Raw genomic sequence first — 45,923 nt, 5'->3', positions numbered from 1 at the left:
CCCCTCAGCCGGCTGCGCCGACAGCTCCCCTGGAAGGGAGCCTTTGGGTCAGCAACTCTATAACATGTTGGAAAAACACTAACTACATTCCGGTGCCCCAAAGAAAGTCGTCAGTATCATTATAAACTTCGAAATACACCTTGCACTTTGTCCGCCCATAGAATAACAGGGAACTGCTTCAACGACGGTAATTTGCACCTTACTATCCGACACAATCAAGAAATATTTCATAAAACATTAATATAACCGTAATATTACACATTACCAACTGGAATATAATAAACGAAAGCTATCAGATTTAACTTTTCCAGTTATTATTTTATTTTACATATTTAGGAGGAAATCATTGTGTCAAATGTAAATCCATCAGGATTATCACGCCGCAGTTTCTTAGAAATATCTGCCGGAACCATAGCCGGAATGGCTGTTCTAAGTATGCCGCATATATCTTTTGCCGCCAGCAGTAAAATAACTTCTACCCCACTTGCCAAATGTCCTGAAAAACCAGATGATGCTGTGAAGCTTTCCAATATGGTCAATGATGGCTGGCACAGACTACTGGACGACGCCGACAGCATTACCGATACAGATCTTAGCCGAAATGTTAAAAAAGTCTTAAATGATCCATCCATGACTTTTATGCAGCAATATGATTCTTCCAATGACGTTCAGCGTATTTACACAAAGCTTCTGGATAATGGTCTTATAGATAAAAATAAAATAACTGCCGAAACGCTTTTCCCCCCGCTTAAAAACCCAATGAAACCGCCACAGCCATTTATCACTGCTCCCGGCAGCGGCTATGACAGCCACCATGCCTACCCAGGTGGTCTGGTAATGCATACTTTGAATAATACAACAATAGCCCAAGGCATATGTAAATCATATTCAAATAATTTTCTTTATGACGTCAATTATAACACGGCTATAGCTGGAGAAATATTACATGACATTGCTAAACCATGGGTATTCCAATGGCAGCCAAACGGAGCATCACTGGTAGAGCTGCCCATCGCCATGACAGGCTCGCATCACATATTCAGCCTGGCTGAATCCATTTACCGCGATTTTCCCCCCGACGTGATTGTGGCACAGGCCTGCGCCCATGATCATCCGGGAACGCCCCAGGATGAAGCATTAGTGGTCGGATGGCTCAAATCAGCAGCCTTTATTGCACAAAAAGATCCTATAAAGCTGGGGCTTTTAGCGAGCAACGGTGAAACACTCCCCCTGCCGCATAAACAGGAAGGATTTATCGTCCATCTTGGAGACCATGACTGGGTACTAAGTACTCCCGCTTCGCAAGAAAGTGCCGCCATGCTCCAGCAAATCGCAAAAAAAGAATACGGTATGAATAATGACGACATGAATAAAATCAACTTTAACAAATTCCGCAACTATATTGGCTCACAAATCAGTTTCATGTGCATACACCATGCTCTTTCCCAAGGAAATGATCCCTATCAGGAAGTTTTAAAAATCGTAAAACAAGTCATAACAGCATAATATCAGTTCACCTTAACCACGGCTTCCTTAACAATCTGCACAAATTCCAAAATTTCGTTTAAAAGCCGTTTTTCATTTATCATATAAATTTCTCCTTAATTGTCCAGTTTAGTTATTATGACTTTTTAAGCAAAACATGCCAATGCCAGCCACATGAATGCAAAGTTCCTTTATTTATATAGTCTTCTATATGCTGTAATGAAATCATATCAAAATCGACGCACAATTCTTTAATTAACTTTAAATCTGCATAAAAATGCGGAATTCCATTTTCCGGCCCATCCTCCAGACGTATTTTCGTGTTCTCATCAACGACCGGCCAAGGTTGTGTAAATCCCCACGCATTTTTAGAACCGAGTGTCAAATAACATTCTCCATTTTTTTTCATAACACGCAGAATCTCTGAAAGTATTTTTTTTACACCTTCCGTATCAGAATGTGATATAACATTTCTGCATAAAATACAATCGAAGCATTCTGATTCATATGGCAATTTAATCATGTCGCCGACACTGCATGTTACTGACAATTTTTCCTTTTTCATCCACTCTTGCGTTTTAGCAACAGCATAAGCACTTAAATCAAACGCCCATACAGCAAAACCATTTTTTGCAAAAAGGACACTGTGTCGGCCGAGGCCACAGCCAAGATCAAGGAATTTATCCTTACTCTGCTTTTTCCAACGATTAATCAAATAATAACTTTCAACTGCCGGTTCTTCCCAATACTGCCTGCTGGTATTATCCACATTTTCCCATTGCCATGCTTTTGAAATTACCATATGTTACCTCACTATTGTCTGGCCTAAAAATATTCTCAATTAAAATTAAACATAACACACATATTATAATAATTACATATCAGCTTGTAAAATTAATAAAGCTGCCGCACGAACAGGATTAAACTCACAAAGATGCAATCCACCGTTTCCCGCCTTCCTAATGACGGACAAGTGTGTAATTGCATATTCATGAATGAAATCGCCGCGTGCGGCAGTTTTATTCACATATTCATCTTATTTTCTCAAAATTTCTTTCATACTTCTCCGTCGTCCATAATGCGCTTCTTCATTCAACCCGATACAAAAAGCCATCCCCAGTTTCTTATACTTCATGGCTTTAGCAAACTCAGCCGTTTCCTGCAACCGGGTTATAAATGCTAATCTAAAAGTGAGCCAATAAACGGTAAAATGCTAGCCCCAAAGTGAGCCACTTGAAATCCGCTTCTGATCGGGATATTCTCGAATCAGAGGTGATCGAGGTGGTCATAACCGTGAAGGACTACAAAGAAATACGCCAGAGATACCTGAGAGGTGAAAGCCAGCGCAGCATTGCCCGAGCACTCCATCTATCCAGAAACACAGTGGCAAAGTACTGCACTGGAGCCGCAGTGCCATGGGAGCGCAAGATAACAGAGCGTGCCCCCGTGGCATTAACGGCCGAAGTCGTCACTTTTATTCAGCAATGTCTGGCAGAAGATGAGATTCAGAATGTTCATAAGCAACATCACACCGCTAAGCGAATTTATGATCGCCTAGTAGCGGAACGCGGGTTTACCGGTGGAGAATCTACTGTGCGCGGGAAAGTACGTGAATTGAAGAAAACTGTTTCCAATGCTTTCATTCCGCTGGCTTTCTCACCGGGAGAAGCACTTCAGGTTGATTGGGGCGAGGCAGTCGTATACATAAATGGCGTTAAACAAACGATCCATCTGTTCTGTGCTCGACTATGTTTTAGTTGCATGCCAATAGTGTTGGCTTATCGCCGCCAGAACGAGGAAAGTTTTCTTGACGCCTTCGTAAGAACATTTGCACAGATCGGCGGTATTCCGGAGAAAGTCATCTTCGATAACGGAAAAGTGGCAGTGAAAGATGGCTTTGGCGCTCATGCGAAAAAGCAAGCCGGCTATACGGCGCTAAGTGCCCATTACGGTTTTGATGCTCTGTTTTGCAATCCAGCAGAAGGCCATGAAAAAGGGCTGGTGGAAGGGCTTGTAGGCTGGGCTCGTCGCAATATTTTGGTCCCAATCCCACGAGTTTTTGCTCTTTCGGAATTAAATTCCCGCCTAGCGGATCGGTGTAAAAATTATGGTGATCACCAAATTCAAGGTAAAAGCGCCCTTGTAAGAGACCTTTTGCAGGAAGAACAAGCCGCTCTCAGACCCCTTCCTCTCTATCCCTTTGAAACAGCCAAATGTAGCAGTGTTCGAGTAACATCACTGTCCACAATTCGTTTCAACACCAACGATTACTCAGTCCCGGTTGACTATGTGGGGCGCACTGTCGGAGTGAAGGGATATGCGCAAACAGTAAAAGTATATTTAGGTGGCAAGCTGATTGCTTCTCATGAACGTTGCTTGGGAAAACATCAGTCGATATACAAGTTAGAACACTACCTCCCGCTACTGGAACAGCGGGGGCGAGCGATCCTCAATGCTGCTCCCGTACGGCAAAACCTGCCGGAAGACGTTTTTAAAGAGCTTCGAACCCATGCCAACGATCCCCACGAAATGATGCGCATTTTGCGTCAGCATTGCAATCTTCCCCAACAGGAAGTTCCCGTCATTACGGATGTAGTTCTGGTACAATCTGTGGACCTGAAAAGATACGATTTGCTTGGCGGCGGGAAACAGGTGATCGCTTATGGACATTGATCCTATCCGCGAACAGATACAGCTATATGCCAGACAGTTAAAATTGCCTACTTTTACAAAGTACTCGGATGTGTTGAGGCGAGCGAGTTCTCATGCTAGGTTTGATGAACTCTTGCTGGAATTAATGAAAGCAGAAAGCATTCAGCGGCAAGAAAACCAAAACCGCAAACGGCTAAAAACCGCTGGCTTTCCCTATACCAAAACATTGGAAGAACTAGAGTTATCCCGTTATGGTGGCCAGATTTCCAACGTATTTGTCAATGAGCTTGCCAGCTGCCGCTTCATCGGTGAGAAGAAGAATGTGGTCATGATTGGCAATCCCGGCCGAGGAAAAACGCATATGGCCATAGGGATTGGGCTGAAAGCCTGTGCTCTAGGCATGAGCGTGTTGTTTAAGAATGCGGCCACTCTGTCTACGGAGTTGGCTGAAGCGAAAGATCACTATAGCCTTGGTAAGCTAGAAAAACGGATTCGTCAGGCATCCTTGCTTATTCTGGATGAAATGAGTTATGTGAGTTTTGACAGATTCCAGTCAGAGCTGTTATTCAAAGTGGTTTCCGACCGTAGTGAGCGCGGCAGCATCATTGTTACGACGAATTTAGCATTTTCTCAATGGACGGAGTTATTTGAGAATACGGCCATGGTAGCCGCTCTGGTAGATCGGTTGACATTCAAATCCTATGTTTTAGATATGAATGGCGAATCTTACCGTCTTGACCAGACCTTAAAAGCTCAACGACTGTAGTAGCTGGCTCATTTTCAAGCTAGCGTTATGTGGCTCACTTTTAAGCTAGCGCGTGGCTCACTTTTGAATTGACAAACGCAACCGGGTAATATTGCTATAAAAGGTTCCTGAGTATTTCGGCTCTTAAGGGCCAGTAGACCGTTTAGTTTTGGCCACCCTTCCGGAACTTAAAGGCCATAGTTCCGGATAAAGGCAACCGTTTTAATCTTTATTCTGTTTTATCGTTTAAACCATAAATTTCTCGCATGGATTTGTTATGTTCTGAATCGATATAGTCTATTTCTATCGTATATGAATCATGAACGATGCGATCTAGTATAGCATCGGCAATCGTTGCTTCACTGAATTTCTTACACCATCCGGCCGGAGCAAATTGTGAACAAAAGATAGTTGAAGCCTTTTTGTGTCGGGCATGGACAATTTCCAGTAAGTCCCTTGCTTCCGTTTCTTCCAGCGAGGTTAGTAGCCATTCATCGAGAATGAGCAAACTATATTTTGCATATTGCTTAAGCACTTTCTTGAAGGTTCCTTCACCGCGTGCGAGAGCTAATTCCGCCAAAAGTTCTGGCAAGCGAATATATTTCACGGTGTAAAAATGTTTACAAGCTTCCATTCCCAAGGCACAAGCCAGAAAAGATTTCCCTGAACCTGTGGAACCCAAAATAATGATATTGTGTCTGTCATTAATATAGTCACAGGAAGAAAGCCTTTCGAAAAGCTTTTTATCCAGTTTTCTCCCGGACTGATAGTTAATATCTGCTATAAAGGCCTCGGGTTGATCAAATTCTGCATGTCGGATGAGCCGATGTAAACGATTATTTTTGCGGCTTGTATACTCTGTATCGACAAGCATGGCAAAACGATCAGTAAAAGAAAAACTTTCCATTGAATTGTCCTGCATTTGAATCCGGTATGCATCTGCCATTGTCGACATACGCATTTCAATCAGTTTGTTGATTGTCGCATCATTTGTCATCATGATGCTTACCTCCATAATAGGCGGCACCGCGGACAAAGGCATAGGATTCTTCAGTAGAAGCCGATTCCTTCGTTTTGGTCGATGCAGGGATCTTATCCTGTCCTGTTACAAGGATGTTATGGATCATCTTGTAGCTTGGCCTCGGTGTATAAGTCAGTGCCTTTTCACAAGCGTCTTCCAGACGTACTAGTGAATATTTATCTGCCAGTTTCAAAAGCCCCATACAACTTTTATATCCCTGCTGTTCTACTTTAAAAGAATTCAGAATGGATTTAACAGCAGTAGCTGTATGTGTTCCAATTTTTTCGGCCCAGTTGATAAAATTTTCTTTGTTCCAGTTGAAGTATTTCTGATGATCTTCCGGCATATGTGCTTCTACGGTGCTGTATTGACCGATACGGCCATGTAAACGTCTATGGGAACAAATACGATTGTCATGATAAAACACTTCGATCATATCTTTTGTTACGCGAACATCCACTTTTTGCTTGATGTATTCATAAGGTACAGAGTAAAATCGTTTTTCTATAGCAATATGATAGTTTGCTTGTACGGTGGCTTGCTTCCATTGTGCAAGTTCATATGGTTTCGCTGGTAATGGCAGTAGAAAGGATTTTTCTTCATCAAGGAATACGCTCAACCGACAGCTTTCTCTTTTTTGAAAAGGTTTTTGATTGAAGGCATCTAGACGCAGCCGTATTTCGTTATTTAGTTCTGTAAAAGAAAAAAATTTCTGATTGCGTAGCACGGCAGTAATCCAAGTAGATAAATTACCCACCGTACCTTCGACGCTTGGTTTATCCTTCGGCTTTCTGACACGAGCAGGGATTACAGCGGTATTGAAATGCTCAGCTAATTCATGGTAGGTTCTGTTGATTTGCAGAGTATACCAGTTACTGCGATCAACACCCGTTTTTAAATTATCTGGAATCAGCATTCGGGCTGCTCCACCGAAAAACCGATACATATGATTATGTGCAGTAATCCAACTTTCCATATCAGTTGAAGGAAAAGCTTCTGCATAAGCATACATGCTGAAAGGAAGCACACCGACAAAAATATAAGCTGGAATAAATTCACCCGTATCTCTATCGACGACACGTGCCGGATTTCCAGCCCAGTCAACTTCGATTTGTTCGCCTGGTTTTCTTGGAATATGCATGGTTGCACGTTTTTTTTCAACAAATTCTCTGTAATGAAAACAGAATTGAGAATACATTAATGGCAGCGCTTGCGCTTGATGACATTCTTCACAGAATTCTTTCCAGAGAAGCTTCAAGGTTACGCCATTACGCATCATTTCTTTGTCGATGTATGCATAATCTGGATATCGACGAGATGATTTGCGGGATATGTTTTTGGGAAATAGTAATTGTTCAAGGTCAGGATCGGTTATCTTTGGATCTAAGGGCCAGCATATTTTCGAAGTTGCCGCTTTGGTGATTACTTGAGAAACTCGATCACGAGAGCACTGGCAACTACGTGCAATGCTACGTTGACTGATACCTTGAGAGTGAAGCCGAAGAATTTCACGATACTGGGTCATAAAAATGACCTCCTGTACAATATATTTACACAAAATTCGTGTATGATTTTATTGTACAGCGAAATAGGTAAAATGGCCGACATTATCCGGAACTATGGCTCTAAAATCCAGGATAGATGGCTGGAGTTAACCGGACCGATGGCCTTTTGGCTTTGGAATATTCAAGGTTCCTTCTACATAAGCTGCTGAACGCATAATTTGCAGTTCTTTTTCATTATACGCATTATGGGCAGTTTCCAGATCGACTTTTGTACATTTACTCTCTTGGTTATACAAATATCCAGCAATTACAATAAGGCAATAAAAAAAGACATTGATATTGACCGATCAGCGCCCCTACTGTACTTTTATATAGACTTATATTACGCAATAATATTTTATCTGTTACCTTAAACAAAAATTACAGCTTATTATCCATGCGACGTTTGGCACGATTCAGGTACCTATAAAGTGTCGGCTCCGATACATCAAGTTTTTCTGCCAGTGCACTGACACTGCCGCGCAATAAAAAAAATCCGTCATTGTATAAATTGCTGACCAAATTCAAGCGATCATCAAATGACATCCTGACGCTCATATGCGCATATTCTTCAAACCTTGAAGCTATCATATTTTTGATCAAGTCATCTACTGAACCTTCCAAATTTTCCATTATGTCATCTTTTAAACTTTTTTTATTATCATAATTTACAAAAAATACTTCATCATCAATAACTTTTTTAAAATCTATCAATGGTGTGATATCAACATTTATACAAAGTACGCCGATTATCTTTTTTAACTCATTATAGATAAAATAACTTGATGAACGGCATACCTTATTACCTGTTCTCCCCTTATAATTCGCTATAAAAACTGTATGTTCTTTTTTACCTTTTTTCAAAATTTTAAGTAATAAATCAGTGATCGGGCCTCCGACTCTGCGCCCGCTTATATTGCCATTGGCTATTGCTATAATAGACTTTTCCGGAACTGTTAAATCATGAAGTACTACTTCATATCTATTACCTAATGCTTTGCCAAGGAAATCAACCAACGTGATATATTGCCTTAAACCTCTCACGCACATAACCTCTTTCCCCACTAATCTGACCTACACAAAACATTCCTTATAGAAATACGTGTCAAATATCTGCACAATAAAATATTTGACACGCATCTTTATATTCCTGCTTAGCTGCATTGGATAATGTCAAGCAAGGTTCACAAAAACCATCAACTTCCGAATCAAATCAAGTAATCTTTGATAATTGTAGTTGAAGCTCCATAATAATCTGGAAGTTAATATAAGAATGCCTCCTAAACCAATCTTTACTCTACTCAGTTAGATAGCTTATAACAAACCAGACGTAGAAATCCATACTGGAAAAATTCTAACAATTCCAATCTGGCACCAAATTCTCTATCTAATCGTTCCAGCAAACTCAATAACCTGATTGCTATCCCTGCTGTTCGTCACTCCGTTCTGATTTTTCGATACAAAGCTTGCTTTCCACTTCAGCTCCCATTAGACGTTCACAGAACCACTTGAGCATGAATCGCACTGAATCTTCATCTTACACAAATTTCATAACATTTTCTCAAAAAATACAGTAGAATTTTTGTAAGGCATCGATTTTTCATTTCTTGCTGGTTTGCTGGACACTTACCTTTTCGAAACTTTGATGGCTTTTCCCATTTTTGCTTTTGCGAACTTAATTATACTCTATCCATTATAAAATACAATTTATAAACATGACAAATCACTGCAATTATAGCATTATATGTTTGTATATTACCAAAGCACGTTCCAAAGCCTGATCCATATTATAATACTTAAAATCTGCTAACCTGCCACAGTAATATAAGTTCTTTATCTTATCTGCCCTATTTTTATACTTTGAGTAAAGTTCATTACTTTCCCTCGTCAGGACTGGATAATATGGTTCATTTCCAGCACCATACCTATACGCTTTTGGGTATTCAATTGCATATGTCGTGCCTTTTACATCCTGAACTGGCAATTTTTTATATTCCGTTATTCGTGTGAAATCTTTTTCCTGCGGATAAGCCACTACTGGAGCAGGCTGTTTACTGTCTGTTTCTTCATATTTCCATTTAAATTCCAGTGAACGATAAGGCAACGGACCTTCATCTATTTTAAAAAGCTCATCTAAAGCCCCAGTATATATAACTGGTATATTACAAATTTCTCCATCCAGTAATACTTTGTGTCTTTCTTCATCTATCAGCAAATGCCCCATCGCTTCCTTATTTAATCTAATATCTATATTTTCGTGATCAAGTATTTTTTCAAAAAATTTTGTATAAGAAATTTGTGGCATTACCTGATACCTATCATCAAAATATCCTGTTTCATATGAAAATCGTAGTGGAACACGTTTCAAAATGCTAGGGTCCACCTTGTCTGGAGAAATTCCCCATTGTTTTGCTGTATAAAGACTATAATCATTTTCAAATAGAAATTCACCATATTTCTTTATACTTTCATTCTCATGTCCCATTACTTCCAATACAGTAGCTGTCATTTTTTCTTTGAATTCACTTTTTATTATTTTTTTTAATTTTTTTGCCCCTGCCATTGTATAAAAATCGTCTATTGTTTGAAAATTAAATGGTGTAGGTGTAAATTTACCATTTATTTTAGCCATACATCTTAATTCATATGGCTGCCAGTCAGCATATTTACTAATATATTCATATATTGCTTTTTTTTTCGTATGGAATGTATGCGGTCCATATCTATGTATTAAGATACCATGATTATCAATAAAATCATACATGTTACCTCCAATATGGCTGCGCCTGTCCCATATAGTTACATGGCAGCCTTTTTCTGCCATATTTCTTGCTATAACAGCTCCAGTTATTCCACAACCGATTATAAGACAATCCAACTTAGAATCCCCCATAAGTTTCAATAAATTTATTAAAACTTTGCAGATTTTTATCTTTTTCAGCTAATATAACTTTTTCCTTACCGCCAACTTTTTCCAGTGGCCATTTTACATTGATATCTTTATCATTCCAAAGTATCCCATCATCATATTCTCCATAAAATTTTTCTGAACATTTATAGGAAACTATTGAATGCTCCAACACCAAATAACCATGTGCACATCCTGCGGGTACTAATATTTCGTTATGTTCTTCTCCTATGAGGTCAAATCCCAAATATTCCTTAAATGTCGGGCTGTTTTTTCTCAAATCCACAACAACATCATATACGTGTCCATATATACAACGAACTAGTTTAGGCTGCTGTTTTTCCCTCTGAAAGTGAAGTGCCCTGATTACTCCCTTGTGAGAAGTCGTATAAAATACTTCTTTTAAATCATATTTTATGCCATTTTGTTCAAAAACTTCTTTAGAGTAATCTTTGGTAAAGCAGCCTCTTATGTCATCGGCATTAAAGGGAGTTATTTCTATAAGTCCATCTATTTGGGTATGTTTGAATTCAAATTTTTGTATCATATTATTTTCCTACTTTCTTTATCCATTCCATTGTACGTCTTGTGCCTTCGGCAAAGCTTATTTGAGCTTTAAATCCTGTATCTTTTTCTGTATTAGTACAATCAAATTTTTCTATAGGCAGATTTGTACCCGTAAATGGTATATCTCCAAACATAAAAACCAAATCCGGTGCTATTGATTTTTTCATTTCCAGTAAAAATTCTTTTAATGGCCGTGCGGTAGAACTGCCTATTAAATACTCATGAAATGGTTTACCATTTTTCCCAATAAGATAAAATGCCCGCGCCACATCATCTATATATACAAAATCATAATTTTGCGTACCGGCAGTAAATTGTGGTGTTTCTTTATTTATACATTTACGAATAGTGGTATTGACCATTCGTGGACTTATTTCACCAACACCATATGCATTTGTTATTTCTGGCCAAATTAAATCAATCCCAAGCTTTGCAGCTACGCTCATACACATAATATGAGCAATAACTTTACCACCACCGTAAATATATCCCAATCCAGGACGATTCCCTTGTGTATAACAAGCTGCCATTGTCTCATGTTCCATGATACTACCCGCACATATAAATCTTTTACACCCCAATCCATGGGCTGCCTGAAGTGCTTCCACCGTCCATTGGGCATTTTGCAGTTGTAGTCTTGTGTCAGCTCTGGCCTCACCAGCACTGCCATCCCACGCGAAATGATAAAAAATATCATATTTTCTTTGCGGTAATTTATTTACAATATCTTTTATGCTTCCCAATTCTATATTAAATTTTTTCACCAAGGGTGTATTGGGAACGTTATTATCCCTGCCCTTCCTGCATAAAGCAATAACTTTCACATTTTGTGACGCCAGATATTTAACTACGGCGCTTCCTACAAAACCATTTGCCCCACTGACAATTGCTGTATTCACTACTGATTCATCTCCATAAAATCTTTTATTTCTTTATTCATTTCCACACAAATATCTTCATTTTGTAAATACACCTTAGTCCATTCTATAGTCTTTTCTATAGCTTTATCTATATGCCAATTAGGTCTCCATTTCAAATCATGTTTTATTTTAGAACAATCCAATTTCAAAAAATTTGCCTCATGAGGTCCGCCATCTGATATATTTTCCCATTTAGCTTTTCCCCATTTACGACAAAAAATATCTACTAACTCTCCTGTTGTTAAACAATCACACTCGTCTGGTCCCACATTATACCAACCTGATTTAATATTATCTTTATATTGTTCCCGGGCTATCAATAAATATGCAAACAATGGTTCCAGTACATGCTGATATGGTCTCGTTGAATAAGGATTTCTTACTACTATTTTCTCATTTTTCGATACAGCTTTGATACAATCTGGTATTATTCTGTCAGCGGAAAAATCACCACCTCCGATAACATTACCAGCCCTTGCTGTCGAAACAGCAATGTTTTTTTCAGCTAAAAAACTCGATTTATAACTATGGGTAATTATTTCAGAACAACTTTTAGAATTTGAATATGGATCAAATCCATCTAATGGTTCATTTTCCCGATAGCCCCATATCCATTCGTTATTTTTATATACTTTGTCAGTTGTTACATTCACAAATGATTTTACTGTTTCACTTTTACGAATGCATTCCAATACATTAATTGTCCCCATAACATTAGTTTCATATGTATATGCCGGATCTTTATAACTTTCACGGACTAACGGTTGTGCTGCCAAATGAAAAACTATTTCTGGCGCTGCTTTTTCAAAAGCCTTTTCCAAATTTTTTTTATCCCTTATGTCACCTATCACACTATTTATACCCTTATCAATTTTTGCTAATTCGTAAAGGCTTGGGGATGTCGATGGCATCAAACTATATCCTGTGACTTTTGCTCCTGCTATACTTAGTATCTTACAAAGCCAGCTTCCCTTAAATCCTGTATGTCCCGTTATAAATACTCTTTTATTTTTATAAAAACTCAAATCATGCATTCTTGCACCAAACTTTCCATGGTGCTTTTCCTGATTGCCACATTTCTTCTAATTTTTCTTTATCCCGCAGCGTATCCATGCACTGCCAAAAACCTTCATGCTTATACGCCGCTAAGTTCCCCTCTTCCGCAATGGTTTCAAGTGGTTCTCTTTCAAAAGTAGTCATATCATTTTTTATATATTTAAAAATCTGTGGTTCCAATACCATATAACCGCCATTTATATAACCAACATCATTTCTACTTTTTTCACGAAAAGATTTTATATTTACTCCTTCAATATCCAGTATACCAAAACGTCCTTCCGGTTTAACTGCTGTCATCGTGCATATTTTCCCGTGTTTTCGATGGAATTCCACTAACTTGTCTATCGGTACATCGCAAACACCATCACCATAGGTAAGCATAAATGTATTATTTCCAACATATCGTTCAATCCGCTTCACGCGTCCCCCTGTCATTGTGTTTAATCCTGTATCTACTACAGTTACCCTCCATGGCTCAGAACAATTATTATGTATGGTTATCTCATTATTATTTTTAAAATCAAACGTTATGTCACAATTATACAAACAGTAGTTGGCAAAATATTCTTTTATAATATGCTGTTTATATCCTGCACATATTATAAATTCATTGTATCCATAGTACGAATATGTTTTCATTATATGCCATAATATGGGCATTTCCCCTATTTCTATCATTGGCTTAGGTTTAAACTGAGATTCCTCACTTATACGTGTTCCAAATCCTCCTGCCAGTATTACTACTTTCATCTTTTTCCCTCACAATACTATAATTCTTATATTATTTCATTAATTTAAAATATATTTTTTTTATTATTTTTCTACGTTTTGATGCCTTTGGTAATAATATAAAACCTATATTTTCAAAATTTATTTTAAAAAAAATTAATATTTTTTGCAAATATTTTTTTACCATATTTTTAGGCACTTCTGTTTGATTAAAATAGACTAATTGTTTTTCTACTATTTTCACATCTTTTTTAGTTAGTAAATAATGTATATATATACCATATAGTATTTCACCCAAATACCCCATTGTTCGTTCTAATCCATCAAGATATTTACTATTTTTTAGTTTTTTTTCTAAATCAAACAATATTGTAAATTGAAATTCATTCATTCGCTGAAAATACACTTTTTTCATTACATAACAATTATAACCCCTATGCCATTTCCCATTTAAATATTCATTAGCTGCTTGAAAATATTCTGGACATAATTGCCTTATTGTTTTTAATAATATTGGAAGTACATTTTTATTTATAAACATGCCATCATGTGCACTCCAGTGTTCATATACAGTATTTATAAATCCTTTAGGTGTTGGTATATACTTTACATCTGCTATTTCATTTACAATTACATCATTTTTCTCTATACATTTACGCATTCCTTTTTCATTTAATAAATCGTATTTCTGTATAGCATTTTTATCTAAAAAATATTCCATAATTTGTTTTTGATTATTTGATTTAAAAATTTTTTTCGAAAATGTTAAAAATCTTCTATAGTGACATAAACCATAATAATCTGCATCTATATTTTTCCATGCCCAATACTGTACAGTAAATTCACAAAAACTATTACGCTTAGCTGAAATATTATCTCCAGTATTATCACCTAATATAGATATATTTTTTCGTTTATCATAAACAGCCCCACACCTTACTGGAACATATAATGAATTATTTATTTGCGTACTATTTATATCTATTCTATTTGATATAAAAATTTTTATATCAGCCAAATCTTTTCTCCTAATCTAATGAAATTTTATGATACATTTTTTTTAATATATTCCATTGCTTCGAATTGCGTGGAATAAAAAACTTCAATATCTCTCTTCGTCTTGTTTCTTTGGGAAAATATTTATCTACTATTTTTCGTGCAAAAGATAATTTATAATCATTATGATTTATCCTATTTGTTTCTAAAATTAGTCTTTGTATTATAATTTCATAAAAAGGGGTTCTCCTTGCCACTGTCCACCATTCTTCTGCTAAATCTATATTAGGATTATTCCACGGTTTTGGTTGTGCAGCCCAATGCAATAATTTAGGCCTTTCATACGCTTTATAATATTCCTTTTTTTCATATATTGGTGCATAATTATCTATACAGTTTTTCACAAAGGGTGAAACTGGTAAGTACATATTCCATTCTATGTTTAAAAATAGAATTTTATCCTCTAATAGTAAATTTAATACATCTTGCTCTTGTATCATAAACTTCTTGCTGGTAGCTAATTTTATAACTTCTTCTTTTGTAAAATTAGTTCTATATTTTTCAAGATCAAATAATATAACTCCTGTATTAACATAATTAAATGGATTTTTTATAGGAAAAGTTTTATGTATATATTCCCTTAGTGCCATGACTGCTCCATTATAACAAGCATGCCATACTATATCTTTTGCAATACCAGCAAAATTCGACTTTAAGTCAATTTCCATTAATTCAGCTATATCACATTTAGCAATTAAATCACAATCCATAACAATTGCTTTTGTATGATAATTTTTTAATATAAATGGTGCTAATATACGATAATAAGCCACTTCTGATTGAAATGATGAATTTATGTAAAATTTATTATCACCTAATATATTTGAAGCATTATAAAATCTTATTGAAATATTTTGATATTCTTTTACCATTTTATACATTATTTCTTTATTTTTTTCTGATATATCTTTTTCTAAAATTATAAAATCATAATTATTATTGTTATTCATGTTATCAATAACGGATTTTACAAAAACACATGCATATGGTACAAATTCATTGCTCGATCCGAATACAACAGGTATATCATTTTTATTAAATGCTGGAAATAATTCTTTTTGTTTTCCATTATTTTGAAAAAAAACTAAGTCTTTTCTAGCTATTTTATACTCTTTCTTCTCTTTTAGATATAAGCAAAAAATGCCAAATAGATGTTCTCCCATAAAACCTGGCATTCTTATTTTCCAAGAATTATAGTTTGTTGTATCCAAATTTGACTCTAATTCAAACAATACTCCAAATAAAAATTCACAAAAAACATCTAATAATTGTTTCTTCATAATAAAACAATTATAGAATTTTGCATAATGATTTGCAAAATATTGTTTTGTATACGAAGCATACTGCGGATATTTATCATAAATTATCTTTATTAATTTGTCTACACCATTCATATCGAAATCTCTATATCGTTTTTTGCATAATTCATATACATTTTCATGCGGTCCATCCCATGATTTATGAGTATCTTCTTCTGGTGTTATAATTAAGTCATATTTCTCTATCTCATTACGCATCATGTCTTCAGTCAGATTATATTTTTTCACCATATCTTTTGTAAGTCTAGATTCTGTAATAAATCCAGACTTTTTATCTGTACTATTTTTTTTATATTCGGAGTTAAACGATATAAATCTTCTATAATGACACAGTCCATAATAATCAGCTTTTACATTTTTCCAAGCCCAATATAAAACTGTTAATTCACAAAAACTCTCCCGTTTTTCTGAAATATTATCCCCAGTATTATCTCCTGGTATGGATATATTTTTTCTCTTATCATAAACAGCTCCACAACGGACAGGATAATATAATGGATTATCTATTACCTCACTATCTAAGTCAATTCGATGTGATACAAATATTTTTATATTTTTTTTGCTATTTAATTCCACTAATCATTCTCTCCCATTATATATTTTCATATGAATTACATATATTTTGAACGTCACCTATCATTTTCATTTGGCCATGATCCAACCACAATACCTTTTGACATATTTTTTTTACATCCGCTATATTATGTGACACTAATAATACAGTTGTACCATTATCCATCATTTTTCTCATACGTTTATAACATTTTTCCTGAAAAACAGCATCACCTACTGCTAATATTTCATCGATTATTAAAATATCTGCTTTAACCATAGTAGCTATTGAAAAGCCCAATCTAGCAACCATACCCGATGAAAAATTTTTTATTGGTACATCAGCAAATTGTTCCAATTCAGCAAAAGCTACTATCTCAGCAAAATTATTTTTCATAAATTCACGACTATATCCTAATACTGCACCATTTAGAAATATATTTTCTCTAGCTGTTAATTCCATATCGAAACCAGCACCTAGCTCAATTAATGGCGCTATTGAACCTCTAACTTTAATTTTCCCTTTTGTGGGAGCATATATTCCCGATATTAGCTTTAATAATGTACTTTTACCTGAACCATTTCTGCCAATTATTCCCCATGCTTCGCCTCTTTTTATTTGTAAATCTATATTTTTTAAAGCAAAAAATTTATTAAATTTTAATTTTCCCCTGCTTGCCATTATGACTAAGTCTTTTAATCCAGAAAACTGTTCCTGCACTAAGTTAAAACACATTGTTACATTTTGCACTTCTATAATATTATTTGTCATTTATTTCACCCATTGCAATTTATTTTATATATATAACAAGTAATTTTTTTGCAATTTTTTAAATACAATTCCACCTATGATTACTGCGGCTATGCTTAATTCAAAACAAAAAACTGTTGTGTGCAAACTTGGTAATGTATCATATAATACAATTTGGCGAAAATAATCTATAAAATAATATAATGGATTATATTGTAATATCCAGCGAATATTTTGTGGAACTATTGATATTGGATAAAATATTGGTGTCAAAAATGACCATGCTGTGAGCACTACTGAATACAAATGCATCATATCGCGCAAATAAACAGTAATAGCTGCGATAAACATACCTACCCCAACAGAAAACAACAATACAAAAAACAATGACAGAGGTAATGCCAAAAGTGTAATTTTAAAAGGAACTCCAGTTGCTTTCATAACAATAAAAATAGCCATTAAACTGAATATCATGGTAACGAAACTAGATAATACTCGTGAAATAGGAAAAATATACTTAGGCACATATACTTTTTTTAATAATGCTGCATTTTCAATAACAGACATCATTGCCATACTAGTTGATTCACTAAAAAAACCAAAAATAGTCTGTCCTATAATTAAATATAATGGATAATTAGGTATATCAAAACGAAACACATAAGAAAATACTAATGTCAATATCCACATCATTAATAATGGATTCATCAAACTCCATAAATAACCTAAAAATGAACGCCGATATTTTATTTTTAAATCTCTAGTAACTAATTCTTTCAATAAAAATCTATATTTGTACATTTCGATTATATTGATTTTACTCAACCTTATAACCTCTATCATAAAATTTTCTTTTTAGAAAAATAAAACCTTTTTTTAACCAATTTTGTTTCTCCATAAATGTAACATTTATCTCTTTATAACTTAATTTTTGATTATTTAACCAGACATCAAGTAATAATTCACTTATATAACCAAATACTCTAGCTTCTGTTTTATTATATCCAGATATGTCTATCTGACTTTCGAGTGCAAAAAGTATTGTAAACAGCCATTGACAATATCTATCATATTTATCTTTTTTCATAACAAACATATTGAACATATGTGCTGTTCTTTTATTCATTACTTTTTCAAAGCTTTTTTCATATTCTGGAAATAGTTGCTTTATTACTTCTCTTGTTTTATCTAAATCTTTTCCATAATGCGCATGAGCATAATGAGAATAATTTGTTTCAATATAATAATTTCTTTTCTTAGGAAGAACTATATCATATTGGTTTAACAAATTAACCCAATCTTTTATTTTCAAAACTGAATTTTTTTTATTCTTGAGTAGCGATTTTTTCGTAAAATATCTACGATAATGAACCAATCCTATGTAATCTGCCTCCAAGTTTTTCCAAGCCCAATATATAGCGGTCAATTCACAATAATTACGATTTTTATCAGATATATTCTCGCCTGTATCATCACCTTTAAAACCAATGTCTTTATTTAGTTTTTTTCCTGCTTGTATTGGCATATAAGCTTCATCATGCACAACCCAATAGGGCTTATGCAATGCAATTAATATTTTTATATTCATTAACCAAACTCTCTTTTTATTACATTTAACGCTCTTTCGATCACTTCATCCATATCATAATATTTATATTCGGCTAATCTGCCACCAAATATAACATTTTTTTCTGTTGTCGATAATTCATAATACTTTTTATAAAGCTCTTGATTTTTTTTATCATTAATTGGATAATATGCTTCATCGCCTAATTTCCAACTGACAGGATACTCTTTAGTAACATAAGTAACTGGCTGAGTACCAAATTCAAAATGTTTATGCTCGATGATACGAGTATATGGAACATCATAATCAGTGAAGTTCATAACAGCTACTCCCTGATAATTTTCAATATTAAATTTTTTAGTCTTAAACGTCAAACCTCTATATTCCAAAGGACCAAACTCATAGGAAAAATATTCATCAATTGGCCCCGTATAAACAAGCTTTTTTGCCATTTTTTTATAATAACTCTGATCATCATTAAAATTAATATTTAAATTTAGTTCACATTTCCTTAATAATTTGTTAATTATATTAGTATATCCACCTATAGGTATACCCTGATAACGATCCCGATAATAATTATTATCATAGGTATACCTAACAGGTAAGCGCTGAATAATAAATGCCGGTAACTCACGGCATTTTCGTCCCCATTGTTTTTCTGTATATCCTTTAATTAATTTTTCATAAATATCTGTTCCAACTAAACTAATTGCCTGTTCTTCTAAATTTTGAGGTGTATTATGAATTATAGCACATTGGCCTTTTATCTTTTTTGCTGCCTCTTTAGGAGTTATCACTCCCCACATTTTATTAAAAGTATTCATGTTGAAAGGTAAATTATACAGCTCTTTCTTATAATTTGCCATTGGAGTATTTATATAATTATTAAATTTTGCGAATTGATTCATATATTTCCATACTTTCTCATTTTCAGTGTGAAAAATATGCGCACCATACATATGGACATTAATACCATCTTTATTATCACAATAAACATTACCACCAATATGTTTTCTCTTATCAATTATCATACATGAATATCCGCGTCTAGTAGCTTCATATGCAAATACTGACCCAAACAAACCACTACCAATAATCATGTAATCATATTTTATCATTTTACCATTCACTTTCCAAAAGTTTTAAAATCAATATGCCCCACGCCTATTTATTACTGTAAATATCGTTTTATAAATTAAAACGATATCCATCCATATTGACCAATTTTGTATGTACCATGCATCCATTATCAGTCTATTCGAAAATGCTACTTCATTTCTGCCACTAACTTGCCATAAGCCAGTTATACCAGGCAAATTAGTAACTATAATATTAAAATAATCTCCCATAGCTTTCTTTTCTCTTGGTAAATACGGTCGCGGTCCCACTATACTCATTTCTCCTTTAACCACATTTATAAGCTGTGGCAGTTCATCCAAACTATATTTTCTGAGCAATTTACCAATTTTTGTTACCCGCGGATCTTCTCCTTTTATTTTATGATATGTTTCCCATTCATTTATCATTTTGGGATTTTTTAACAAATAGTTCTGTAATTTTTCATCGGCATTTTCATACATAGTACGAAATTTATAACATATAAATCTATTGCCATTTTTACCTATACGTTGTGCATTAAAAAAAATTGTTCCACTAGAATCAAATTTTATTGCTATAGAAATACAAATTAAAACAGGCATACAGACAAAAAATAGTGTATAACCAAATATTATATCAGAACTTCTTTTTAAAAGTTTATTATACCATCTGGACATATTATTTTTGATTTTTAACATCATTATCTTTGTATCATAAAGCTTCTGTATTTCCATATTTATTACTGGTGCACCAATTAAATCAGGAACAAACAACAAATCTTTTACCAACGGTTGTATACGATTCATAAGAACAAGTAATTTTTGCTTTTCCATCCCTGGTGCAGCAATAATAACCGTATTTACTTGTGTCAGTGCTATTATTTTTTCTGCTTCATCAATCCTACCTAAAACAGGATATTGCTCTGGTAATACTTTGGATATAGGTTTATCATCAATGAACCCAATAATCTTTATTCCCATACCCGTATCACATTCAAACTGTTTTACAATTAATTCGGCCGTTTTACCCGCACCAATTATTATCACAGGTTCCTGCATCAAATTTAATTCAAATAGAATTTTCTTAAAAAAATATCTATAGCTGCACAAAAAAATAAATGCCGCTATCCCCAATATTGCAACATATATACGAGACACACCACCGGCAATATGTCCAAAATACATCATAGTTATGCAAACCATTGTACTCAATATTGTTGAATAGAATATTTTTTTTATAACCTCCCAAAACGGCATTCTATTCACATATATGTGTGAATTATAAAGAAAAGCAATAAAAACAACTGGTACAAGAAAATAAAAATAAAGATTTGGTATGCCCGGCATAAAATGATATATCGATAAAAATCCCACTTGTTGCCGTAGATATACAGCAATTTTCTGAGCTGATAAAAGTGCCATATAATCGACCATCAACAATAATATCGGCATTATATAAGACACCGTATAATCAGCTTTATTAAGTTTTACCTTTTTACATACTATAGGATTCAATAAAATCAACTCGCTATTTACTTGATATTTTAATATAATGATTTAATGATAAATACATACCCGTAATCAACCAAAAAATATATGTAGGTAATTTAACAGAATGTCCAGAAAATAGTACATCTGTCATTAAATTTATAGTATACCCCAATAAAGAGAAAAAATAAGCTACCGCGATTACGTTTTTATCCCGTTTCCATGCCCGTATAACATCATAATATAGATAAACAAATAAGGAAAGTAAACCGATAGTGCCCACTATACCACTTTGTGCCATTGTATTTAGCACAGTATTGTGAGCATGCCATTGCACTTCCCTTGCAGTTGGAACTTTATAATTATCCTTATATTGTTTATAAAAATTATCCAGTCCTACTCCAAAAACAGGATAATCTTCAAACATCTGCCATGCAGCCCGCCACATCAAGATCCGTTCCCTGTTAGACTGATAGCCTGTATTAACATTAGTCGATACATTATCAATGGAATCAAATCTAGCCTTTAATGCCGGATTAAAATATACTGTTGTGAATATAATCAATAAAATACCTAAAACTATTGGAATTAATTTTACTTTATTTTTTATCCCCAAAAAAAATATTAGTGCACTGCATATACTAAGTCCGATCCAAACAATTCTCGTCCCTGCCAGCATAACGAATGGGATATTTATTAAAATAACAGCTGAATAAAAATATTTCAAAAATCGAGACACATTCTTAGCATATACAACAATAACCAATAGAATGGGCAATATTAACAAGTGTGTAGCTGATAAAAGCATAACATTGGAAAATAATCCTATAACACGATCTATTTTTATACCATAAAAGAACTGAAGTACGGCAATAATAGCGTTTATTGATAAACTAAATGCCACGCAAGAAAGCAATACTATTATCCTATGCCTATTTGCATGAAAGAAAAACACCAAAAAGAGCCCTGCCACTGGCGCTATATAAAGCGATTTATAAGCATTTAAAGCTATTGCTAATGACTGACCTCCACTACTAAACAGTAATGATACTAAAATCCCCAGTAAAAAAAAACCAACAAAAAAGATATGATGAGTCTCCAACTTAATTTTAGGCCGAATCAATATATATTTTATTAATCCTAATACAAAGACTATAACTATAAAATTAATCGGTATATCTATATAAAAAGTCAATGAAAAAATTAACAAAAAAAAGTACATCAATTTATCTAATTTCTCAGCAAATATTTCTTTTGATATTGTTGGCATACATTTCCCTCATTATTACAGTTTATATTTTCCCTTGATATACTGCCAGTACCAATATAACGATTTTTTTATTTTCCCTTCATTTCTGAGTATCTCCGCATACCATCTTTTATGATGATAATTTTGGGGTAACTCCAAAGGCATTTCTCTCCATGGTGACAACTTTTCGTATTTATTATAAATATTTTCCATATATGGCCTTTTTTCATACTGCCATAATATACTCCATGGTTTAGGGTGATTTGCAAAGTGTATTAATTTAATCTCTTTCAATTTATTTTTTATTACTTCTTCTGGTTCACACCATAAACCGATATTATTATAAATATCACTTAAATAGAAATGTGGTTTTTGGGAAAATACTATATTTAATATATCTTGGTCAAGAAGTGTAGGCTTAATTTTTATCAAAGAAAGCAGTTTTTCAGTTAAGCATTCATTTTTCCATTTCTCAACATTTATCAACATTACTCCTGCATTAAAATATACATAGTCTCTTAGTTTCAACATTTTCGTCTTTTTTATACAAACCTGTTCAAAATCTTTGACGACACCAACTATTGAATCTTCCATTTTTACATTAAGTAACTCTGAAATATCAGCTATACAAATGATATCAATATCCAAGTAAAGAAACTTATCAATTTCCAGTATATATGGAAAAAATATTCTATACCATGTTGGTAGGGGAAATACAGAAGTAGTTGCCAAGTTACGCAACAGAGGAGACTTGATATCTAAAAAATACATATTTATATCAATTTTATATTGTTGTGCTAAACTCTCAAATCTGTGTATGTTTTCCTCTGATATATCATTGCATAACAAATGAAAAACAAATTTTTTATCTTTGTTATTTTCACAAATAGATGTTATTGATGTACCTGTCATACGTGCTGCATTATTATCCAGTCCGTAACCGATATGTCCCGCAATATTATCTTCATTTTCTATAAACGAAAATTTTTCCCGTTCTATTATTGATTGTAAAAACATATGCTTTATTACAAATTCATCCACACATTTTCCTCCTTTATTTTTGGATATACTTTTTCACAACCGACCTATATACCCAGTAAAGGCTTGTAAAAAAGACTCCTTTTTTCATGAAATATTTAGCATAAAGCCTCATCTGTCGATACTTGGCAGGTCTTGTATCAAGAGGAGTATCTTTCCAAGGAGACAGTTTCCAGTATTTACGAAAATATCTGGCCAAAGGATGAAAGCACCATTCATGCCACGGTTTGTTAAAACCATGATAATGGAGAAAAATCGTATCTACCGGTATCTTCTCTACTTTTGCATTTTTTTTCAGGCTTATATTACATAAAAAATTATACGAAGGAGCCAAATGTATAGCTTTGTCCTTTAATATTACATTTAATGCATCTTGATCAAAACATTGGAATGCATATCCATATATTTTTTTTCGCTCAGGATGCTCATTTACCTCACGAAGCAGGGCAATACATTTTTCTGAAATCTGTTGATGCAGCCACTGCTGTACATCAATATACATCATACCACTGTTAAAATACCCTGTATTGGCAGCAGTTAATACAGGCTGGTTATTCTTATCCAGTCTAAAGTCTTCTACCACACATGCTGCAGTTCCAGCAAAAGCTATATTAGAAAAGGAGTCCAACGAATTCAGGCATATTATATCAGCATCTAAATAGAGGCATCTTGATGCAATATTTTTCAGCTGATATGGTATCACAAATCGATAATAAGCGGCAATTGTAAATTCCCTGTCGTCAAGTCCGGTAAAAATGCTATTATCTATCCCATAAATAGTTATCGACGTATTATAAGAAAATAATAAGGCCATAAACTTTTTATTTTCTTCAAGTGCAATCGAACCATCGATAAATATATGAAAAGCGATTTTTAAATCACGATTGTTTTCTAATATGGAAGTAATCAGCACTCCTACCGGATATGTAAAATCAGCACTTATCCCAAAAGCAATATGTATATCAGCCTGTTCCGGCGGGAATGCACTATTTGACAAAACGTTTTTTTCTTTTACTGCGTTTTCAAACATTTTACTACGTTCCCTCCATATCTGCCAATACTTTATCACACGCTGCTATTACCTGATTCACTGACACATTTTGTAAACAAGGATAATCTGTACATTTTCTTCTTACCTTATCCTTACAGGGATAACAGCTGATATCCGGGTAAACCACCGCTACATTACCGCCATAAGGAGCCCAGTGCCTGTGCGATGTTCCGGCAAAAACAACTACTTCTTTAGTATTTACTGCCGCTGCTATATGTGCCGTACCGGTATCCACCGATAATAAAAAATCTGTTTTTTGCAAAAGATAACCCAGCTGCGGCAGATTGGTCCTGCCGCAGAGGTTTTTAATATTCATATCGGATTTTCTTATAAATTCCTGCGCATAAGTATAATCATTATTTGAACCTACCGTATAAAAAACAGCATTATTATGTTCTTGCGAGAGTCCCTGCACTGTCTTTATGAACCTGTCTTGCGGCCAGTCCTTATAAGCTATGCCACTTCTTATACACAATGCTATTTTCAATTTATCAGCGGGAAATCCTGACAGCAGTTCATCTATTGTCCTTTTATCTGCCTCAGGTACTTCCGGCATTATCATCCTGGCTGTATCATTTCTCTTAGTTATACGGTTTATAAATATTTCATGGTTTTTTACTTGCTGAGTAGCGGCAAAATCATAGTCAATATCATATATCTGTGTATAGAATAATCTCAAATATATATTGCGCAAGGTTATATTTTCAAAACCTATCCTATTGGGTATCCCAGCCAGATAAGCAAGTATTGCTGAGCGAGGTTTGCCATCTATCACCACCGCCAGATCAAACTGCCTGCTTTTCAGCAGCCCGGCCGTCTGTCGTATTTCAGATATTTTTGCCTTGTGGGAGTAATTATAAAGTAATACTTCGTCAATAACCGGATTATTTTCAACGATTGTTCTGGTCAATGGTTTTACCAGCATTGTTACTTTAGCGTCCGGATACGCTTTTTTTAAAAGGTAAGCCGCTGCTGTAGCCATAATGGTATCGCCGATCTTACGCAGGTTCAATACTAATATGTTTTTGTAAACTACACTTCCAGACTTTTTCTCCATTATAAGCTATAACTTCTCTCTTTTATATAGCGCATATAAAATTTCTTACTGGAATCAACGCTTATATATTCAATATAAATTTAGTTAATTAATGACAGCTTTCTTCTTAATAAAATCAAGTTAGTATAAACTATATACCTAACATACACTTTTTAATTTTACTATAAAAAACCATTATCAACAACCTATAGTTGTATTCAGCTTACATCTGGACTGTATTTATTCTTTTGGTATGATAAAAGCTGCTTCAAAAAGACGATGCCATGGAAATTCAACCCGTACGTTTTTCAATGACTGTTGATTTGGGAACTGTGTTAAACCGTACTTCACGACAGCCTGACGCATCAATTCTGTTGCATACTGCTGTGCCTGTATAATACGTGTCTTTGTATCGCCATAGTCGCCTTCACCAGTAAAACTATCCATTTTATTAGCAACCTGCTGACGAATATTGGCCTGATAAAGCCAGTCATCCAGATAACGCGGCACTAACATCTCAATTGTTTCATCTTTATCAGCATAAGAAGCGAGCATCCCCATAGCTATAGCATAACCACTGCTGTTAGTCGGTGTATTCCAGCCGGCATAAGCTCCAAGTTTTGCCAAATATCCTTTTTGCCACAGTATATTCATTAGTGCATTGTCTGCACCATTACCGAAGTCGATATCTGCTATACCGACATTTTTACCTTCTGCCAGATACCTTCCGGTCATTTCAACAAAGGATACTGTATTGGCACGTGGTGTAAGAGTATTATCCGGATCATTGGCTGCATAAGTTACACCTTTTTCATCGGTGTCGAGCAACAACACCAAATCAGCCCTTTTGTCGTTATTTATCTGCAACCCGCCGGCCACATTTATATGTGTTTTTACTGAGTCTTTTATCGGTTCATTGGAATAAGCCGGTATGGTATCCGCCCCTATTCCGGCAGCATAGTGTGCGCTGACAAAAGGAATGTCCCCCTTGAGTTGGTTGACAGCACGTGCCAGCATTATCATCCCCAGTTCGTCCACGCCGGCCACTGATTTATAAGAATCAACGGCACCGGCGAACTTGTCAAGCGCCCGGCGTTCTCTGTCTGTCTGTGAGTACCGGGCATTATCGTCACAGCCTAAGACCAAATAAGAAATAGCCTTATCTCTTGTAAGACTTATCAAGTATTTGTTTACAGTAAAATTCCCTGCCCGACGTGACAACCAGTCATTAATAGATGCCTGTGGAATAGCTTTTTTCAGGTCGTCCATTTCCCTTATCTCTTTTTTTGTCAATCCATCTTTTTCCTGCTTGTCTGAAAGCGCCGTGTACCGGGCTATTTGTGTACCGTAAACACGGTAATAGTCTGGTTCCTCAGAAGATGCCTCACTAGTCTGGGGCGTGCGCATAATCGAGCCAAAAACATAAACCGGCAAATAAGGGTATTTTTGATGCAGAGCAGAAAAAACCTGAGCTCTATGCTGCAGCACATCTGCCGGTATATTATGCTTGCGTGAAGCCACAAGGCTGCCATATACTAAGGAATCCGCTGACAAAACCGCAAAATCAGCCTTACTGGCATTTGCCATTACCCATTCTTCCAGAGCTTCCGGATGACCTAAATCGTCACGGCTTCCCAGTAAGTTTTCCGGTGGTGTTATCACATTATAGCCAAGCGCCCGGATATTATCCGCTGTCTGCTGAAAAGAAATAGGACGGTTATCATGCGGTACAAACAAGATTGTATTATTAAACTGAGCTGATGCCGTGCCGGCAGTCATACTGCCGCCAATGACGAAAAAAAGAAATATAAGAAATTTTATAAACTTCAATGTTAAGATCCTCCTGTAATGTTCTACTTATAAAATTGTGTTAGTCAGCGTTATACCAATCGGTAAAAGTTGTCAAATCTATGCAACCCACCACCATGCGGTGCACAGTTTCCCGCCTTTCTGTGCGGACAAAAGGTAAGAGCGGTTCAAGTTTATTGTACTAGTCAACCAAAACCAAGTACGAAGTTCAATTCATATAATTATACGATTTTATTATACTACCTGTCCATTACCCTGTTCAAACAAAATATTTCAACTGTCCTCACTATAAAAACAATAAAATGCTCTGCCGAATCAATCATTTAGTTAACCTCAAATGATTCTCAACAGAGCATTATTCAATCTGTGTTCTATTCCATTTTCTTATCTTACACTTACACTTTTGAAAGCTATCTTGTCACCGCGATGTCTGGATACGGAGTATTCAAACGGCCGTCCATCATCCAAAAAGGCAATCTGCTCTATCTCCAGCAGCGGCAGTGTGCTTTCAATACCCAGATAGGCCTTCTCTTCCTTACTCGGCATAACAGCACATATTCTCCTGTGTGCTGATTGAATTTTCAGTTTCAATTCATTTTGAATATAAGCATAAATAGATTTTTTCAATATTTCCTTTTTTAAACCAGGGATAAGCTGTATCGGCATCTTCATATACTCTATTACTATTGGAACATCCAATGCACAGCGAACCCGCACGACATCATAGACAAAATCATCCGACTTTAAAAGCAATTTAGCGGCAATATCTTCTTTAGGATGTACTATAGAAAATTTTATTATCTTAGAAGTTACTTTTTTCCCTTGATAGCTTTCAGTAAATCCCTCAAACTGCCTCGACATACTTAAAGCCTTCATATCACTATCTTCAACCGATTTCACAAAGGTGCCTGATCCGCGCCGCTTAACGATCAGTCCCTGCTTGACAAGCTCATCGACAGCCCGTTTTACCGTTATCCGACTGACTGAATACTTTTCACACAGTTCCCTTTCCAAAGCGATCTGTGTGCCGGGAGGATATTCTCCACTTACTATCTTCTTACGAAGTTCATTAGCAATGTTTTGGTACTTTACCATTATTTATTGCCGACAAGTTTCAGTGCTTTTTCCAAAACCTTTTTACCATTGATCATACCGTAGTCTCTCATATCGATTACTTCTACCGGGCATTTATCATTTATTATCTTTTTTACATCATTGAGCATATGGCGGATCTGAGGTCCCAGCAAAACCACATCAGCAGTATCTACCTTTTCATCCAGAATCTCCACTGAAAAAGCTTCCACATGTATGTCTGATAAATTCTGCTTTTCTGCTTCATCCTGCATTTTTTTAACCAAAATCGATGTTGACATCCCGGCATTGCATACTAAATATATATTCATTTATTTTCCTCCTAAAATTGACTATTACATTTTTATATTATAGAATTTAATATATCTTTTGTCAATAAAATGACATATCTTTTACTAGAATATTTTTAAATAAATACATATGAGAAATAAAATAGTTAAACCTTAGATTGTAGTGACTTTTATATAAAAAATATCTTTCATAAAATCCATATAGTTTCCAAATTGAGTCACAAAATCAAAACTTTTTTCATTAACGAATACTTACTGTTTTAAATGCTATTTTATCTCCACGATGCCGTGATATTGAATATTCAAACGGGCTGCCATCATCAAGGAAAGCAACCTGTTCTATCTCCAGCAGAGGTAACTCTTTATCAATTTTTAAATATTTTTTTTCTAAAGAAGTTGGCATTACCGCACGAATAGTGCGATGAGCTGATTGAATTTTAAGATGCAGCTTATCTTGTATATAGGAATAAATAGACGATTCGATATGTTCTTTTTTCAAACCGGCAATCAACTGAATAGGCATTTTGGTATATTCAATAACGATTGCTTGGTCATCAGCCGACCGAGCACGTATTATGTCATAGACAAAGTCTTCCGTCGTTAGCTGCAGTTTCGCTGCTACTTCCTTGGATGGGTGATCAATATCAAACTTTATCACCACTGTTCCTATTTCATGTCCCTTGTTTGTTTCTGCAAAACCGGCAAATTGACGCGCCATGCTAAGTTCCCTGATATCTTCTTCATCTTCAATTGATTTTACAAATGTACCGGAACCGCGCCGCTTGACTATCAGTCCCAAATTAACCAATTCATCAACAGCACGTTTGATGGTTATTCTGCTTACGCTATATTCTTCACACATTTCTTTTTCTAAAGATAACTGATCACCGGGCATGTATTTCCCATCAGTTATCTTTTTTTTAATGTCATTTGCAATCGCCTGATATTTAATCATTATCCCACCTCATTTTTATAATATATATTATAACTTAATACGCTTTGACATAACAATACTATTTGTTTGTCATGTCAATAATTTTACTGGTTTTTTATAAATAAATTTTTATTTTAACGTACCTTTCTATTTATATTGTATGTTCCTTAACAAGAAATTTTTCAAATCGGCAAAAACACATACCAAATAAGTACTTTTTAAGTTTTATTTAAAACTAATTCAGATCAATGATTTTTATTAATACTGTCAAACAATAAATGTCTTTATATTTTCATATTTGTAATGTTATATTTTATTTTTGTTATATTTTATTTTTATAAAAGATATATTTTTTATTGACAAACTGACTGTATTGATGTTATATTAACTCTGTTAAGTTAATTAATATGAATATGAATTTTCTGTTATATTCATAAGTAAGGGGAGAAAGGAAAATTTATGAAGAACAAAAGAAAAGTTATTTTATCCACTTTATCCGCACTTATTATTACCACAAGTGCAGCATATGCTGCTTCCGCCGACCAGCTATACTCTGATGTTCCAGCAGACAACTGGGCAGTGGCCGCCGTCACCAAATTAACCAATGATGGTATCATCACAGGCTATGGTGATGGCACATTCCGTGGAGACAGAGCTGTTACTCGTTACGAAATGGCACAAATGATTGCTAGTGCCCGCACTCACTCTGAAAAAGCCAGTGAAGAAGACAAAGCTCTAATTCAGCGTCTATCTAACGAATTCTCTGATGAGTTAACTTCTCTTGGTATTCGCATGTCAAATGTCGAGAAGAAAACTGATAATGTAAAAATAAGTGGTGTTTTCGCTAACAAAGCTATGAAAGGTATTAGCGACAGCCATACTTGGTGGGAAAAAGAAATATTCCTGAATGTCGATGCTGATGTCGGTGACGGATGGGGATTCCACAGTGGTTTAGACTGGAAATGGGGAACCAATACCAAAGGCTGGAATGGAGAAGAATCTTTCTCTGATCTATATGGCACATCCAATAAAGATGTCAATGCTATGATTTATCGCATGTATGCCCAAGGGCCAATAGGCAAAAATATCAATGCCACAATCGGTCTCTTTACTCCTGATTTACAAGATGGTGTTGTTGGTAACGCCCGTACTAAAGGTGTTGCAGTTGATTACAACATGGGTAAAACTACACTTAAGGCTTATACTGGTAAAGTATATGAAAAAAATGCCGATCTGTCTTCTCCTTGGTCAGCCGGTTTTATCCGTCATGGCAATCGCTATGATTTCTATAATGATGGAAGCACAAGAGATGACGCTACACTTCGCGTATATGGTTTTTCTGCAGAACATACTTTTACGCCTAAAACATCTGCCGGGCTCGGTTATTATAGTCTCAAATCCCCGAATGCTTATGATGGCAGATTAGGTATTATCGCTCTTAATGCCCGTCAAAATCTGGCTAAAAATCTTGATCTTACCGGTTTCTATTCTCATGGTAATCAGGATTATCAAAACAAAGCTTACGATCTCAAACTCGTTTACAATGGTAGTCCTTGGGGTGACAAGCGTTGGGGATCATCTATCGGTTATCGGTATCTTGGTTCTGATGCTCTTATTATGTCTAGTATTGTTAACGGTAGTGAAAAACCTGGCAGTAAGGGTATGGAAGCCAGTATTTGGTACCATTTCACAAAGAATATTCAATTGCAAAACTATTTCTTCTTTGGTAAAGCAATTAATTCTGAATATGCTGCAGAAAATCCTCACCATACAGCTTTCTTCTCTAACCTTATCTTTGCCTTCTAATTTCCAATAATTTCCCAATAGTACGCTATTAAAAATTCCTCTTTTTTTACACTGCTGATGCTGGAGAAATCAGCAGTGTATTATTTTACTAAAAAAAGGAATTTTTTTATTTCTCACTTTATGTAAATATATAAAAATGAGGGGCTGTCACACACAAACATTTTCATTCATAAATATACACTATTCCGTTCCCGCTATTTCCTTTTGTAAGGATACAGAACCGGATAATGGCAGTAGATTGCATATTCATGAGGTCAATGTCGTTTGTGCGACAACCCCTTTTCTTCAATTACACTAAATGATTTTTAAAATTTAAATAGCACATTTCTATTTTACGGCTTTAATATCATCAAAATACATCGTCGAATCGACTATGGTATCACCCATTGTATTACAGTATATCGCAAAGTGCTGGATATTGGATTTATCGAATTTGCCATTTTGCTTTCCTTTAAATTGACTGAAAGGAATTGTTACCAGTGTTGGAGTCGTTCCCGCAGTGTATGAAGAAAGATCGACTTCAAAATCTTCACCGTTGGTATTTATCTGAATAATTAATTTTTGTTTTTTACCGTCCGGTGTAAGCCAGAATTGTACAGCGTTGTAGGCCGACCAGTCAGCACCGTTCATATTTTTTATGATACCGGCATAGCCGTTTTTATTTATTTTATAAGTAAAGGCCAGTCCGGTGTCACCGCCTGAATGTTTATCACTCAGAGCAGCGCTTACAGAACATCCTGCACCGTTATTAGTGGAATAAACAGCCTGCAGCAACCCATTGTCACCATAGTAGCCTTCAAAATCATCTACCAGCGATATGTCTTTCGGCGGTTGTGGTATGTTAAATATGACTTTCACACTGTCAGCAGACTTCCCATCAATGACTAAATCTATAGTTCCCATAGATTTGCCAATTTTTGTCAAATCTGCCTGGGTTATCTGCGCACTATATGAACCAACAACGTCTTGTACCGCTTTGGTAGCAGCAACTGATACTCCGTTTTTCTTGTATACAAATTGAACATCATCACTCTTACCTGACACAGTGGCTTTTAGTGTCTGTGGTGTCAAAATTCTGTTGTACGAGTTGGGAGATACAATATATCCGTATGTTTTTACAGCTGCCTGTTCGATAACTTTTATTTTACGATAATCCGGCATTTGTCCGGCAAATATAACTTGCGGCTTATTATAAAAATCAATGAACTGGTTTACCATTTCATGCCCACGGGACGGGCTTACCATATACGGTTCATCAAAATTAGTTTCATCAAAATTGGACCAGGTCATAAAGTAAGCCATACCATGCTGTGACATATTTCTCAGTATTTCATTAAACCAGTCCAAACGCTGGTTGCCCGACTTCAGCATGGCACTGTTGCCGACCAAGATGCCCACTTCAGAAGCTGCCGGAATCTTATCATGATCTTTAGCAAAAGCACTCATAACATTCATTGTAGCATCGAGTGATGTCATCCAGTCATCTGCTTTTGCCGGATCTCTGTGATACATGTCAAATCCAACTATATCAACAAAAGCATCCCCTGGATAGCGTGTCAGGTAATCGGCTTCACTGGTCACAGGGCCGCCCGGGGAATAAACATAAAGGATATTGTGCAGACCTTTAGTATCACGCAGATACTCTTCTGTATACCGGTATAAATTTTTAAACTGGCTCGGTGAACAAAAGGCTGCACCCCACCAAAACCAGCTGCCGTTGCATTCATGGAACGGACGGTATAATACCGGAATGTCTAAGTCCTGCAGCCGTTTATCATATTGGGCTACCATATCAAGATAACCCCGGTATACTCCATTAAGGTCGCCACCCGGCATTATACGTGAAACGACATCACCTGTGGTCACATTTGGCGAATAACCGGAATAATCGTACTGTCCGTTAACTTTTCCTCTTTTAGCCACATCGGCAAAATTTGGCATATGATTTGACAAAGTAATAATAGCCCCTTTTTGCTTGGCCTTTATTGCTACTTGAACAGCCTTGTCAATAAATGTCATTCCTGACGCTTTTTCCTCATCAGTCAGGCTCATTTCACTGCCGGTCAGTGCCAGACCATCGATCCCGACGACAGCCGGATAGTCACCGACCATATCATAAGTATCCGAATCACTTGGTCCAATACCCGCTTTTTTGTGCATATCATTTTGGTGTCCATACAATACTTTCCCGGAACCGGTTATGCTTTTCAAATAGGCAGCTAACTGCGCTGCACTTTCAGAAGCCTTGCCATCGGCAAGATTTATTTGTGCCGGCAGGGCAAGATCAGACAATTCAACCTTATCTTTTTTTATCACCCGGGCTGTTTTCTGGACATATCCATCTTTTACATTTTCATGTCCAAGGGTGATATTGTTTACATACAAAGCTCCTCTGTAGTTAGTGTTGCAGCCGACCACACTGAGTTCCATATAGGTAATATCCGCATCTGCCGTAGTAAATGGCAGGCGAACCGCAACTTTTTTTAAAGAAGTACCGGCTACAGGCTTTGCTGCTGCCATATCCACATCAGTATAGGTATTGACTATCTCTTTGCCGGTATTGGACTTCATATATAACTTAGTTTTAAAAGCCCCTTCCTGCATTGCCGCAGCATCAAAATAAAAATTATACGTCAATACATTATATCCGGTCAATACCAGCGGTGTGCTGTCATTTATCTCACTTGGCCTTATTTTTACTTCGCTCCAGCTTTTATCGGCATCACCGGAAAAATCAACATCGAGTTTTCCGGCACCGCCGACTGCTTTATCATATTCCAGTGACGGTGTACCGGTATAGCCCCATTTACCGCTGTAGTTCCATGATCCAAGGTCATGCGAAAAATTCCAGTTCTTAGCCGCTGTTTTCGCCGCCTCAACTACGTTTACATTAGTGAACTGCACCGACACCGTGTTGACTGCCGGCAAACCACTCCAAAAAAAGCCAGTTGATAATGTCAAAGGCAAAATTTTACTTAATAATTTTTTATTCATTAGATTATTCCTTTTTATTTCTGACCCAGCGTAATATTGTCGACATATACATCACCTTTATAATCAGTAAAACTCCCCACTACACTGACTTCCAGATCAACAGCATCCGCTGTAACCGCATTAAAGGGAACCTTTACTTTTACCTTTTTCAGGCTTGTTCCTGGAACCGATAATCCTGATGCCAGATCGATATCCGGGCAGACATTTACTACTTCCTTACCGTCGGAAGATTTTATATACAGTTTCGTCTTAAACGATCCAACATGCATACTAGCAGGATTATAATAAAAATCGAAAGTCAGATAGTTGCAATTATCCATCTTAAGCGGTGTATTAGGATTTATATCACCATCCGACAGTTTTACTTCGCTCCAGCTTTCCTTAGATACACTGGAATAATCTACTGCAATCTTTATTGCACCGTCGCCTACCGACGAATCATATGTTACTGCCGGTATTCCGTTATAATCCCAAATACCGTTAAACTTCCACGCACCAAGTCCTTGTGAAAAATCCCAGGTTATCGGAGTGGTTGCTGCATCAGCAAATGCCGTTGCAGCAGGAAGCCCACCGGTAAATAAAACTGCTGATAAAGCTAGTGGCAATATTTTTTTTAAAATTCTCTCTCTATTCATGATTTATTTTCCTCTCGTTTATTAAAACGTGTCTAATATTTCTTCAAAACAAAGTGGTGGGGCTGTCATATGTAATATATAATTCAAACAAATAGATAATTTCTATAGCCACCCAACAAAGTAAACCTCACTCTTAATTAGAAACGGGCAGATTCTAAGAATATTACATATTTATTAATAATACTGCATATGACAGCCCCTAGCATAAAGGGTATAACATAAATTGGAAAGACTATTTATTAATAATGACCGGAGTCGGCATCTGGCTGTAATCAGTTACACCATCAGCAAATATCGAATCCTTTTCATTATAATAATTAATAAATTTATTTATCATTTCATGTCCGCGAGTTTTACTTACCATATACGGAGCAAAGAAATTATGCGGTTCACGTTCGAAATTTGACCATACCATGAAATATGGCATATCTGTCTTGCCTACCATCTTTGATACTTCGCTGAACCAGTCTTTATCTTTATTGTTTGATACTGCCAGGCTGCCACCGTCACGTATTCCTACTTCTGTGAGAGCCGGTATTTTGTGGTGCAGCTTTGCCGCGTCATTGACTGACTGCAAGGTCAGGGCAAAACCCTTGAACCACGGATCCGATTTAGCCGGTCCGGGTGGATTGTCATCATAAGTATCAACACCCATAATATCGACATATCTGTCACCTGGGTATCTGTCAAGATACTCTTCTTTCGTCTTAAAAGGACCGTTAGGAGAAATAGCATAAAGGAAATTATGTACATTCCTCACGTCACGCAGATATTTTACTGTATAGTGATAAAGATTTACAAATTCCTGTGATGTACAATATTTTGCCCCCCAATAAAACCAATAACCGTTTTGTTCATGGAGTGGCCGATAAATCACCGGAACTCCGGCCTTTTCCAGCTTCAATGCAAAGTCTGCTATCAAGTCAAGATATCCTGTGTAGACATCATTCAAATCTCCGCCGGGTACAATGCGCTGCACTACGTTACCGGTGAATACATTTGGAGAATAGCCGATATAATCATATTTACCATCTTTTTTACCGCGATCTTTTATTTCGGCAAAGTTGGGCATATGCATTGATAAAGTAATTATTGCACCTTCTTTTGACGCTTTAATTGCAATATCGGCCAGTTTATCAACATAAGTGACACCTTTGGCTACTTCACTATCGGTGAGATTCAGTTCCGAACCGGTAAGTGAAAGCGCATCCATACCGACAATGCCGGCTAAAGAACCGGTGACATCTTTAGTATCGGAATTACTTCCGCTGTTAGTTAAAAACATTTTGTGATGTGCATCGTTTTGATGTCCATAAAGAACATAATCAGTCTTCCCTAAGGCAGCCAGATATTGATACAGTCCGACTGTTTCTTTGGTGGCATTGGGATCGGTCAATATTATTGATTTGGGCGCCTTATCTGCCAGTTCACTGACCGTGGGAGCTTCAACTCTTGCCTTGGCATTATCCGGCACAGCTTTCTTTTCAACATATATTTTACTATCTGGATTTTCCCATGCAGTATCATCCGTCTTTGCTGCAAAAGCAGTACTGGAAACCGCTCCGATAAACGCGCACATAACTGCTGTTTTCAATAATCTTTTTAATCTCATTATTCAGTCTCCTCTCTTTTATTTAAAATACTATGATAATTTACTTAATATATACAAGAAACCTATATCTTAATACCCTTCCTTTTTACCCGCCGATCATAGCTAGGCCATGACCGGTGGGCTCTAATCTCAGAAACCATTTTGCTGTGCTACTTTTTTGATCCAATAACCTGATTTTTTAATGGTCTTTATCTGGGTCGCAAGGTCCACGGCTATATAACCATAGCGGTTTTTATAGGCATTGGACCAAGACCAGCAGTCTATCGGTGTCCAGGCATGGAAGCCAAAGCAATTTGCTCCTTCACTAATTGCCTTATGCAGCCAGGAAAGATGTTCTTCATAAAAATCTATCCGATACTGATCATCAATACTGCCGTCCTTTTGCACATATTTTTCTTCACCTTCAACACCCATGCCGTTTTCTGAAAGATACCATGAGATATTACCATAGTTATTCTTAATATTCATGGCAATATCATAAATGGCCTGGGGATATATCTCCCAGCCGCGGTATGGGTTCATCCGGCATCCTGGCAGTTTATAATCATCAAAATATTTGTCCGGCATCCAGCTTTTAGATTTATCAAAGGGGGCTTCCTTGGCTTTGGCCCGGCGCGGCTGGTAGTAGTTGACTCCCAGATAATCCACCGTATTATTGCGTATTATTGCCAATTCTTCCGGTGTTGCCTCCCACAAGACATCATCTTTTCTCAATACATCTACAAGCGAGCTGGAAAATTCCCCTTTTATAGCCGGATCCAAGAATGAGCGATTAAAAAAGTCTTCGACAAAATTAGCGGCTTTTACGTCGTTTTCCGCTTGGGAACGTGGATAAGAAGGTGTAAGGTTGAGCACCACTCCTATCTTGCCGCCGTTTTCAGCACATCTGGTTTGATGGAAGGCCTCAACGACTTTGGCTGAAGCTAAATTGAGATTATATAATACCTGGACCGCCTTTTTGCCGTCAACAATTTTAGGATAATGGAATTGATAAAGATATTCTCCCTCGACAATTACCATAGGTTCATTAAATGTTATCCAATATTTAACTCTATCACCAAATAATGAAAAACATTTTTGGGCAAATAATACGAACAGCTCTACTACCTTTTTTGATTCCCAACCACCATATTTATCATACAGTTCCACCGGTAAATCAAAATGGTGCAAATTTATCACCGGTATTATACCAGCCTTCAAGAACTCATCAATGACATTATTGTAAAATCTAAGTCCGTCTTCATCCACTTGTGCCGTTTCAAAATCTTTTATCAACCGCGTCCATTGTATTGATGTACGAACAGAATTAAGTCCAATAGACTTCATCATCTGAATATCTTCTTTATAGCTGTTAAAAAAATTGGAAGTCACATTGGGACCGACCTGGTTGAAAAATTCTTGTGGTTCCCTATCAAACCAATAATCGAAAACATTATCGTGTCTCTTATAAAAACGGCCTTCTGTCTGTGGACCAGATGTTGCTGCACCCCACCAAAAATCTGCCGGAAAATTATATTTTATATTCACACCCATTCTTTTTCCTTCCTTTATTGATAAAATTTATGAAATGTTATTTGCTGCTTGTTTACAGAATATTTACTATGTCTGATCACTCGCTGTTAGTTTCCTCAAAGAAGGAAAAATTTATTTCAATAACACGAAATGGCCTATATGCCCTGCCTAGGGTATATTCCTTAAACATTTGTATAATATATGGTTTTAGGACATCCCCTCAGTCAGCTGTTTTTTTACTCAGTGATTCGTACATCTTTACCATCAGCTGTCCCATGTCGCGAATTGCCAAAGCCGTCATGAAATGATCCTGGGCATGTATCAGCAATATTGATTTTTCAACTTCCTTACCATCACATTCGGCGGAAATTAAGGCTGTTTGAATATCATGCGCCGCCCCTATTTCCTTGCCGGCAGCTTCAATTTTTTTGCGGGCTGCTGCTGCATCACCGTTTTCTGCCAAATTATTGACTGCTTCTATTACCATTGATCTGCCTGTGCCGGCGTGTAGTATCAGCTGCATGGATTGTTCTACAATTTTTTCATCCACTTTTCCAAATCTCCTATTCTTTATATTTTTATATTCGTAAATATTGTCAATCCGTATATCTTCCAATGGGAGAGTTTACGGCTTTCACTACAATGCTGTTCATGCGGCAGCCCCAGGAAAATTTATCTCTTTACAATCATGAGTCTGCCGTTTCCTCTTCAGCATCTTTTATCCGATTTGAGGCAATAACAAAGGGTGCATAAATAAATACATCCATTATAAGCCATACTATCTGCAATAGTCCACCGGCTATTGACCCTGTACCAATAGTTGCGCCAAAGAACAACGGCATCGTCCATGGCACCACATATTTAAAAATAGGGACCAACCCTGACGATATTGCCAGCCATCCCACCACCGTGTTAGCCAGCGGTGCTATTATATAAGGTACTAATAAAATTGGATTGAGAACTATCGGTAAACCAAAGGCCATCGGTTCTTGTATATTGAACAGCATTGCCGGAGCACCAAGCTTGGCCACTGCCCGCCAGCTTTCTTTTTTTGAAAATATGAATATGGCTATTACAAGCCCCATAATATGCATTAGACCGGCTTCGAAGAATCCATTGCTGAAAATATATGATGCCGTGCCTGCCTGATTAGCAAGCTGTGCGGGCATATAAACTGTATTTTGAATGGCAGCCGTAACATTGTGTCCATGAATACCGAACCACCAAAAAAACCATACTACAAACTGATACAACAAAGAAAAACCTAACCCCTGTGAAAATCCCATCAATGGTGCCTGAATGATTTTATAAATAAGATCGTTCAATGGCGGAACATCATACCATGACAAAAAGGCTGCAAAAATCGCAAAACCACCTAAAGTTATTAGCACAGGTACAAGTATGGCAAAAGACTGTGCTACTGCCGGTGGTACCGTTTCCGGCATATTAATCCGTATTTTCTTATTGTTCGATAATTTCACAAATACCCATGAAGCCACAGTTGCCACTACCAAGGCCGAAAGCACACCTTTATTGCCGAAATAATCCAATCCGAATCCACCGGCTTTGCCTATTGACTGCGGTGTCACTATTAAAAAGCAGCCGATACTAGTCAGTGTCGTGGAAAATTTATCGCCGCCCCAAATTCCACCCAAGCGGTAAGAAAATGCTATTACCAGTAACAAAGAAAAACAACCAAAACCTATTGTTACTACAAGATTGCACAACCCTTGCAGGCTTTTTAGTTTTGCCACAAAAGCTGAAGCCAGATAAGCGTCACCTGTCAAACCGGTTATCTTTCCACCCCAATTCATGCCATCCGGTCCCATAATAGTACCGGTAGGGTCGATTACAACCCATTCAATAATACCGAAAAAAGATCCGACTATTATAAATGGTAAAACCATTGAAAAAGCGTCCCGCATTGCCAGTAAATACTTATTGCTTGATATTTTGGCTGCTATCGGCATCAATACTTTTTCAAATTTTGATATTAGTGCTCCATCCATTCTTTTTCCTCCTGTCATTGTACAACTAAATTTGTATACTTCTATTAACTATCTGCAGTCTTTAACCAGTTATTATGTATATTAATAACAGTTAGCTTTATACTGCAAAATTAAAACTTACCACTATCCCCCTTATCATGACTTTGCAAATTTTACCTGCTTATTATTATAAGATTAAGTATGTCTTTTGTCAATAATGTTATATCTTTTATTTTTTTATGTACTTATATATAAGATAACACATCCGCGTCTTTACAGGTCCTCGTATTAGTTATATAATGGAATGGATAATTATTGTGCGGATATTTCCTATTTTTGAAAAAAGATCACAGATAATTAATTTTATATATATTTTTTGGAGGTGCTATTTTTTGGCAAAAGAACTGCAAAAATTGCAGATTATTCCCTTGGGTGGATTAGGCGAGATAGGCAAAAATATGACGGTGATTCGTTACGGTGATGACATTCTCCTCATTGATGCCGGTCTGATGTTCCCTGATGAAGATATGCCGGGAATTGATCTTGTAATCCCGGATATTTCCTATTTAGTTGAGAACAAAGATAAAATCAAGGCTATAGTATTAACCCATGGACACGAAGATCATATCGGGGCTTTGCCCTATATTTTACGTCAATTTGATGTTCCTGTTTACGGAGCACGGTTGACTTTGGGGATACTGGAAGGACGGTTGCGTGAAAATAACGTTGACTCCAGTAATCTTCATCCCATATCGCATGGTGATATTATCACTGCCGGCTGTTTCAGTGTCGGATTCATCCGCGTTAATCACAGTATACCTGATGCTTGTGCTTTATCAATAAAAACACCGTTGGGGATGATCGTCCACACCGGTGACTTTAAGTTTGACTATACGCCTGTCGACGGCAAAATGACCGATTTCCGGGCTTTTTCTGATTTGGGGAACCGCGGTGTTTTGGTAATGATGGCCGACAGCACCAATGCCGAACGGGAAGGACATACACCAAGTGAAAAAACAGTTGGTGTTGCTTTCGATCGTACTTTCCGGGCTGCCCGTGACCGCATTATTGTTGCCACGTTTTCTTCAAACGTACTTCGTATCCAGCAGGTTATGGATTACGCATTGAAATATCATCGGCACGTCGCAATCCTGGGCCGCAGTATGATAAACGTAGTCAGCATTGCTTTGAAGCTTGGTTATCTCAAAGCTCCGGAAGGTTTGATCATCGATATTGATGAAATAAAAAATCATCCGGCTAACCAAGTCGTAATAATAACGACAGGCAGCCAGGGTGAACCAATGTCGGCACTCACCCGTATGGCTATGTCGGATCATCGTAAGGTTGATATCGTACCCGGTGATACCATTATCATTTCCGCGACACCAATTCCCGGCAATGAAAAATTGGTTGGCCGGACTATTGACAATCTGCTGAAACTTGGTGCCAATGTCATTTATGGCCGGGATCAGGGTATTCATGTATCCGGTCATGCCAGTCGTGAAGAACTAAAACTCATGCATAATCTGGTAAGGCCAAAGTTTTTTATACCGGTGCACGGTGAATATCGTCACCTCGTAAAGCATGCTCAACTGGCAAGAGAAGTCGGTATGGATAAGGATCATATATTTATTGCTGAAAATGGCAGCATCCTGGAATTCACTCGTGATAAGGGTGCCATTGTTGGCAAAGTCCAGTCGGGTAAAGTATTAATCGATGGCCTTGGCGTCGGTGATGTAGGCAACATTGTGCTGCGGGATCGCCGTCAGTTGTCACAAGACGGTATTATAATTGTCGTTATGACGATGGATAAACAAAACTTCCGTCTTGTATCTGGTCCGGATCTTGTTTCACGCGGTTTTGTGTATGTTCGTGAGTCAGAAGAACTTATGAATGCTGCCAAGGAACGAGTGACTGACACTGTTAATAAATGCATGGAAAACAAAGTGACCGAATGGTCAGCAATAAAGACCAGTGTAAGAGAATCGCTGGGACGTTTTCTTTATGAACAGACAAGACGTCGTCCGATGATACTTCCTATTATAATGGAACTTTAATTCTGCAATTTGACAAACAACAAATAAACCTCCCAATCAAATTTTTATTGATTGGGAGGTATTTAAATTATGCCTATAAAGAATCTTAGTCCACAAAATTAAAAGCACCTGTAAAAATTCGCAAGTGCTTTTAATTTATGTGGAAAATAGAATGGGATATAGTAAATAGTGCGAAAATGCAACTATCTCACACTCAGTCTCAGGAAATTACATTCCCAAAATTCCTGTCCAATAACCTAATATACCTACTGCAAACAATCCAAAGATGATCCAGATAGGGTTAACTTTATTCTTCATGAGCTTGATGCATAAGAAGGTCAGCAGTAATGGCAGCAATCCGGGCATCAATTGGTCAAGTATCGTCTGGACAGTTGTTACAGCAACAGTACCATCTTGTTTAGTAATAGTTGATACAACCACCGGTACATTCATCGATGTCCATTTATTAACCAAGGCCCCCATTACGAACAGCCCTAAGATAGAAGCACCTTCTGTTATCTTTTGGAGCTTATTGCCGGCTACGTCGGAAATAACATCTGTACCTTTTTCATAACCATATTTTATACCATACCAGCGAACCAGCAGACGAATCAAGTTGAATAAAACAAAGAATAAAATTGGGCCGAAAAGACTGCCGCCCAATGCAAACGATGCACCGAGTGATGCAGTTATAGGACGGGCAGTTCCCCAGAATATAGGATCCCCAACACCAGCCAAAGGTCCCATCATACCAACTTTCAAACCATTGATAACACCATCACTGATATCCTTACCATTGGCTCTTTGTTCTTCCATAGCTGCCACAACACCAATTATTGGAGCTGTAACAAATGGATGGGTGTTGTAAAATTCCAAATGGCGTTTCAACGCCTGTTTGCGTTCATCACCAGTATATAATCTTTTGATAATAGGAATTACACCAAAGCAAAACCCCAGTGCCTGCATACGTTCCATGTTCCATGAACCTTGTGCAAAGTTAGAGCGAATAAACGTCCAAAAGAAATCACTTTTAGTTAACTTTTTTTCCATGATACTTTCCTCCCTTTCTCTCAGTCATCCAAATCGTCGTCTAAATCATCATCTTTACCACCGGCAGAACTCGCTGCTGGTGCCGCAACTGCAGTTTTGTTGTACTTAGGATTGAGCTGAATATAAACGATAGCCAGTACAAGACCGATTACACCAAAAGCTACAAGATTGAATTTAGTGAACGCTGCAATGACAAATCCAAGGAAGAAGAAAGGCATTAAATAATTTGCCTGCATCATGTTTATAACCATAGCATACCCAACTACTACGATGAATCCGCCGGCTATCTGCAAACCACCGGTTATAACTGGCGGTATAGCATCGAGCAGTGTTTGAACTGCACCGGTTCCAATATACATTGCAACCAATAAAGTAGGAACAGCAACACGCAGTGCCTGGATAACCAAAGCACCTAAATGGCATAAATCAATACCGCGCAGATTGCCTTCTCTGGCAAAAGCATCGGCTCTATGCTGGAAAAACACTGTCAGGGTACGGCATAAAATAGTGAGCACCTGACCTGCTGCTGCCAGCGGCATAGCGATTGCTATACCTGCACCAATGCTTTGATGTCCGGCAATAACCAAAATTGTTGAAATTGTTGATGCCAAAGCCGAATCCGGTGCCATTGCCGCACCTATGTTCATCCAGCCTAAGGCGATCATTTCCAATGTACCACCGATAATGATACCGGTAGTCATATCTCCTAGTATTAATCCGGTAAGTGTGCAGGCGATCAAAGGACGATGTGTTTGGAATTCATCAAGTACGCTCCCCATCCCTGCGATTGCTGAAACAATAAAAATTGCAATAAGTTGAGCACCACTGAGTACCATTGTAAATACCTCCTATATTATTATAAATAACTCCTTCAAATTTCGCAGATAAAGTTTTGCAAGAACTTATATCCTATAAACGACTTACTAGATTCTCTTGTAGCAGCTGTCAGTACAAACACTAAAAATCATACTATAATACCTGCCGCCATATTAAGAAAAATCTTAAAGCTTAATATAAACTATTAGTGCCATTTATAAATGCGAAATTTGAATAAATATTGATACCTTTAGTAATAGGTTCCACAATACATTTATTTTTTAAGAAGGCTCATCATATCAACTTTTTTGTCAGTGTCGACTTTCCTGCATTCCATTTCAATTCCTTTTTCGTGCAGTTTTTCAAATGCAGCTTCATCTTTTTCATCTACGGAAATTGCGCCGCTGACCTGACGTTTACCTTCTTTAAAGCTCATTCCACCAATGTTGATGCTTTTAATATCGACACCGGCTTCAACCATCCGCAGTACACTGGTTGGATTGGTAAATAGCAGCAGACACTTATCATCTGCATATTTAGGGTTATTATAAACACGAACCGCTTTGTCTACGCTTACTACGCTGGATTTTATACCTGGCGGGGCCACCTGCTTGAGTAAAGTTGCCCTAATATTATCAGCTGCTACATCATCATCACAGACAATAATTCTGGTGCATTTAGTAACTTTAGCCCATACGGTCGCAACCTGTCCGTGTATAAGACGGTCATCAATACGTGCTAATACAATATTCATTATAAATCGTCTCCTTCGTTTTCATCTTCTATCACTACCATACTTTTATGAAATTTCTGCACACCGTCACTGGCGGCCTGTATTGCCTTATTCATGGCGTCCATGATTGTGGCATCGGCGTCAGCATACAAACGGTAGTTGATAACTTCCACCAGCATCGGCAGATTTACTCCGGTAACTATGCCGCATTTTTCATTATCGGCTGCTACCCGGCAGGCTGCATTATAAGGACTGCCACCAAATAAATCATTCAATATAATAATTCCATTATCAATGCCGAGTTCAGAAATAGCTTTTTCGTATTTAGTGATCAGGTCATCAGGTCCCTCTCCTGGAACCAGTGTAACGGTTTTTAAATTATCTGGTTTCCCGCAAATCATTGCACAGGTATTAACTAATTCTTCAGCTAAGTGTCCATGAGTAGCTACAATAATTCCAAGCATCTTCTTCCCTCCCTCATCTTTTACTACTTTTAATATGCAAAATGCGTGCCAACTTTTGTGTGTCGGTTCAGGTGCTTTATTTATCAGCGTTTTATAAAGGCTATTTCGATATTGACACACTATCAAGTAACACACTGAAGCACATTCATAATATTTTAACACACTGTCATTGCCGTATTGACACACAAATATTTGGCAGGCAAAAAATATACAGCTTATTCTTTTGTCTACTCTTGGAATCATTAATAAATTACGCTCTTTAAAGCCCTCCTTAACAGGGAGGGTGGCATGGTGTAAGCGCCATGTCGGGAGGGT

At 36.6% G+C, this 45,923-nt stretch carries 41 protein-coding genes and 1 pseudogene; 5 read left to right on the top strand and 37 right to left on the bottom strand.

All coding sequences use genetic code 11. From position 1 onward, the window contains the following. The first annotated feature begins 348 nt into the window (after positions 1–348). Entirely contained in the window at positions 349–1,506 is a 1,158-nt protein-coding gene (locus tag I6751_RS05315; RefSeq protein WP_196591575.1) for a TAT (twin-arginine translocation) pathway signal sequence, read from the top strand. A gap of 115 nt (positions 1,507–1,621) precedes the next feature. Here the strand turns inward: I6751_RS05315 and I6751_RS05310 are convergent, their stop codons facing one another. Together I6751_RS05310 and I6751_RS05305 are read right to left on the bottom strand one after the other, a co-directional pair. Beyond that, positions 1,622–2,287: a class I SAM-dependent methyltransferase gene (locus I6751_RS05310; RefSeq protein WP_196591574.1), complete on the bottom strand. Its 666-nt coding sequence runs from the start codon at positions 2,285–2,287 to the stop codon at positions 1,622–1,624. A gap of 234 nt (positions 2,288–2,521) precedes the next feature. Further along, entirely contained in the window at positions 2,522–2,650 is a 129-nt protein-coding gene (locus I6751_RS05305; RefSeq protein ID WP_231038028.1) for a DUF1847 domain-containing protein, read from the bottom strand. A gap of 128 nt (positions 2,651–2,778) precedes the next feature. On the opposite strand from I6751_RS05305, the gene istA (I6751_RS05300) reads away from it, so the two are divergent. Together istA (I6751_RS05300) and istB (I6751_RS05295) are read left to right on the top strand one after the other, a co-directional pair. Continuing rightward, the gene (gene istA / locus I6751_RS05300) at positions 2,779–4,158 is read left to right on the top strand and encodes an IS21 family transposase (protein WP_330998196.1); all 1,380 of its coding nucleotides are present in this window, start codon (positions 2,779–2,781) and stop codon (positions 4,156–4,158) included. Then, positions 4,148–4,903 carry an IS21-like element helper ATPase IstB gene (gene istB, locus I6751_RS05295; protein ID WP_196590412.1) on the top strand — a complete coding sequence of 252 codons (756 nt, stop codon included), beginning with the start codon at positions 4,148–4,150 and terminating at the stop codon, positions 4,901–4,903. The genes istA (I6751_RS05300) and istB (I6751_RS05295) overlap by 11 nt, the downstream gene beginning before the upstream one ends. A gap of 208 nt (positions 4,904–5,111) precedes the next feature. On the opposite strand, the gene istB (I6751_RS05290) is transcribed toward istB (I6751_RS05295), so the two are convergent. From istB (I6751_RS05290) to I6751_RS05175, 25 genes and pseudogenes are all read right to left on the bottom strand, one after another. After that, positions 5,112–5,882, bottom strand: a complete 771-nt coding sequence (istB, locus tag I6751_RS05290) for an IS21-like element helper ATPase IstB (protein ID WP_231038027.1) — start codon at positions 5,880–5,882, stop codon at positions 5,112–5,114. Beyond that, the gene (gene istA / locus I6751_RS05285; protein ID WP_196599003.1) at positions 5,869–7,428 is read right to left on the bottom strand and encodes an IS21 family transposase; all 1,560 of its coding nucleotides are present in this window, start codon (positions 7,426–7,428) and stop codon (positions 5,869–5,871) included. The genes istB (I6751_RS05290) and istA (I6751_RS05285) overlap by 14 nt, the downstream gene beginning before the upstream one ends. A gap of 126 nt (positions 7,429–7,554) precedes the next feature. Beyond that, positions 7,555–7,704, bottom strand: coding sequence for a hypothetical protein (locus tag I6751_RS05280; protein ID WP_196599002.1), 150 nt, complete (start codon positions 7,702–7,704; stop codon positions 7,555–7,557). Positions 7,705–7,828: 124 nt separating this feature from the next. Then, positions 7,829–8,491, bottom strand: a complete 663-nt coding sequence (locus I6751_RS05275) for a helix-turn-helix transcriptional regulator (protein ID WP_196590410.1) — start codon at positions 8,489–8,491, stop codon at positions 7,829–7,831. Between the two features lie 379 nt (positions 8,492–8,870). Then, positions 8,871–9,040 (bottom strand): annotated as a pseudogene (locus I6751_RS13900) (IS256 family transposase); the annotation flags it as partial. Positions 9,041–9,179: 139 nt separating this feature from the next. Beyond that, on the bottom strand, positions 9,180–10,325 hold the full coding sequence (gene glf, locus I6751_RS05270; protein WP_196590409.1) for a UDP-galactopyranose mutase: 1,146 nt from the start codon (positions 10,323–10,325) through the stop codon (positions 9,180–9,182). A gap of 1 nt (position 10,326) precedes the next feature. After that, entirely contained in the window at positions 10,327–10,902 is a 576-nt protein-coding gene (gene rfbC / locus I6751_RS05265) for a dTDP-4-dehydrorhamnose 3,5-epimerase (RefSeq protein WP_196590408.1), read from the bottom strand. Position 10,903: 1 nt separating this feature from the next. Further along, complete coding sequence (locus I6751_RS05260; RefSeq protein ID WP_196590407.1) at positions 10,904–11,821, bottom strand: NAD-dependent epimerase/dehydratase family protein; 918 nt, start codon at positions 11,819–11,821, stop codon at positions 10,904–10,906. Beyond that, complete coding sequence (gene rfbG, locus I6751_RS05255) at positions 11,821–12,876, bottom strand: CDP-glucose 4,6-dehydratase (RefSeq protein WP_196590406.1); 1,056 nt, start codon at positions 12,874–12,876, stop codon at positions 11,821–11,823. The genes I6751_RS05260 and rfbG overlap by 1 nt, the downstream gene beginning before the upstream one ends. Further along, entirely contained in the window at positions 12,869–13,651 is a 783-nt protein-coding gene (gene rfbF, locus I6751_RS05250; protein WP_196590405.1) for a glucose-1-phosphate cytidylyltransferase, read from the bottom strand. Before rfbF ends, rfbG begins: the two co-directional genes overlap by 8 nt. A gap of 31 nt (positions 13,652–13,682) precedes the next feature. After that, positions 13,683–14,648 (bottom strand): DUF4422 domain-containing protein, encoded by a 966-nt coding sequence (locus I6751_RS05245; RefSeq protein ID WP_196590404.1) that lies wholly within the window; start codon positions 14,646–14,648, stop codon positions 13,683–13,685. A gap of 10 nt (positions 14,649–14,658) precedes the next feature. After that, positions 14,659–16,581 (bottom strand): DUF4422 domain-containing protein, encoded by a 1,923-nt coding sequence (locus I6751_RS14025; protein WP_196590403.1) that lies wholly within the window; start codon positions 16,579–16,581, stop codon positions 14,659–14,661. A gap of 16 nt (positions 16,582–16,597) precedes the next feature. Further along, positions 16,598–17,329, bottom strand: a complete 732-nt coding sequence (locus I6751_RS05235; protein ID WP_196590402.1) for an ABC transporter ATP-binding protein — start codon at positions 17,327–17,329, stop codon at positions 16,598–16,600. 24 nt (positions 17,330–17,353) lie between these two features. After that, positions 17,354–18,133: an ABC transporter permease gene (locus I6751_RS05230; RefSeq protein WP_196590401.1), complete on the bottom strand. Its 780-nt coding sequence runs from the start codon at positions 18,131–18,133 to the stop codon at positions 17,354–17,356. Further along, complete coding sequence (locus I6751_RS05225) at positions 18,126–18,896, bottom strand: DUF4422 domain-containing protein (RefSeq protein ID WP_196590400.1); 771 nt, start codon at positions 18,894–18,896, stop codon at positions 18,126–18,128. Before I6751_RS05225 ends, I6751_RS05230 begins: the two co-directional genes overlap by 8 nt. After that, positions 18,896–19,996, bottom strand: coding sequence for a UDP-galactopyranose mutase (gene glf / locus I6751_RS05220; protein ID WP_196590413.1), 1,101 nt, complete (start codon positions 19,994–19,996; stop codon positions 18,896–18,898). The genes I6751_RS05225 and glf (I6751_RS05220) overlap by 1 nt, the downstream gene beginning before the upstream one ends. A 30-nt stretch (positions 19,997–20,026) precedes the next feature. Next, positions 20,027–21,427, bottom strand: coding sequence for an undecaprenyl-phosphate galactose phosphotransferase WbaP (gene wbaP / locus I6751_RS05215; RefSeq protein WP_196590399.1), 1,401 nt, complete (start codon positions 21,425–21,427; stop codon positions 20,027–20,029). 76 nt (positions 21,428–21,503) lie between these two features. Beyond that, entirely contained in the window at positions 21,504–22,733 is a 1,230-nt protein-coding gene (locus tag I6751_RS05210; RefSeq protein WP_196590398.1) for an O-antigen ligase family protein, read from the bottom strand. A 15-nt stretch (positions 22,734–22,748) separates the two neighbouring features. Continuing rightward, positions 22,749–23,753 (bottom strand): glycosyltransferase family 8 protein, encoded by a 1,005-nt coding sequence (locus I6751_RS05205; protein ID WP_196599001.1) that lies wholly within the window; start codon positions 23,751–23,753, stop codon positions 22,749–22,751. Between the two features lie 13 nt (positions 23,754–23,766). Further along, the gene (locus tag I6751_RS05200) at positions 23,767–24,780 is read right to left on the bottom strand and encodes a glycosyltransferase family 8 protein (RefSeq protein WP_196590396.1); all 1,014 of its coding nucleotides are present in this window, start codon (positions 24,778–24,780) and stop codon (positions 23,767–23,769) included. 4 nt (positions 24,781–24,784) lie between these two features. Then, positions 24,785–25,858, bottom strand: coding sequence for a glycosyltransferase family 9 protein (locus tag I6751_RS05195; RefSeq protein WP_196590395.1), 1,074 nt, complete (start codon positions 25,856–25,858; stop codon positions 24,785–24,787). Between the two features lie 219 nt (positions 25,859–26,077). Further along, entirely contained in the window at positions 26,078–27,667 is a 1,590-nt protein-coding gene (locus tag I6751_RS05190) for a DUF4127 family protein (RefSeq protein ID WP_196590394.1), read from the bottom strand. A gap of 363 nt (positions 27,668–28,030) precedes the next feature. Further along, entirely contained in the window at positions 28,031–28,741 is a 711-nt protein-coding gene (locus tag I6751_RS05185) for a GntR family transcriptional regulator (protein ID WP_196590393.1), read from the bottom strand. Continuing rightward, positions 28,741–29,049 carry a PTS sugar transporter subunit IIB gene (locus I6751_RS05180; RefSeq protein WP_196590392.1) on the bottom strand — a complete coding sequence of 103 codons (309 nt, stop codon included), beginning with the start codon at positions 29,047–29,049 and terminating at the stop codon, positions 28,741–28,743. The genes I6751_RS05185 and I6751_RS05180 overlap by 1 nt, the downstream gene beginning before the upstream one ends. 220 nt (positions 29,050–29,269) lie before the next feature. Further along, on the bottom strand, positions 29,270–29,983 hold the full coding sequence (locus I6751_RS05175) for a GntR family transcriptional regulator (RefSeq protein ID WP_196590391.1): 714 nt from the start codon (positions 29,981–29,983) through the stop codon (positions 29,270–29,272). 438 nt (positions 29,984–30,421) lie between these two features. Between I6751_RS05175 and I6751_RS05170 the strand changes: the two genes are divergently transcribed. Continuing rightward, positions 30,422–31,768, top strand: a complete 1,347-nt coding sequence (locus tag I6751_RS05170) for an S-layer homology domain-containing protein (RefSeq protein WP_196590390.1) — start codon at positions 30,422–30,424, stop codon at positions 31,766–31,768. Between the two features lie 327 nt (positions 31,769–32,095). Here I6751_RS05170 and I6751_RS05165 read toward each other — a convergent pair whose 3' ends face one another. From I6751_RS05165 to I6751_RS05140, 6 genes are all read right to left on the bottom strand, one after another. Next, positions 32,096–34,762, bottom strand: a complete 2,667-nt coding sequence (locus tag I6751_RS05165) for a glycosyl hydrolase (RefSeq protein WP_196590389.1) — start codon at positions 34,760–34,762, stop codon at positions 32,096–32,098. Positions 34,763–34,776: 14 nt separating this feature from the next. After that, positions 34,777–35,397 carry a hypothetical protein gene (locus I6751_RS05160; protein WP_196590388.1) on the bottom strand — a complete coding sequence of 207 codons (621 nt, stop codon included), beginning with the start codon at positions 35,395–35,397 and terminating at the stop codon, positions 34,777–34,779. A 232-nt stretch (positions 35,398–35,629) separates the two neighbouring features. Then, entirely contained in the window at positions 35,630–37,009 is a 1,380-nt protein-coding gene (locus tag I6751_RS05155; protein WP_196590387.1) for a glycoside hydrolase family 26 protein, read from the bottom strand. 129 nt (positions 37,010–37,138) lie between these two features. Beyond that, positions 37,139–38,542: a glycoside hydrolase family 1 protein gene (locus I6751_RS05150; RefSeq protein WP_196590386.1), complete on the bottom strand. Its 1,404-nt coding sequence runs from the start codon at positions 38,540–38,542 to the stop codon at positions 37,139–37,141. Between the two features lie 199 nt (positions 38,543–38,741). Continuing rightward, positions 38,742–39,071, bottom strand: a complete 330-nt coding sequence (locus tag I6751_RS05145; protein ID WP_196590385.1) for a PTS lactose/cellobiose transporter subunit IIA — start codon at positions 39,069–39,071, stop codon at positions 38,742–38,744. Between the two features lie 136 nt (positions 39,072–39,207). Continuing rightward, a complete protein-coding gene (locus I6751_RS05140; RefSeq protein WP_196590384.1) occupies positions 39,208–40,530 on the bottom strand; it encodes a PTS sugar transporter subunit IIC in 1,323 nt (440 codons plus the stop codon). 371 nt (positions 40,531–40,901) lie between these two features. Between I6751_RS05140 and I6751_RS05135 the strand changes: the two genes are divergently transcribed. Next, positions 40,902–42,566, top strand: coding sequence for a ribonuclease J (locus I6751_RS05135; protein WP_269140837.1), 1,665 nt, complete (start codon positions 40,902–40,904; stop codon positions 42,564–42,566). A 207-nt stretch (positions 42,567–42,773) separates the two neighbouring features. On the opposite strand, the gene manZ is transcribed toward I6751_RS05135, so the two are convergent. The 4 genes from manZ to I6751_RS05115 all read right to left on the bottom strand — a co-directional run bounded on the left by manZ (position 42,774) and on the right by I6751_RS05115 (position 45,608). Beyond that, positions 42,774–43,595: a PTS mannose transporter subunit IID gene (manZ, locus tag I6751_RS05130; RefSeq protein ID WP_196590382.1), complete on the bottom strand. Its 822-nt coding sequence runs from the start codon at positions 43,593–43,595 to the stop codon at positions 42,774–42,776. Positions 43,596–43,615: 20 nt separating this feature from the next. Continuing rightward, on the bottom strand, positions 43,616–44,431 hold the full coding sequence (locus I6751_RS05125; RefSeq protein WP_196590381.1) for a PTS mannose/fructose/sorbose transporter subunit IIC: 816 nt from the start codon (positions 44,429–44,431) through the stop codon (positions 43,616–43,618). Positions 44,432–44,685: 254 nt separating this feature from the next. Beyond that, on the bottom strand, positions 44,686–45,165 hold the full coding sequence (locus I6751_RS05120) for a mannose/fructose/sorbose PTS transporter subunit IIB (protein WP_182186257.1): 480 nt from the start codon (positions 45,163–45,165) through the stop codon (positions 44,686–44,688). Next, positions 45,165–45,608, bottom strand: a complete 444-nt coding sequence (locus I6751_RS05115) for a PTS sugar transporter subunit IIA (protein WP_182186259.1) — start codon at positions 45,606–45,608, stop codon at positions 45,165–45,167. Before I6751_RS05115 ends, I6751_RS05120 begins: the two co-directional genes overlap by 1 nt. Positions 45,609–45,923: the final 315 nt, after the last annotated feature.

It is taken from the genome of Pectinatus frisingensis, from assembly GCF_015732285.1.
Classification (GTDB): Bacteria; Bacillota; Negativicutes; order Selenomonadales; family Selenomonadaceae; genus Pectinatus; species Pectinatus frisingensis.
The sequence above is the reverse complement of the archived record's forward strand: the minus strand, read 5'-3'. Positions and strand labels throughout refer to the sequence as shown.

Excerpts from the sequence above, each read along its gene's own strand:
- istB (WP_231038027.1), bottom strand. The coding sequence starts at position 5,882 with ATGATGACAAATGATGCGACAATCAACAAACTGATTGAAATGCGTATG.
- I6751_RS05165 (WP_196590389.1), bottom strand. The coding sequence starts at position 34,762 with ATGAATAAAAAATTATTAAGTAAAATTTTGCCTTTGACATTATCAACT.
- I6751_RS05175 (WP_196590391.1), bottom strand. The coding sequence starts at position 29,983 with ATGATTAAATATCAGGCGATTGCAAATGACATTAAAAAAAAGATAACT.
- I6751_RS05210 (WP_196590398.1), bottom strand. The coding sequence starts at position 22,733 with ATGCCAACAATATCAAAAGAAATATTTGCTGAGAAATTAGATAAATTG.
- I6751_RS05310 (WP_196591574.1), bottom strand. The coding sequence starts at position 2,287 with ATGGTAATTTCAAAAGCATGGCAATGGGAAAATGTGGATAATACCAGC.
- I6751_RS05200 (WP_196590396.1), bottom strand. The coding sequence starts at position 24,780 with ATGTTTGAAAACGCAGTAAAAGAAAAAAACGTTTTGTCAAATAGTGCA.
- I6751_RS05125 (WP_196590381.1), bottom strand. The coding sequence starts at position 44,431 with ATGGTACTCAGTGGTGCTCAACTTATTGCAATTTTTATTGTTTCAGCA.
- I6751_RS05180 (WP_196590392.1), bottom strand. The coding sequence starts at position 29,049 with ATGAATATATATTTAGTATGCAATGCCGGGATGTCAACATCGATTTTG.
- glf (WP_196590413.1), bottom strand. The coding sequence starts at position 19,996 with ATGATAAAATATGATTACATGATTATTGGTAGTGGTTTGTTTGGGTCA.
- rfbC (WP_196590408.1), bottom strand. The coding sequence starts at position 10,902 with ATGATACAAAAATTTGAATTCAAACATACCCAAATAGATGGACTTATA.
- I6751_RS05115 (WP_182186259.1), bottom strand. The coding sequence starts at position 45,608 with ATGCTTGGAATTATTGTAGCTACTCATGGACACTTAGCTGAAGAATTA.
- I6751_RS05160 (WP_196590388.1), bottom strand. The coding sequence starts at position 35,397 with ATGAATAGAGAGAGAATTTTAAAAAAAATATTGCCACTAGCTTTATCA.
- I6751_RS05185 (WP_196590393.1), bottom strand. The coding sequence starts at position 28,741 with ATGGTAAAGTACCAAAACATTGCTAATGAACTTCGTAAGAAGATAGTA.
- istB (WP_196590412.1), top strand. The coding sequence starts at position 4,148 with ATGGACATTGATCCTATCCGCGAACAGATACAGCTATATGCCAGACAG.
- manZ (WP_196590382.1), bottom strand. The coding sequence starts at position 43,595 with ATGGAAAAAAAGTTAACTAAAAGTGATTTCTTTTGGACGTTTATTCGC.
- rfbG (WP_196590406.1), bottom strand. The coding sequence starts at position 12,876 with ATGCATGATTTGAGTTTTTATAAAAATAAAAGAGTATTTATAACGGGA.
- istA (WP_196599003.1), bottom strand. The coding sequence starts at position 7,428 with ATGACCCAGTATCGTGAAATTCTTCGGCTTCACTCTCAAGGTATCAGT.
- I6751_RS05140 (WP_196590384.1), bottom strand. The coding sequence starts at position 40,530 with ATGGATGGAGCACTAATATCAAAATTTGAAAAAGTATTGATGCCGATA.
- I6751_RS05195 (WP_196590395.1), bottom strand. The coding sequence starts at position 25,858 with ATGGAGAAAAAGTCTGGAAGTGTAGTTTACAAAAACATATTAGTATTG.
- I6751_RS05150 (WP_196590386.1), bottom strand. The coding sequence starts at position 38,542 with ATGGGTGTGAATATAAAATATAATTTTCCGGCAGATTTTTGGTGGGGT.
- I6751_RS05120 (WP_182186257.1), bottom strand. The coding sequence starts at position 45,165 with ATGAATATTGTATTAGCACGTATTGATGACCGTCTTATACACGGACAG.
- I6751_RS05155 (WP_196590387.1), bottom strand. The coding sequence starts at position 37,009 with ATGAGATTAAAAAGATTATTGAAAACAGCAGTTATGTGCGCGTTTATC.
- rfbF (WP_196590405.1), bottom strand. The coding sequence starts at position 13,651 with ATGAAAGTAGTAATACTGGCAGGAGGATTTGGAACACGTATAAGTGAG.
- I6751_RS05235 (WP_196590402.1), bottom strand. The coding sequence starts at position 17,329 with ATGACAAATAATATTATAGAAGTGCAAAATGTAACAATGTGTTTTAAC.
- I6751_RS05225 (WP_196590400.1), bottom strand. The coding sequence starts at position 18,896 with ATGAATATAAAAATATTAATTGCATTGCATAAGCCCTATTGGGTTGTG.
- wbaP (WP_196590399.1), bottom strand. The coding sequence starts at position 21,427 with ATGCCGATATTATTGTTGATGGTCGATTATATGGCACTTTTATCAGCT.
- I6751_RS05170 (WP_196590390.1), top strand. The coding sequence starts at position 30,422 with ATGAAGAACAAAAGAAAAGTTATTTTATCCACTTTATCCGCACTTATT.